Raw genomic sequence first — 44,464 nt, 5'->3', positions numbered from 1 at the left:
AGGAAACCTTGGAGCGAGTTCGTCGGCCGCCAGAAGCGCCGCCGCTCTCGTTCGATGAGCGGGTTATAAGCCCACCTATACGAACACGTCAACAGCTCAAAACAAGAAAAATCAAAAAAGTGACAAAGTATTGAAAAGACAGATGGTTCTTGTTTTGAGGAGGCTGAAAGGCCCTCGAAGACCCCTCGCAAAGCCCAAATCACTGCGGAAAACTTTGTCCAGATGGTCAAACAGAGGGGTGAGAGGGTGATATTGCGCGACATCACGCCAAAGGCGCCCGGTGCATAAGGAGAATGTCGGGGAAAGCCCGATGGTTTCGCTTGACTTCGCGCCAAAAGAAAAGGGCGCCAGCGGATATCCGCGGCGCCCTCCCCTAAAGGTCTTGGCAAGGCTTTCAGCCCTTCAGCTTGGACATGATCTGTTCGAGGAAACCGAGCAGCACGGCTGACACCACGAAGGCGAGGTGAATGAAGGTCAGCCACATCAGCTTGGTGTCCGTATATTGCTGCACATTGAGGAAGACCTGCAGCAGGTGGATCGACGAGATCGCGACGATGGAGGATGCGACCTTGATCTTCAGGCTTCCGGAATCGAGCTTGCCGAGGAAGGAGACATCCGCCTCCGCCTCGTCGAAGCGGCTGACGAAGTTCTCGTAGCCGGCGATCATCACCATCAGGATCAGGCTTGCGACGAGCGCTGCATCGATCAGTCCGAGCATGGCGAGGATCATCTCCGCATCGTCGAAGACGAAGACGTTCATCGCAACCTTGCCGAACTTGTAAAGGAACGACACCGCATAGATGGCAAGGGCGGCGACGAGGCCGAGATAGAAGACCACCAGGATCCAGCGGCTCGACAGGATGATGCGTTCAACCAGCAGTTCGAGGGATTTCATAAATTGGGCTCCAAGGATTCGGCATGATTAAGCGCTGATTAACCAATGCTCCAAAGCCTCGCAAGGCCTGCGCGGTAGACGCAAAAAGGGCGGCGTCCGCAAACGCCGCCCTTTCAAGGACACATCATCCTCATGCCCGACGGAACAAGCCCGCAATCAGCGACAGGACCAGAAGGGCCAGGAAGACGAAGAACAGGATCTGCGCAATACCGGCGGATGCACCGGCAATACCACCAAAGCCGAGCAGGCCGGCGACGAGCGCAATCACGAGAAAGACTACAGCATAATAGAGCATTTTGAACTCCTTCCTTGTATTGCTTGAAGAACGGCGGACGGTGGGAAAGGTTCCCGGACGTTTTATGGAATAAAACTGTTTTGTAGCGACCGACTTTTCCATAAAACGATGCCGCCGCGGCCTTTCGGCTGCGGCGGCATGAGCGGTGACCGATGTGGTCGCGGACATCTACTTTGCGCAATTCTTGCCAAATCGTTTCCGATTCAGGCGGTCATGGCATTAGTGACGCTGCGCCCAATCGTCGATCTGCCGCTCGGCCTCCTCCTTGGCGAGGCCGTAGCGCTGCTGGATCTTGCCCGAAAGCTCGACCCGGCGGCCCTTGATGACATCGAGATCGTCATCCGTAAGCTTGCCCCATTGGGTCTGGGCCTTGCCCTTGTATTCGGTCCACTTGCCTTCGATGATATCCCAGTTCATGTCGCTGTCCTTTCAGTTCCTTGGAACGCCGTGGCGTTGACGAGAGGAAAACCGTTCAGCCTGAAAAAGGTTCCCGATTTGCTCAATGCATAACGGGACGACCGTCTGTTTTGGTGTTTTCGGCAACGATGACGCCCTCTGCCGGCGGGCTTACCTGGCGCACGTCGACCTCGAGACCTTGTCGGGTCATGGTCCAGCTGATCTCGACGTCTTCTTCGATCCAGGCCGGATCAATTGCCGCGCATCGGGCATGCACGATGCGCCTGCTAGCACCGGCGCCACCGAGCGCCGATGGCAGCGCGCTCTGACATTCTTCCATGGATTCGAACGCCACCTGGGGCGCTTGCAGTTCTTCACAGGCGAGGCTGCCATGGCTGCAGCCGACTAGAAGCATGATTGCGGCTATATGTTCCATTTCATGTCTCCATCACCTTCGGGCCAGACCCGTCGTGTCGGACAAAACAACGGAGGCACGGGCCGGAAAGTTCCGGGCCGCCCTCATGACGTCGCTGTCACATTTTCGGGAACAAAATCCGTTGCGGCCCGTTGTCGGCCCATCGCTCGATAGCGAAGTGGACGTGAAAGGAAGCGCAGATGCTCAGCACCATACTCCTCGTGATTTTGATTTTGCTTCTGGTCGGCGCATTGCCGAACTGGGGATACAGCCGCAGCTGGGGTTATGGCCCGTCCGGCGGTCTGGGCCTGATCGTCCTTATCCTTCTCATCCTCGTCCTTATGGGACGTATCTGATCCCACAACCATTCCAGGAGCCGCAACAATGAAGAACACCATCATCGCGCTTGCCCTCGTCGCCTCCACCATCACCCTCACCGCCTGCACCCAGACTGAACGCGGCACCGCGATTGGTGCTGGCACGGGTGCCATTATCGGCGGCGTCGTGACCGGCCGTGCCGGCGGCGCGCTTGCAGGTGCTGCCATTGGTGGCGTGGCGGGCTATCTCGTCGCCCGCTCTGACCGCAATGGCTACTGCATCTATCGCGACCGCTACGGCCGCCGCTACGAAGCACGTTGCCGCTAACAGGCAGCCGGTCGATCGAAACGCGAAACGGGCCTTACGGCCCGTTTCTTGATGTCATGAACAGGAATGGATGGATGCGTTCAGGAACCGCGCTTGGCCTTTTCCTCGGCCTCGTCGAGTTTTCCCAACAGGTCCAGAATGCGATCTGGCACAGGCTCCGTCTCGATGACGTCGTAGAAGGATTTCAGCTTGCGGCCGATCGGACCGTTCGGGTCGAACGCAGCCTTGTGCGGCGCATCCCGACCAACGCGTTTCTTTTCCTTGCTGGGCTCGATCATGGTCTTGTTTCCATCGCGTGCTGCCCGCTATCTTCCTTTTGCCCAAGATACCAAATAGCAAGTTTGACTTAGCATGCTACCAATAGGTTTCCGTATAGTGAACTCTAGCGGAAACGGTTCCGATGCGGAACATATTCACGGAGAACTAAATGTCACTTTCCACCCGTATCGCACCGCATCTAGCCTATCTGAGGCGGTTTTCCCGTGCCGTGACGGGCTCCCAGACGTCCGGCGACGCCTATGTCGCCGCCATGCTCGAAGCGCTCGTCGCCGATATTTCGCTTTATCCGGAGGGTCGCAACGACCGTCTGGCGCTCTATCGGCTCTATTGCACGCTCTTCGAGAACCTCGACGTGACGCTGCCGGTCAACACGTCTCCCTTCGGCTGGGAGCGGCAGGCCGCCGCAAACCTCGCTAACCTGCCGCCGGCCGAGCGCAAGGCCTTCCTGCTGGTCTCCGTCGAGGGCTTTGATTTTTCCGAAGGCGCCGACATTCTCGATGTTTCCGAAGAGCGCTTCAGCGAATTGCTCGACGAGGCGTCGCGCGACATCTCCAGCCAGGTCGCGACCGACATCATGATCATCGAGGACGAGCCGCTGATTGCTATGGACATCGAGGACATGGTGAAGGGTCTCGGCCACAATGTGACGGGCATCGCGCGCACGCATTCCGAGGCGGTCGAGCTCTATCACCGCACCTCGCCGCGCATGGTGCTTGCCGATATCCAGCTTGCCGACGGCTCGTCGGGTATCGACGCGGTCAACGACATCCTGAAGAACAGCACGATCCCGGTGATCTTCATCACCGCCTTCCCGGAACGGCTCTTGACCGGCGAGAAGCCGGAACCGGCCTTCCTCGTTACCAAGCCGTTCAACCCCGACATGGTGAAGGCGCTGATCAGCCAGGCGCTGTTTTTCGACGAACAGGCGCGGCTGTCCAAATCAGCCTGATAGTCGAGATGGCAATAAAAAAGGCCCGCGCAAGCGGGCCTTTTCCGTTTCAGCCGTGCGGCGCTGATCAGAGCGCGGCGACGACGATGACTTCGACCAGGTAATCCGGCGTGGCGAGCTTGGATTCGCCGGTGGCTCGTGCGGGCGTGTGGCCTTGCGGCGCCCAGGTGTCCCAGACGGCGTTCATCTTGGAGAAATCCGCCATGTCGGCAAGCCAGACCTGGGCGGAGAGGATGCGGGTCTTGTCCGTGCCGGCGAGCGCCAGCAGGCGGTCGACTTCGGCCAGCGCCTGCCTGGTCTGCTCGGTGACATCGGAACCCGCCTCGCCGACCTGACCGGCCAGGTAGACGGTTCCGTTGTGCACGACGGCCTGGCTCATGCGCGGGCCGGTTTCAAAGCGTTTGATGTCCATGTGTCGTTCCTGTCAGGTCTAGAAAATTTCCCGCGAAAGCGGTGTGCCGTCTATACGGGGCCATGCCCGGCGACGCCAGTGGCAGGCCGGCAAATTCCGACGACGGCTAGCGGAGGGCGGCCAATCCGTCGAACGCATCCGCGACGATCGCCTCGACGGAGGCGTCGATATCGACGGTGACGACGCCGGGTTCACCGGAGGGGTCCTCCAGCGTGGCGAGCTGGCTGTCGAGCAGGCTGACAGGCATGAAATGATCGCGCCGCGCCGCCATGCGGGCCATCAGCAGGTCTCGGCTGCCCTTGAGGAAGACGAAGGCGAGCGTGCCGCCGGCGGCCTGGCGCAGACGATCGCGGTAGGCTTTCTTGAGGGCCGAGCAGGAAACCACGACGCTCTTGCCGTCGTTCAAGGTCTCGGCCATGGCGCGGCCGATCGTATCGAGCCAGGGCCAGCGGTCCTCGTCGTCGAGCGGGATGCCCTTGGACATCTTTTCGACATTGGCGGCCGGGTGCAGGCTGTCGCCCTCGATGAAGGCGGCGGGAAGCGCTGCGGCAAGGCCCTCGGCGACCGAGGTCTTGCCGCAACCGGAAACGCCCATGACGACGATCGCGCGTGTCACGAGCGTTGGTCTCAGGCCGCGCGCTTGCGGCGTTCGATGCGGGCGCGGATGGCGTCCACGTCGACCCGCGGCGTCGCGGCGAACAGGGTTTTCGTATAGGCGTGCTGCGGGTCCTCGAAGACCTGGTCGCGGCTGCCATATTCCACCGCCTCGCCGAAATACATCACCATCACGTCGTCCGCGATGTGGCGCACGACCGAGAGGTCATGGCTGATGAAGACGTAGGTCAGGTGAAACTCGTCCTGAAGGTCGGCGAGTAGGTTCAGCACCTGGGCCTGCACCGACAGGTCGAGCGCGGAAACCGGCTCATCGAGCACCAGCAAGCGCGGATTGAGCATCAGCGCACGGGCGATCGCCACGCGCTGGCGCTGGCCGCCGGAGAACATGTGCGGGTAGCGCCCGTAATGTTTCTCCTCCAGGCCCACCTTCTTGAGGATCGCCATGGCGCGGTCGCGCCGTTCGCCCGCCGGGATCTTGGTATTGATGACCAGCGGTTCCGTCAGGATGTCGCCGATCTTCTTGCGCGGGTTCAGCGAGCCATAGGGGTTCTGGAAGACGATCTGCACCTTGCTGCGCATTTCGGAAGTCAGCGGCTCGCTGGCGATATCGACCTTGCGGCCGTCGATCAGCATTTCGCCCTCGGTGATCGGGTCGATCATCGTGACCATGCGGGCGACCGTGGACTTGCCGCAGCCGCTTTCGCCGACGATGGCGAGCGTCTTGCCCTCTTCGACGTTGAAGCTCACGCCCTTGACGGCGTGAACGGTCTTGGCCGGTTTGAACAGGCCGCCGGGGATGTGATAGTCGCGCTTCAGGTTGCGCGCTTCGAGAACAGGGGTCATCGCAAAGCTCCCGCAAAAATCTCGGCGTCGGTCAGCTTTTCCGTGATCGTCGGCAGGCGCCCGCCCACCGCGTTTTCCGGAAGCGCGGACAGCAGCGCCTTGGTGTAAACGCTCTTCGGATTTTCGAAGAGCGACAGCACATCGGCCGATTCGATCTGGCGGCCCTTGTACTGCACGATGACGCGATCTGCCGTTTCGGCCACGACCCCCATGTCATGGGTGATGATGATGAGGCCCATGCCGTATTCAGCCTGGAGCTTCATCAGGAGGTCGAGGATTTGCTTCTGGATCGTCACGTCGAGCGCGGTCGTCGGCTCGTCGGCGATCAGGAGCTTCGGATTGCAGGCAAGGGCCGTGGCGATCATCACACGCTGGCACTGGCCGCCCGACATCTGGTGCGGGAAGTGGCCGAGGCGCTCTTCCGGCGTTGGAATGCCGACCGACTGGAAGAGTTCGATTGCGCGATCGCGGCGCGCCTTGCGGCCGAGATCGGTGTGGACGCGCAGCACCTCCTCGATCTGGAAGCCGACCGTGAAACACGGATTGAGGCTGGCGATCGGCTCCTGGAAGATCATGGCGATATCCTTGCCGATGATCTTGCGCCGGTCGCTGTCGGACATGGCCTGCATGTCGCGGCCGTTGAAGGTGAGCACGTCGGCCGTCACCTTCGCCGTCCAGGGCAGAAGCCCCATGGCGGCGAGCATGGAGACCGACTTGCCGGAACCCGATTCTCCGACGATGGCGAGCACTTCGCCCTCGTCGACCTTGAGCGACACCCCATCCACGGCGCGGAAGGGACCGGAGGCCGTCTGGAATTCGACGGTGAGGTTTTTGACTTCGAGAAGCGGCATCACGACCTCTTCAGCTTGGGATCGAGGGCGTCGCGCAGGCCGTCACCCATCAGGTTGATGGCCAGCACGGTGATGAGGATGGCAAGTCCGGGGAAGGTCACGACCCACCAGGCGCGCTGGATGAATTCGCGCGCTTCGGCAAGCATCGTGCCCCATTCCGGCGTCGGCGGCTGGGCGCCCATGCCGAGGAAGCCGAGTGCGGCCGCATCGAGGATCGCCGCCGAGAAGGCGAGCGTCGCCTGCACGATGAGCGGTGCGAGGCAGTTCGGCAGGATGGTCAGGAACATCAGGCGAAGCGTACCGGCACCCGCGACCTGCGAGCCGACGACATAGTCCTTGGTCTTTTCCGTCATGACGGCCGCGCGTGTCAGGCGCACGAAATGCGGCTGGTTGACGAGCGAGATGGCGATCATCGCGTTGAGCAGGCCCGGTCCCAGAACGGCCACCAGCACGAGGGCGAGCAGCAGCGAGGGGAAGGCCAGGATGATGTCCATGATGCGCATGATGAAGGTGTCGACCTTGCCACGGAAATAACCCGCGATGAGACCGATCAGCACGCCCGAGACCACCGACAGCGTCACGACGACGAGGCCGATGAAGAGCGAGAAGCGCGCGCCGTAGATGAGGCGCGAGAGGATGTCGCGGCCGACGGCGTCGGTGCCGAGAATGTGCCCCCACATGCCGCCCTCCTGGAAGACCGGCGGCAGGAGAAGCAGTTCGCGGTTCTGGCTGCTCGGGGCGTGCGGCGCCACGAAGGGCGCGAAGACCGCCACGAACAGGATGATCACGAAGAACACGAGGCCGATGACGGCGCCCTTGTTGCGCGAGAAATAGAACCAGAATTCGGAGAGGCCGGACGGCGGCTTGCCGCCCGTCTTGACTTCGGTGGTGGTTGGAACAGCACTCATGAGATCGCCTCCTAATGCCGGATTCGCGGGTTGACCCAGCCGTAAAGCAGGTCGACCACGAGATTGACGATCATGATGACGGCGGCGATCAGCATCAGGCCACCCTGCACCACGGCATAGTCGCGCTTGAAGACGCTGTCGACCATCCACTTGCCGATGCCCGGCCAGGAGAAGATCGTCTCGGTGAGGATGGCGCCCGCGAGCAGCACGCCGACCTGAAGGCCGATCGTGGTGATGACGGGGATCATCGCGTTGCGCAGCGCATGCACGCCGATGACGCGGAACGGCGACAAGCCCTTGGCGCGGGCAGTGCGGACATAGTCCTCACCCAGCACTTCGAGCATGGCCGAACGGGTCTGGCGCGCGATGACGGCGAGCGGGATCGTCGCGAGCACGACAGTCGGCAGGATCAGATAACTGAGCGCCGACTTGAACGCGCCCGCCTGCCCCGAGATCAGGCTGTCGATCAGCATGAAGCCAGTGACCTGCGGGAAGAAGTACATCAGCGAGATGCGTCCCGAGACCGGCGTCCAGCCGAGATAGCCGGAGAAGAAGATGATGAGCAGCAGCCCCCACCAGAAGATCGGCATCGAATAGCCGACGAGGGCGACGCCCATCAGCGACTGGTCGAGCCAGGTCCCCCGTTTCACCGCGGCGAGCACGCCGGCCGGAATGCCGAGCGCGATGGCGACGATGATGGCGCAGAGCGAGAGCTCCAGCGTTGCCGGGAAGAGGTTGACGAAATCGTCGAGCACCGGGCGCTTGGTGACGATGGACGAACCGAAGTCGCCCGTCAGAAGACCGCCGAGATAATCGAAATACTGGATGTACATCGGCCGGTCGAGGCCGAGCTGGTGCATGAGCTCGGTATGGCGTTCCGGAGACATGACGCGTTCGCCCGACATCAGCATGACCGGATCGCCCGGCAGAAGTCGAATGAAGGAGAACGCGATGAGCGATACCCCGAGGAACGTGGGTATCAGGACGGCGAGCCGTCCGAAGATAAAGCGAAACATGGGAGCCAATCCCTTCTTTTTTGTGAAAAACCGGCGGCTCGAATGTCTTCGAGCCGCCGGCCAATGCACGCTCTTTGCGGCGTGCCTTTTTCGTAGCCGATATTACTCGGCGATGTCCACGCCTTCGAACACGAAGTCACCGAGCGGCGACTGTACGAAGCCCGAGACCTTCTTGCTCATCGGTACGACGGCAAGCGAGTGGTCGAGGGTGTTCCAGGGCGCTTCGCGCTTGAAGATGACCTGGGCCTCTTCATAGAGCTTCGTGCGCTCTGCAACGTCGGCGGTTTCCTTCGCCTTCGTCATCAGGTCGTCGAATTCCTTGTTGCACCACTGCGCACGGTTGTTGCCGCCGACAGCGTCGCAGCCGAGCAGGGTGTCGAGGAAGTTGTCAGGGTCGCCGTTGTCGCCCGTCCAGCCGAGGATGGCCGCGCCGTCGCGGTCCTTGGCGGACGAGAGCTTCAGGTATTCGGCCCATTCGTAGGAGACGATCTCAACTTCGACGCCGATCTTGGCGAGGTCGGCCTGCATCAGTTCCGCTGCACGGCGGGCGTTCAGCATGTAGGGACGCGCGACCGGCATGGCCCAGATCTTCATCTTGAGGCCCGAAACGCCAGCGTCTTCGAGCATCTTCTTGGCGGCTTCCGGATCGAACGCGTCGTCGACGACAGCGTCGTTATACGACCACATCGTCGGCGGGATCGGGTTCTTGGCAACCGTTGCCGCGCCCTGGAAGACGGCGTCGACGATGGCCTGGCGGTTGATCGCCATGTTGAGGGCCTTGCGGACCTCGACCTTGTCGAAGGGTGCAACCAGCGTGTTGTAGGCGAGGTAGGCGACATTGAGGCCGGCCTGCTCGGAGATGTGCAGGTTCGGATCGGCCTTCAGCTCGGCCACGTCAGCCGCGTTCGGGTAGGACATCAGGTGGCATTCGCCGGCCTTCAGCTTCTGCGCGCGAACGGCTGCATCCGTGGTGATCGCGAAGACCAGGTCGTCGATCTTCTGCTTGCCGCCCCAATAGTCCGGGTTGGCCTTGTAGCGGATCGCCGCATCCGGCTGATAGGCGACGAAGGTGAATGGACCGGTGCCGAGCGGCTGCTGGTTCATCAGCTCCATCTTGCCGTCAGCCTGAAGCTTGTCGGCATATTCCTTGGAGACGATCGAGATGAAGGGCATGCCGAGGTTCGCCAGCAGCGGCGCTTCGGGACGCTTCAGCGTGATCTTGACCGTCAGGTCGTCGACCTTCTCGATCTTGTCGAGAACATCCGGCAGGCCCATGCCGGAGAAGTATTCCCAGGACGCGCCCGGAACGTACTTGTTCCACGGGTTATCGGCCTTGTACTGGCGCTCGAAGGAGAAGATGACGTCGTCTGCATTCAGCTCACGCGTCGGCGTGAAATACTCGGTCGTCTGGAACTTGACGCCCTTGCGGAGCTTGAAGGTGTATTCCTTGCCGTCTGCCGAAATTTCCCAGCTCTCAGCCAGCGCGGGTTCGAGTTCCGTCGTGCCGCGCTTGAATTCCACCAGACGGTTATAGACCGTGTGTGCAGCTGCGTCGAAGGTCTGACCGCCCGTATAGAGGCCGGGGTCAAAACCTTCCGGCGAGGCTTCCGAGCAATAGACGAAGGTCTTCGACCAGGCGGCCGTTGCCATCAGTGAGGCAAGCGCCGTCGCTGCGAGAAGAGTAGTCAGCTTTTTCATAGTGAGCTTCCCAGGTTTGCTTTTTTGTTCTCTTGTTGCGGGCTCGGGTGCATTTCCTGCCCCGGCCTTGCGGGGATGGAACGACATTTGCCGCAGGATTGCAATAAGTCCGCGAACAAATTTGTCCAAACGGAAAAAACCACGGAACATTATTCTCCACAGCATTAGAAACGCCTTCAAAAGTGCCGCGAATCAGGCGCCGCGGGACCTGTCAATCCCCACCTGCCCCGATGGCGACGACACGGCAGGCGTGCCATATTAGGACATCGAGGCAAGGGAGGCTGCCCTTCGCTGTTTCGCACCGTGGCGGCGGAGCGAAACGTCAAAAGCGAAGGGCAGCCTACCTTACATTTTTTCCCAATATTTTCAGCACCTTGGCAAGCGGATGGCAAAAAAGTGTCCGCTCTTCGCGAAATTGTCCGGTAAAACCCTTTGCCGCCAGAGATTGCGGCGCTAGATTTGCACGCGTGGAATCCGGGGGTAGAGACCACGTGCCTGTGTTGAACAAACATTACCGGCGATATGGCTTCGAAAGCGATCTTGAGAAAGCTCTCAATCGCGTCGACTTCTTTCGTATTTTCCATACGATGGCGCTGCGCTACGGCTTCGAGCATTTCGGGGTGCTGCAGCTCGCCAACGAACACGAGACCAGCATGCTTTCGAGCCGCCTCGTGCTGCACGACCTGCCGGCCGGCCTTGCCGAGACCTACGACAAGCGCCACCGCATCAACGATTCCGCGATCTTCAAGAGCTTCTACAAGTCGACGATCTCGACCGTGTGGCTCGGCACCGACGCGCCGGAAAACGGCGCTGCGGGCGTCGACTTCCTTGACCAGATCGGCTTCGACATGGCGCTCGCCATTCCCGTGCACTCCATCGCCGGCACGCGCTATGTCGTGCTCTTCCTTGGCGACGGCGAGGACATCGGACGCACCGAACATCTGGAGATCGCCTACGAGGCGAACTGCGCCTTCGACTATTTCTACCGCCAAGTGCTCGCCAACAAGGCCGGCATGGGCCTGACGCCGCGCGAGACGGAAATCCTGCGCTGGATCTCCTACGGCAAGACGGCGAGCGAGATCGCCCTCATCGTCTCGGTTTCCGAGCATACGGTAAACTCGCACACCGCAACGATCCTCAAGAAGCTCGACGTGGTGAACCGCACGCAGATGGTCGCCAAGGCGATCCGCGAGCAGATTATTCAATGACGCTCATAAAACAGCTGCGCCCTGCCACCGATAGCAGAGTTAGGGACTTGTTAATGGCCGCGGTCTGGATGAGAGTAACGGCGGTTTTTCGAGGCCGGCAGCCTCTTTGATGCAACCAGGTTCAGCTACGGCCATGACAGCAAAAGTGCATATCCTGCTCGTCGATGACGATCCTGCGGAAAACGTCATCCTCAGCGCGCTGATGCGCAAGGTCGCAAGCTATGCGATCACGCTCGACTATGTGGAAACGGTGGAAGGCGCGCTCGATTTCATCCGCTCGTCCGGCGTGCCGCTCGACATGATCCTGATGGACAACCGGTTGCAGCCGCAGGCGGATTTTCGCGAGACGGTGCCGGAGCTCCGGCGCGTTGGCTATATCGGCCCTATCGGCGTCATCTCGTCGTCGATCAACGACGCCTATTTCCAGAAGATCGACGATTACGGCGTCGACTTCCGCATCGACAAGGCCGAGCTCGATCCGACGGCCATCGAATTCATTCTGCAGGAATATGTAAAGCGCGACGTCAGCGCCGGGGAATGAACCCGGCGCCATTTGTCGGGCGCCGGTCGGTCAGGCAGCGGGCTGCTGGACGAAGGCCGTTTCCAGGCCGAGAAGCATGCCGATCTGCGGGCGTGCCTTGACGAGATCGTCGATCGTGTACTGCTGAAGCACTTCGAAGAAGGCGTTCAGCGCTTTGCGCAGCGCCGAGTTCAGGCCACAGCTATCGACCAGCGGGCACTCGACCTCGCCGGCCTCGAAACATTCGGCCATGGCGAAGGAATCTTCCGTCACCCGCACGACGTCGAACAGGGTGATCTCGCTTGCGGGCTTGGGCAGGCGCACGCCGCCGTTGCGGCCGCGCACGGTCTCGATGATGCCGGCCCTCGTCAAAGGCTGGAGGATCTTGAACAGAAAAAGTTCCGAGACACCATAGGCCTTGGCGATTTCCGGAATACGGCTGAGCTTTCCACCATTCGCCGCGCAGTACATCAACATGCGCACGGCATAGTTGGTTTGTTTCGTCAAACGCATCGGGAACTCCGAATCCGGGTTTTGATAGGCACCACATATAGGGCAGATCGTCGTTTAGAACAATTCCAAAAACGCGCAATTTCAGAAAAGCGGAAAATCACAATCATGTTATGCCAGTGGTGACATGGTTGACTGCGAGGGGCAAGCCGCTAAACACGACTTTAGCAGTTAAGAATAAATGCACTCAGGAGGACACAATGCCACTGCTCAAGAACGCCCTCACCGCCCTCACGCTTTCCACCGCCGCCCTGGCACTTGCGCTGCCCGCGCATGCGGAGGGTGAAGTCAACATCTATTCCTATCGCCAGCCGGACCTGATCAAGCCGCTGCTCGATGCGTTCACCAAGGAAACCGGCATCACCGCCAACGTGCTGTTCCTCGACAAGGGCCTTGTCGAGCGCATCCAGGCGGAAGGCGCGAACTCGCCGGCCGACGTCATCTTCACGGTCGATATCGCGCGCCTGACCGAAGCCAAGGACGGCGGCGTGACGCAGCCTGTCGTGAGCGACGTCATCAACAAGGACATCCCGGCGCAGTATCGCGATCCGGACGGCAACTGGTTCGGCCTCACCACGCGCTCGCGCGTCGTCTACGCTTCGAAGGACCGCGTCGCCCAGAACGAAATCACCTATGAAGAGCTTGCCGACCCGAAGTGGAAGGGCAAGATCTGCACCCGTGACGGCCAGCATTCCTACAATATCGGCCTGACCGCCTCGATGATCGCCCATCACGGCGAAGCGAAGGCCGAAGAATGGCTGACGGGCCTGAAGAACAACCTCGCCAAGAAGCCGGACGGCGGCGACCGCGACCAGGCCAAGGCGATCCTCGCCGGCGAATGCGACCTGGCACTCGGCAACTCCTACTATGTCGGCCTGATGCTGACCAACGAGAAGGAGCCGGAGCAGAAGGACTGGGCCGCCGCCATCAAGGTGCTCTTCCCGAACGCCGGCGACCGCGGCAGCCACGTCAACGTCTCCGGCATGGCGCTCGCCAAGAACGCCCCGAACAAGGACAATGCGCTGAAGCTGATGGAATTCCTGTCGGCCGGCACCGCGCAGCAGATCTATGCCGAGCAGGTCTACGAATATCCGGTCCTGCCGGGTGCCGAGCCCTCCGACGTGGTGAAGTCCTTCGGCACGCTGAAGGCTGACGAACTGCCGCTCGTCGACATCGCGGCCAACCGCAAGAAGGCATCCGAGCTGGTCGACAAGATCGGCTACAACGACGGCCCGTCGCAGTAAGCCACGGCTTTAAAGCACTCAAAGGAAACGGCGGCCGATGGCCGCCGTTTTCATTTCATTGCAGGTCCGGGTCCGACTGGCCGGAAATGATCCGGCTATAGTCGATGATGTCCTTCTTGCGTTGCGGCGTGCCCGGATGGGTGGAGAGGATGTTGGTATCCCCCTTGTCGCCGAGCTTTTCCTCCAGCAGGCCGAAGAAGCGGGCGATCGCCGTCGGGTCGTAGCCGGCCTTGGCCATCAGCTCCACCGACCGCCGGTCGGCCTCGGCTTCGGCGCTGCGCGAATAGGACAGCGCCAGCAGGCCGCCGCCCTGCACCAGCACGTCCTCGACGCTAGAGCCGACATCGCCGGCGATCAGCATGATGAGGCCGGTCATGCCGGCGGCGCGGTAGAATTGCCGCAGGCTGTGCTCCAGCTCGACATGGCCGATCTCGTGCGCCAGCACGCCGACGATCATCTCGGTGTCGCCGGCCGCCAGCTCGACGAGCTGGTCGGTGATGACCAGCGTGCCATCCGGCAGCGCGAAGGCGTTCGGGCCAATCAGGCCGCCATCGCGGAAATTGAGGTTGTAGGCACCGGCACCGCGCGGCGACTGCGCGGCGATGCGTGCAAAGCCGTCTGCGATTTCCTTGCGGCGTGTTTCAGCAAGTTTCGTCGGCGAGAAGGTCGTCTGGTCGAGTGCTTCGAGCGTGCCCTGCGCCATCAGCTGCGGCACGATCGGCGGGGTCGTCAGGATCGCGACTTCGACAAGGGCCGGCACGCCCCAGCGATAGACCGCGCCGCCAAGCAGGAAGGCGGCAAGAACGATGAGAATGAGGCGGAGCTTGAACTGCTCCAGCCAGTGCACGATGCCGGCACCGCCCTTGCCGCGCGCGGCGAGATAACGGTCGATGCCGTCATTGTCCCAGGTCTCGAAGACCGAGCCGTCCGGAAAGGTCACGCGGCGCGGGATGGCGCCGACGCGGCTGGAAATCTCCACCCAGGAGAGGCCGGCACCGGCAAGAGGCTTTTCGCCCCCGGCCGGCACGGCGACGATCTCGCCGGCCCGCTCGACGAGGCGCGCCTCGACCGAGCGGCTGGAACCGGCGGGGTGCCAATCACCGCCGGCGATGGCAACATTCTCAGAAGCCAAAATCGAACCCTTCGAAGTCCATGAACTCGGAACCGACGGCCGACCCCTGGGCCTCGATCCGGCTGAACAGCTCGCCGATATCGCCCGTGAAGGTGATGCCGGTGTGCTCCCAGGTATAACGCGCCATGCGCACCGCCGCCCAGGGCCGCATCAGGCCGAAGGTCAGGATGGTGATCAGGACGTTGGAAATGGCGATCCAGGTGTAGCGGGTGCGCGAGACATCGCTCATCAGCCGGTGCTGGCCATCGAAGGTCGTGGCGGAATAGGCGATGTTGCGCACGCCCGCGCGGTAGAACAGGCCGGCAATGCCGAAGGTGGCAAAGAGCGTGATATAGGCGATCGTGCCCGCGATGAAGAGCGGGATCTGCTGCTCCGGCGTCAGCGCGCCGGGCGTCTCGATCATAGACAGGATGATCGGCAGGTTGAGGAAGGCCAAAAGCGCGATGATGCCGAGGCCGAGCACGACGATGAGCAGCGACAGGAGCCAGGACTTGTAGATCGCGCCGAGCTGCGGATCGGTATCGAAGGCCTTGCCGCCGTAGCGCAGGTTCGAGCCGACGTAACGCGAGACCCAGCGGCTGGCGAGCGGCGTCAGGATGCCGATGGTGATGACGGCGAGCAGGCTGCCGAGGATGAAGGCCTTGAAGGCGCCACCGGCACCGCCGACGAAATCGAAGCGCACGTTGCGGTAGCTCGTGACGCGCGCGGAGAAGCGCAGGCCCTTGGCAACGAGCCACGGCAGCGCGATCAGCACGACGAGGGTGGGCAGCAGCACCAGGATCGGCACAAGGGCTGCGATCACGTTGAGCACGACGAAACCGCCGAGAACGATGAGGCGGCCGATGAGGATCTGCAGGCCCTTGGCATGGTATTCGAAGGACCGGCCAAGCAGCACGGTATTGCCGTAGAAGTATCGATTGCGGCGCACCTTCGCCCAGGCCGAATAAATGCCGAGCGTGATGATCGTCAGCAGCACATTGACGATCCAGATGCCGAAATATTCAGACGCCCTGCCGGTGAACGTAATCCGGTGAAAGCCGCTCGCCTGTGCGGCGGGCTGCGCAGATGCTGCGAATGACATATTGTTTGCCCCTTCCAAATGCATAGAACACGAGGGCTTAACGGGCCGGGCTAGCCGGCTATTCTTCGCAAAGCACAAAAAATCGGCAATGCAAAAAGGGCCCCCGAAACGGGAGCCCCTTCAATTCCATCAGTGCGGAAGCATCACTTCATCGTCGGCATGACGAATTCGGCGCCGTCCTTGATGCCCGACGGCCAGCGGCTGGTGATCGTCTTGGTGCGGGTCCAGAACTTGATCGAGTCCGTGCCGTGCTGGTTGAGATCGCCGAAGGACGAGGACTTCCAGCCGCCGAAGGAGTGGTAGGCAAGCGGAACCGGGATCGGAACGTTGACGCCGACCATGCCGATGTTGATGCGGCTGGCGAAGTCGCGGGCAGCATCGCCGTCACGGGTGTAGATCGCGACGCCATTGCCGTATTCGTGCTTCATCGGCAGGTCGAGGGCTTCCTCGTAGTTCTTGGCACGGACGACGGAGAGGACCGGGCCGAAGATTTCGGTCTTGTAGATTTCCATGTCCGGCGTGACGTTGTCGAACAGGCAGCCGCCGACGAAATAGCCGTCTTCATAACCCTGGAGCTTGAAGCCGCGGCCGTCGACGACGAGGTTGGCGCCTTCTTCCACGCCCTTGTCGATGAGGCTCAGGATGCGGGCCTGGGCTTCCTTGGTGACGACCGGACCCATGTCGGCCTTGTCATCGGTATAGGGGCCGATGCGCAGGCTCTCGATCATCGGCGTCAGCTTTTCGATCAGCCGGTTGGCGGTTTCCTCGCCAACGGGGACGGCAACCGAGATCGCCATGCAGCGCTCGCCGGCCGAGCCGTAGCCAGCGCCCATGAGGGCGTTGGCGGCCTGGTCGAGGTCGGCATCGGGCATGATGATCATGTGGTTCTTCGCGCCGCCGAAGCACTGGGCGCGCTTGCCGTTCGCGGCGGCCGTGCCATAGACGTAGCGGGCGATCGGCGTGGAGCCGACGAAGGAAACGGCGGCGATATCCGGATGCGCCAGGATGCCGTCGACCGCGCCCTTGTCGCCGTTGACGACGTTGAGGATGCCGGCCGGAAGGCCCGCTTCGATCATCAGTTCGGCAAGGCGGATCGGCAGGGACGGATCACGCTCGGAAGGCTTCAGGATGAAGGCGTTGCCGCAGGCGATGGCGGGCGCGAACATCCACATCGGGATCATGCCCGGGAAGTTGAAGGGCGTGATGCCGGCGCCGATGCCGACCGGCTGGCGGATCGAATACATGTCGATGTTCGGGCCGGCGCCTTCGGTGAATTCGCTCTTGGAAAGGTGCGGGATGCCGATGACGAATTCGCAGACTTCCAGGCCGCGGATAACGTCGCCCTTCGAATCCTCGACCGTCTTGCCGTGCTCGCGGGAGATCAGAACGGCCAATTCGTCCATGTTCTGGTTCAGAAGCTCGACGAACTTCATGAAGACGCGGGCGCGGCGCTGCGGGTTGGTGGCGGCCCACTTCGGCTGCGCGGAAAGCGCGCTGTCGATTGCGGCCTGCAGGTCGGCATCGTTGGCAAGTGCCACCGTCGCCTGGACTTCGCCCGTCGCCGGGTTGAAGACGTTCGCGGTGCGGCCGCTGGTGCCGGCGACCTTCTTGCCGTGGATGAAATGGCCGATCTCGTACATGGGGAGCTCCTCCGTTGTTGTGAGAGGATCATCGCACTTCAATTTGCACAACTCAATCACCTCATATAAGGAACCGTTGTGCAAAAATTGAAGTCGGAGGCCGGTATGAACTGGGATGACGCACGCATGTTCCTCGCGGTTGCCCGCACCGGCCAGATCCTCGCCGCCTCCCGCCGCCTCGGCGTCAACCATGCAACACTCAGCCGGCGTGTCAGCGCGCTGGAGGAAGCACTGAAGACGCGCCTCCTGATCCGCCGCACCAATGGCTGCGACCTCACGGCGGAAGGCGAGGTTTTTTTGCGCGCGGCCGAGCGGATGGAGACGGAAATGCTGGCGGCGCAGGCGAGCATCGGCCGTATCGACACCGCCGTCGCCGGCACCGTGCGCGTCGGCGCGCCGGATGGTTTTGGCGTTTCCTTTCTGGCACCGCGGCTCGGGCGGCTGACGGCGCGGCATCCGGAACTGAAGATCCAACTCGTGCCGGTGCCGCGCTCCTTCTCGCTGTCGCAGCGCGAGGCGGATATCGCGATCACGCTGGAGCGGCCGGAACAGGGCCGCCTCGTCTCCTCGAAGCTCACGGACTATACGCTCGGGCTCTATGCCTCGCGCGACTACCTTGCGGAACACGGCACGCCGGAGACCGTCGAGGACTTGAAGGCGCATCGACGGGTCGGCTATGTGGAAGACCTGATCTTCACGGCCTCGCTCAACTTCACCGGCGAGATCATGCGCAGCTGGGATGCGAGCTTCGAGATTTCCAGCGCGACGGGCCAGACGGAAGCCGTGCGCTCCGGCGCCGGCATCGGCATCCTGCACGATTATATCGCCCGGCAGTACGGCGAACTCGTCCGCCTGCTGCCCGCCAACGCGATCCGCCGCGCCTACTGGACGACCTGGCACGAGAGCGCGCGGGATCTCGTGCGCGTTCGCACCGTTGCGGAATTCGTGCAGGAACTCGTGCGGCAGGAGCACGAGATCTTTCTCTGAGGCTTACTCGCCGGGCAGCGGCACCAGCGCCCTTTTCGCCCGCGCGCTCACCGCTGCCTCTTCCACCGGCTTTTCGACAACCGCCACTTTCACCTTTTCCTGCGTGGCCTCGCCCGGCAGGGGAACGCGCACGGCATTGCGGATGATGGCCGGCTCCTCCGCCCGCTTCTCCTCCACCACGCGACGTTTTGGCCTGCGGACCTCGACATCATCCTCGACGGTCGCCACGGGCTCGGCGCGGGTGAGCACCGGTTGGCTGCGGCCATAACCGCTGCCGCCGGCATAGCTCAGCATGTCGAACGTATCGCGCGTCACCGGCTTCAGCCGCATGCCGGCCATCAGCGATGCGATGCGTTCCTGCGGCATGGTGGGATGGCAGAAGCGCAGGCGCACCTGCGCAGAATAATTGCCGGCCCCGATCCGGCCCATCGCCGTTTCGCGCACCGGCGAGACGCGCTTTGCGAACTGCCAGGCGTAGAGGCAGCTTCCGGATTTCCCGAGCGGGCCGGTGGCATAGCCGTAGATGCCGTGCATGTTCTGGCCGGGTGCGGCATCGATCGTCATGGCGACGCCGGGCAATGCCTGGCGCATTTCCGCAAGGATGGCGCGGCGTGTCGGCGCGCGCAGGAAGGTGACGCCTTCGGACGGCGTGCCGATGCGCACGGTGAGCACATTTTCGCCGGCGGATACTGTGGCGTTGGAATAGACGATCGCCTGCTCGAAGAACTCGCCGCGCACGGTCTGACGCACGCTTTCGATGCGGCCGGAGATCGACGGTAGATAGGCGGCCGCGAATTCCGGAGACACTTCTGTCGAGATCGGCGGCGCATCCGGCCGGATGGCACCCGTTTCGAGGAACGGGTCGTGCACCGCGGTGCAGCCGGCGGCGAGGAACGGAAGTGCGGCGAGAAGCAGCCAGCGCATGAAAAACCTATCGGGTGGGGTAATCGGAGGAGATGGCGAGGCCGCGCGCGGCCGCCGGGTCATAAAGATGCGTGTTCAGCCGGGCGAAGACGGCCTGCGCCTCCGCACGATGGCCGAGATGGTAATGCGCCCAGCCGCGAAGCTGGCTGAGATCGGCGGGTTCGGCGACAAGGCCTGCGCGCGCGTTCAGTGCATCGAGCACGCGCTGGTACTGCTTGTGATCGAAGGCCGAGCGGGCGCGCTGGAAGTAGATTTCGGCCCGCACTTCACGGTCCCGCTTTTCCGACAGCGCATACATGCCGATCATCGCCTCGGCATCATCCGTCAGGCGGCCGCGCAGCAGGGTGAGTGCGGCGCCATAGGCGGCATCGGCCTGCATGCGGCTGTTGCCAAGCGCCGCCTCGAAGGCGTTGCGCGCATCGGCAAGCCGGTTCAGCCCGAGATGGCACCAGCCCTTGATGAGCATGGCATCCGAGGACACCGCGCCGCGCGCTTCCATCGCGGAAATGTCCTCGATGCAGGCGCTGAACCGCTTCGCCTTGAAATGCGCAAGATAGCCGTTGCCGCCGCCCGTGGAGGCGACCGGCATGTCGATGGCAATGCTGCGGCGGCCCTTCGGCGGGGTCGCGACCTTTATCTCCGCCCAGATATCCGGGTAGATGTCGCGATATTCGCCTTCGAGCGCCGCATAGTCCTTTTTCTCGCCGAGCCGCAGCAAGCTGAGCGCCAGGCCCTTGACCCGCACCGGCGCGCTTTCCCAATCGATCGACTTTGCGAACCAGGCTTTCGACGCCTCGTACTGGCGGGAATTATAGGCGTACCAGGCGAGGATTTCGGCATGGTCGGCATTCGACGTCGCGAGGATGGCGTTGCTGTAGGCCGTGACGGTCTTCACGTCCGCATCCGGCTGGTCGGGCTTGGAAAAGCGCAGCGACAGCGCGTTCATCAGGAATTCCGGATCGCCCGAAAGGTCCTCCAGATACTGTTCCGCGACGGCGTAGGCCTCGTCCTGCTTGTTCTGCGCGGCAAGCGAGAGATAGAGGCCCTTGGCATCGTTCTCATCGCGATGCTTGACGAGCGCCGCCTTGAACCAGCGCTCGGCGCTTTCCGGCGCCTTCAGCTTCAGATCATACCAGCCGAGCAGCGCGAGGTCTTCCGGGCGGTCGCCCTTCTCGGCAGCCAGACGCAGCTTGCCGACTTCGCCTTCGCCGATCGGCGTCTGGCGCTTCTCGTCGGCATTGAAATCGGCGACCTCCTTGCGGGTCAGGTCCAGCTCGACGGGCTGCAGGCCGGCCTGGAGCAGAGGCGAGGTCGCAAGCAGGCCCATCGCCTTGCGCACGTCCCCGGCCGAGAAATCTCGCGTCGATTTCTGCAGGGTCGTCAGGAGCTGCTGATCCGGCAGGCGCTTGTCGCCTTCACGGAAGAGCAGGCCGCGATAGACATTGGTCAGCGCATCCTTGGCGCCGGTCTGCGCATAGGCATCGAGCAGCATCCAGACGAGATCGACTTCCGTTTCGGTCGACGGATCGAGCGTCTTGGCGGCTTCAATGACGCCCATCCAGTCCTTGCGGGCGGTGGCGGCCATCATGTCGACGCGCTGCTTGCGGCGGGCGAGCTTGCCGGAAAAATCCTCGCTCGGGCGCCATTCCGGGTTTTCCGACTGGCGGCGGCCGATCTCGGCATCGATGCCGAGGAAGTCGTTCTTCTCGTAGAGCGCCCAGAGCGTGCTTTCATCCACCTGCCGGGCGGCCGGCGAATAGACGTCGGCGGGCACGACGAAATCCGGATATTTCAGCCGCAGCCGGTTCGTCTCGGCCTCCAGCCGATCCTGCTGCTTCTGCTCGGCATAATAATAGAGGGCAGCAAGCTCGACCTCACCGGGGCCGGCTTTCGTTTCGCCGGCCAGCGCGGAGGAGCCAAGCAACAGGGGGACAAGGAAAATCGCTCTCATCGGTCGGACCTCACGCCCTTGCTCGGCACCGTGATGCCGAGCCAGACGGCGAAGATGCCGAGGCAGGCGAGCACGAGCAGCACGTAGATCTGGAAATTGTCGGAGAACCAGGCGGCCGCGACGCGGCGCAGGTTGCCGGGGCTGCGATCCTGGAGATCGGCGATGTAGCGCTCCGCCGCCGGCAGGCTGACGAGCGACAGGCTCGCCGTCTCGATGGTGGCGGTGCCGCCATCGAGGTCGCGCCAGATGGCGGGCTCGACAAGCCGGTTCACGCCCGCCTCGATATCGCGCGGCGCGCTCGCCTTGATCACCGTCCAGGTGGAGAGGCCATCGGGCGAGCGCATCTGCGAGAGCGTTACGAGCGAATCTGCGCCATGCGGTGCGACGCGCGCGGCGTCGTCCCCCTGGTAGCTCAGCCAGCGGCCGAAGCTCTTCGTGGCGGCGGACAGCCAGAGCTGTGCACGCGAACCGAAGGACAGGTCGCCCTCGCCGGCCGCCGTCGAATTGTGGAAGGCTTGCAGCAGGTCCGCGGTCTCGTTGCCGGTGGCGGTGTCGGAGACCGATGCGGTGACGACCGGATCGGGTTCCAGCAGGGCCGCGACGGAGGCGCTGATATCCGTTTCGCTCGGGAAGGATGCCTTGTCGGTGGCGCCGAGTTCGGCGAAATCGTTCTGCGACGAGACGACGAGCGCATCGCGGCCGGTGCCTTCCGTGGGCGTGCCGATGGCGATCTTCGCGGTCAGCGGCGCACGGGCGGAAAGGGTCAGGCGCGACAGCAGGGTGAGGCCGGCGCCGACCGACTGGCTGTCCGCCCGGTCGATGACGAGATCGAAGGGCTTGCCGCCGCCATAGGGATAGGCCTTGCCGGCGAGCGCCGCGAGATCGGGAAGCCGGCCGACCCGGGCCAGTGCCGGAACCTCGATTGCCGTCGTGTCGAGCAGGATGAAACGCGGCTTGCCGTCGTCGCGCTCCTCCGGCCGGCAGGCGGCATCGGCTGTGACCGGCAATTCGGCGAGCAGTTCGACGCGGTTGACGCCGGGGCGGAAGGCGCGCAGCGGCAGTTCGATGCGCTTTCCGTCGAACTGTTCACCCTCGCGATTGCGGAACGGATAGCTCTTCACGACCTTGTCGTTGACGCGCACGAGGAGCTGGGCGGTTTGGTCGAGGCCCGGCGAGGTGGCGGCATGCAGGCGCAGGTCGAGCGTCGCATATTCGGCCGCGTAGAAATCCGCCGGCATTTCGACGGCGAAATCGTTGCGCGACAGGCGGCCGGAGAAGACGCGGGTCTCATAGCCCGCTTCCTTCAGCATGCGCCGTTCGCCGGCATCGACCGTGAGCACACCCCTGCCCTTCTCGAAGATGCCGGACTTCAGACCATCGGCGAGTGGCCCCTTCACGGCGGCGAGCACGGCCGCATTCACGTCGTTGAGATTGGCGGCGCGCAGGACGACGGTCGCCCGGTCCGCCGTGGCGCCGGACTGGACGGAAAGACCGCGAGGCGCGCTCGAAAGGCCGAGCTTGGACAGCGTTGCGGCGCCGCCGCGGTCCATCGCCATCACGAGATCGATGCCCGGGCCGGTGCCCGGCCTATCCGCAACCGACACGCTCACATCATCCCGGTTCAGGAAGAGGATGAGCGATTGCAGGACGGGCGCGACCTCATTCAGCGCTTCGGCACTCAGGGCGCCGGGAACGACGATACGGACATCCGTGCGATGCGCCGTATTGCGGCGGACGGCCAGCAGGCTGTCGAAATCGGCAAAGCCTGCCGACTGGCTGGTGGCAAAGCCGCTCGATGCCGGATCGAGCTTCGTCCAGAGTTCATAGGTCGCATCGAGCGAGCAATCCACCCGATGATGCTGCCGGGCGCGCAGACGCACGACATTGCGGCCGGCCTTGAGGAATTCGGAGGCGACGGCGATCTTCTCCGTCAGCGTGCCGTTCGGCGAGGCGATGGCGAAGCTGCCGACGTCCCGGCCGTTGACCTCGACATCCATTTTCGCCGTATCGGGCAGCACGGAGACAGCGTTGATATAGGCGAGGTTCAGCGTGCCGCCGGCGGAGACCTGCGGGCCATCCAGCGCGAAGGTGAAGGTCGCGACATCGTCTTCGCCGGCGAGCGTATAGGTGTCGGCCGATTGCTCGAAGGGCACGAGGGTCTTGTCCGCCGTCTGCTCGACCTTCTTTGTCTCGACGGGTTCGGGAAGCAGGCCGCCGGACAGCGCCGTGCCTTCGAGCAGCGGCTTGACGCTGTCGGCCACCAGCCCTTCCGCCCGGCCGGCACCGGCCGAGGCGACGAGGAGCGAAAGGCCCAGCATTGCGAGGAGAGATGTCTTAGCCATAGGCCTGGGTTCCTGTGAGGACCGGCGGCAGCTCGACGGCGCGGCCGGGGATCTGGGCATTGTTTTCCTTCACCACGATGGGGGCATCGGCGAAGGATTTGACGGCGCTTTCGCGGATGAGGCCGGCTGAATATTGCAGGGCGCGCAACGTCTCGCGGACGCTCCAGAGCGCGAAGCGCGAGGTGCCCCAGAAGAAGCTGCGGCGCACCTGCCGGCGCACGAGCCGTTCCTGGAGGACCGCCTGGTCGGAGAACATCAACTCGGCGATCGCCATGAAGGTCTCCGGCGTGCGCTCCTTGTAGGCGAAGCCGTAGATGGCGCCCTCGCCGGCCGTGCGGCTGGAGCGGCAGATCACGTCGAAGGCGATGATCTGGCCGGCGCGGCGAAGCTGGATCGTCGCTTCGAGCGGCGTTTCGAGATCGATTTCCGGCGCCTTTTCGACGAACTCCACCGAGATGCCGCCGGACGACGCATCCTGGATGATGATGTTGTTGAGCTTGCCGTCGATCTTCATCAGCGCATGGCGCTTGACCGGCAGACGCTGGTTGCGGCGCAGCTCACGGCGTTCGGCGACGACGCCGAGGGCCGCACCGGCAAGGCCGAGATTGATGAGGTTCCAGCCGGCGACGATCGTCAAAAGCTCGGTCGCGACCGGCTCCGTCAGGAAGCGGTAGCCGGAATAAAGCGCGGCGGCCAGGAGCACGAAGAAGATGATGAAATAGGGCCGCGCCAGCGGCGAAAGCATGCTGCGGTCGAGCGTCTGGCCCTTGGCGGTGACGTTGAAGGTGGGCTTGCGCGGATTGCGGATCACGCTGAGGATCGAGCCGAAGAGCAGTACCGACTGGACATATTCATAGAGTTCGGAAACCCAGGGCCAGCGCACGCGGCCGTAAAGGTAACTCTGCATGGCGAAGGAGCCGATGAGATAGGTCACCGCATAGGAGGCGAATTCGAGGATGTTCGCCTGGTAGATTTCCAGCGAGAAGAAGATGTAGAGCAGCGGCGAGAAGACGAAGGCGAGCCGCGACAGCGGGAACAGCCAGAACAGGTTGATGCCGGCATAGCAGATGCGCTGGGCGAGCGTCAGGCCCTTGGCGAGGAACGGCCGGTTGAGGATGAGGATCTGCAACATGCCCTGGCACCAGCGGGCGCGCTGGCCGATGAAGGACACGAAGGTCTCCGGCTGGAGACCGGCGATCAGCGGCTTGTCGACGTAAATGCTGTGCCAGCCCTTGGAATGCAGCGCCAGCGCCGTCTCGCAATCTTCGGTGATCGACTGGCCGGAAAAACCATTCACCGACGCCAGCGCCGAGCGCCGCAGCACCGCCGCCGAGCCGCAGAAGAACGAGGCGTTCCACTTGTCGAGCCCGCGTTGCAGGATCGAATAGAACATCTCGTTTTCGGACGGCATGCGCGCGAAGGTCTGGAGGTTCTTCTCCAGCGGATCGGGATTCAGGAAATAGTGCGGCGTCTGGACGAGGAACAGCTTTTTATCTTCGCGGAAGAAGCCGACCGTCTCGCGCAGGAATTCGCGCACCGGCGCATGGTCGGCGTCGAAGACGACGACGAGTTCGCCGTTCGAGACCTTGAGGCCCTCGTTGAGGTTGCCGGCCTTGGCGTGGTCATTCTGCTTGCGGGCGTGGTAGTGCACGCCGAGCGAGGCGCAGAGCGCCTTCAGCTGCTCGTGGCGGCGGATCGCGGCGATCGCGATGCGCGGGTCCTTGTGGTTGCGCTTGGCCTCCGTGCCGCCGTCGTCCAGCAGGTAGACGTTCAGCTTGTCCTTCGGATAGAGCAGCGATTTTGCCGCGGCGAGCGTGCCGGCGAGCAGTTCGGGCTCCTCATTGTAGGACGGGATGAAGACGTCGACGGTGGGCAGGCTTGCGGCCTCGCCCGGCTCCGGAGTTTTGCGCTTCAGCGGATCGGCCAGCATGAAGAAGCTGATCGCCAGCATGGCGAGGCAGTACATCTCGGCCAGATACAGGATCAGGCCGGGGATGAAGTTGAGCGGCTCGTAGATGCTCGGCAGCGTTTCCGTCGTGCGCCAGAACGCGTAGCGCATGGCGAGGATGCCGGCAAAGGTGAAGGTGACGAGCCGGAAGGTGGTGTTGGCCGGGCGCGTCATCGCCAGGAACATCACGCCGAGCACGGCGAAGGAGAGAATAAGCTGGGCCTGAAGGCTGATCGGCAGCCAGAGAAGGAACAGCCCGAACATGCCAGCGGGAACCGCCAGCCACTTGACGCACGTCATGTGCATATGAAAACCCCATTTGCATCGCGGCAGCGCGTCATGCGGACCGGTTCCACACAGGAACAGGTCAGACCCTAGGGTTCAGTGGTCAACGGATTCCTAATACAGTGCCAAATCGGGACTGCGGTCAAAAGCGTGGTAAATGAAGGGTTTACGACCCTCTAGGAATGAGCCGGCGCCTGCGATTTCGCAACGATGAGGATGCCGACGAGGGACACCGCCAGGCCCACCGCCATCGCCCAGGACAGCGGCTCGCCGAACATCAGCCAAGCCCAGATCATCGTCACCGGCGGACTGAGATAGAGGATGGCCGTGACCCGCGCGGGAGAGGATTTCTGGAGCGCCAGATAATAGAGGCTCCAGGCGGCGAAGGTGGCGATGAAGACCAGCCAAAGAATACCGCCGATGAAGCCGACATCGAGAACCGGCAGCACGCCACCTTCGTGCCAGGCGAGCACGGCGAAGATCGCGGCCGCCGACAGGCACTGGATGCACAGGCTCTGGTAGACCGGCATGGCGCTCGACGCGCTACGCTTCTGCAAGAGCGTTGCCAGCGCCAGCGACAGGGTGCCCAGCACGGGAAGGCCATAGGCCCAGAGCGGCACGTTGCCGATGTCCAACGACCAGCCGGACGCGATGATCACGCCGGCAAGCCCGATGAACGAGCCGACCCACTGCCGGGCGGTGAGCGCCTGCCCGAGAATGGGCCAGGACAGGAAGGCGACGGCAAGCGGCAGCATGTCGGTGATGAGGGCGACGAGGCCGGTCGGCACGCCGAAAGAAATCGCCAGCGCAAAGCCTGACAGGTAGCCGGCCATGGCGAGCGCGCCGAGCAGCATGTGCAAGGCGATGTCTTTGCCGCGGATTTTCGGTCCCATCATCAGGGCGAAGGGCAGCAGCACCAGCCCGGAGACGAGGCTGCGCCAAAGCAGGATGAGGAAGATCGGTGCGTGATCGTGTGCAAAGCGAACGCCGATGAAGCCGGCGCTCCAGCTCACGACCAGCGCCACTTCGAGAAGCACGAGGACAAGGATCGCCCATAGGCGTGTGGCCGAGCGCGGCACTGTCGCGAGGTCCGCGGCGCTCATAGGCTGTCCATGACCGAAATGGCGATCCTGCGCGCCGCTTTCAGCCGCCCGTCATGCCCATCGAGCCCTGCACGCGCCATCGCGCCTTCGAGCACGAAGGAGAGATGTTCCGCCGTCTCATCGATCGCGGCACCACCGTCAGGCTTCATTTCGGTCAGATATTGCCGGAAGAGCTGCTCGACCTCCTCCTTCTGCAAGGCGGCCGTCGCCCGGCCGGGATCGGCGATGGACAGTTCGGCGGCGGCGTTCAGAAGCCCGCAGCCGCGAAAACCCCAGCCATAGGCGAGTTCGGCATGGTCGACATAGGAATCGAAGACCGCCAGCAGGCGCTCGCGCGGCGAGACGGCGCTGGCGAGCCGCTGGCGATACAACTCGTGCCACTCCGCCAGCCGCGCATCGAGATAGGCCTTCACCAGCTCGGACTTGGAGGAGAAATTGTTGTAGAGGCTCATCTTCGCGACGCCGGCATGGGCCGTGATCGTATCGATCCCCGTCGCCCCTACCCCGTCCCGATAGAACAGTTCCGCAGCCGCCTTCAGCAGCCGTTCCCGCGCCGGCACTCTTTCGGTCATCGCGCACCTCGATTCAATATGTAGACCGATCTACCTATTTTCTTCGCGAGTCAAGCGACGGCCACGCAAAAGGGCGCAGAAATCATCCACGCCCGGAACCGATCAAATTTTGAAGAGTGAAAATGGTACGGTTGGGGGGTCTCGAACCTCCGACCTCAGGTGCCACAAACCTGCGCTCTAACCAACTGAGCTACAACCGCACTTCAGAAAATCGCGCCATATATCATTCTGATTGCGATTAAGTATCTGTCAAATATTGCTTTTTTGCATTCCCGCGATCTCGCCTCGTTGGTCCAACCATCGAAACCCCGAGAATTCGGGCTTTCCTTTCGGCGTTGTCAACACTGGACAAATGTTATGGCGATGTTATGAAAAGCGCCTAACACGCAGGAGCATAAGAATGGCAGCGACCCCATCATTCCCAGCTGACATCACCACGGGTTGGATGAAGCGCTTTCTGGCTGACCCGTTTTCCGCAGGGGATCGGATTTACTCGGACAGCATTTCGGAAAGGAAAGCGCTCGAGCTTCGAGTCATCGGCAAGCGGGCGGCTTGGGTGAGTCGATACAAGGGCAGCACGACCATCGGATACGCGGCGGTGGCTAAGGGCATGACTGAAACCCGCCTTATTACTCCTCAGGAAGCACGTAACCTGAACGAGATTGTTCGCGCCCTAAGGGATCGGGACCCCGAAATCGTGAAGCCGTTCCTCGCCAACTACTACAGCGTGTTCGATGTTTACGGACGTCGCGATGCCCGTAAGGCGTTGGAAGCCGCGGAGAAGGGCCTTGCACGCGCTCGCGGCGAGGAAGCGCACGCGGCTGCCTGGACCCTCCAGCAGGCCGTCGACAATTGGATCGAAAGAAGGTCAAGACCAGACAACAAGAAGCCTATCAAGGATACCTATGCCGCCGAGGTGCGGACGGTTTTTGGCCGTGACGAGTTCGTCGATGTTATCGGGCTCCCTATCACCAAATTGACTTCGAAGATCGCTGAAGACATCCGTGACGACGTACGGGAGAACTCCGGCGTCTCGGGTGTTTCCATGGCGAAGAAGGCCGTTCGCGGCTTTCGCACCGTCCTTGGTTACACGTATCAACATCATCGGGGCCAGTCCGGAATGGAGCAGCACCAACCCTGGTGGCTAATGCTGACCGAGGACAGCGTCATGAACGCTCGAGATCGACAGCCCACCATCGACGAGATCGGCAAGGTCCTGGCCCTCGGCGAGTATTTTCTCGACCATCGTCTACCTGGACGCACTGGCGTACAGCACGGAGTTCGGGACAACGTGTTCTCGGCATTCGTCTGGATCATGATCACATCGCAGCGCGTAACAGCGGCGCTCGCCCTCCAGCACGAGGATGTCCAGCCCTGGACGGCGAAGGGCGAAGAAGGCTGGTTTCAGGCGATGTGGCGAGACGGGGTCATGAAGAACAGGAAGCGCTTCGTCCTTCCTATCCCTCCCCGTGCCGCCGACGTACTGACGCACTTCATGCTCAAGTCAAAACACATTGGTTCGAAGTGGGCATTCCCCTCCGAGGATGGCGATGACGCACAGATCGACAGAAATGCTCCCCGTCTATTCCTCCAGCGGCTCGCGGCCCGGGATGACAGAGCAAAGGACGACCCGAACGCTGTCGATCTCCTCGCACTAAACGGCATTGAGTACTGGTCACCCCACGATGTCAGGCGGGCATTGACGACGGCGATGGAGACATGGGGTATTCCGGGCGGAGCGTCTGTTGTCTTGTCACATACGATCGATCTCGGCGAACCGGACAAGAAGATGACCGATGCGCAGTTTGAGGTCTGGGCACGAAACAGAGTCGCGAAGATCACGGGTGAAAGCTATGGCGATATTCAGCACATGAAGCTCAAGGGCGAAGCGATGCTCCTGTGGAGCAATGCCGTCATCGACGCCTGGGAAAAATGGCGCGCTCAACCCATCTTCGTCGACAAAGACAAGAAAGTCATCGTGGCGGACGAAGTCGAGAAAATGGCCGCCTGATTAGGGGCGGCCTGTCCACAGCTCGGCGAACCGGGGTCGGAGTTCTTCGTACGCGTCCGCCGACCAGTGCGGGGTTAGCCGCGCGCCCTCGACGTACCGTTTGATCAACGCCTCGACTTCTCCGCGCAGCGCCCCGGGGACCGCGACGTCTAGCGGCAGGCACGCCGCGTTGAATTTCACGGAGTACCAGACGTACTCGCCCGCGGCTCCGACGAAGTCATGAATATCATGCTGCATGCCGCATTCCCTTTAATCCGCGCCGCCTCTGGCAGGCAGGGCATAAAGGCCGGCGGCCATCGGGGGCGTCTACGAGCCATCCTGGCTTACCGTCTACATGACATGCCCATGCGGAATACAAGCGCGCTTGAGACGTGATCTCGAGGACACGATCGAGGATATCGCTGTCATAGTCTCCAGCTTCGAAGGCCACGTCGACCTGGAGCATTCCCTGGCTGTCCTTGAACATCGCCCCCACGCGTAGACCCGGGTGTAGCGACTTGAGGTCTTGAATTACTTTTTCGGCGACGCCGAGCCAGCCCCCGCCGATTTCCACGAGCGGTGGCGACATGAACATGTCCGGGTGCGCGTGGACGATAACTTGTGACATGAGACTTTCCATTAGCTGCGAACTCCGATTGCCGACGTCGCTTCCAGCGCGCGGTCTGTGATCTCGCGGATCAGCTGCAGTCCCTCTGGACCGAGATGATCAGGCAGTAACGCGCAGTGGAAAGCCAAGTCGCCTTCGGCATCCGTTGCGATATCCGTCACGATACAAAATGCGCGGACATCGGGCGGCAAGCCCACGAACGCTTGCATCGCTTCGTGGATAGCGGGCATCCATGCTTCTGGAACGGCGACACGTGCCGACGGCATGATCATCGCTCCGTAGAGCGCGTTGAGGTCCTCCCCTGTCATCACGTCATCCCTTTCGTCAGCTCGGAAAATGTCCTCGGCGCATAGCCGACGTCGGCGCAGTCAACCCCGACGTCACGGCTACGGCCCTGCGGCGGCAGGTTTCCGTGTGAGTGGCCGTAGAAGTGGAAGGCCCCCTTGTGCGCCCCCGGCCAGACACGGTGCGCGTAGTGGCTCAGGTAGACGCGGTGGCCTTCGTCGGTCGTCTCGAGCGTCGCCGTCGGAGACGTCATCCAATCCAACCGCGCTAGCGTCGGGTGGATGACATTAGGGCGCTTGTAATCGTGGTTGCCGAGGATCAGGACCTTCGAACCCTTGAGACGAGCGAAGATGTTACGGACACGATCCTCGTCGCCGAGGTTCATGCTGAAATCGCCGAGGTGATAGACGATGTCGCTGTCGCCAACGACGGCGTTCCACGCGTCGATAAGAGCCTCGTCCATGGCTTCCACAGACGGGAACGGGCGGCCTGGGTGGGTGAGCATGAGGTCGTGGCCAAAATGGTGGTCGGCCGAATAGAACTTACGGCGGAAATAGGACATCGTGACTCCTGCGAATAGATAGCGGTGGCGGCCCTTGCGGGCGGTCAGTCGGCTACGGCTATTCGCAGTGCGGTCATGTGTTTCGGCTCCAGAACTCTGAGGCTGTTGTGCCGGGCACCGAGTCTGCAGTCAACAACCTGCCCGCGTGTCCGGTTAATAGAGTGCGATCAATGATCAGAACGGTATGTCAGCGTCGTCGCAGTCAACGAAGTCCGTCGGCTCCGAGAACTCTGGCATGCCATAGTCATGGTCGTCGAAATGACCGGTCGCGAGGATATCGTCCTCGGCGGCGGTTTCGAAGACCTCAGGCTCAAGGACCTCAACGACCGCCGTCGCGGTCTTCCGCGGCTTCGCGACGCCGACGTCTTCGACCTTGCGGACCCCGCCCAGCTCCCTGAAATCGCGCTTGTTGAACCAATATTCGAGTATGTCGTCTGCCCCGAACTCATCGATCAACCGGATAAAGTCGCGACCGAAAATTCCAGCGAACGCCTGGTCCGGGTATGCAGCGGCGCCGTAGACGTCGAGACGCCACTTGTCTGCAACGTACCGAACAGGTGCGTCGAGAAGCGTTGCCGCCTGGCGGAACCGAACGATGGATGCGTCGCGGTTCCGTGGGATCGCCAGAACGCCCTTGTTCGCTTCGACGATCTCGAAGACGGCTTTGAGCGTCATCGTCTTGGGCTTCACTTCCGCCAGCTTCCGCGCTGCCGTACCGACCTCGATGCGGATATCTCCCTGGTGTTCGACGACGAACTTGACGTCGAAGCGGCGGCGCGGGCCGTCGATAGCGAGAAGATCGGCCTTCACCCGGGAGATCACACCCTCGAGAACATTGGCCTTCGTGCATTCCGGCATCTGCAGGCGCGCGCGGAATGCGTCACGGCTCTCGGCAACGCCAGAGCGACGGCTGTGATGCTTGCCAGCTTCATAGCAGAGCTTGAGATAGATCGCGGCGGTGAACTTGCTTTCGAAGCGCTGGATGGCGTTGAGGTCGATCCATGCGTAGTCGCGGCTCGCCAGGACGGCGTTGCGGAGGACGGTCGGGAGACGGAAAGTTACGGTATCCTTAGAGACTTCTACGGCCTCGAGCATTGGCATGGAAACCCGACCATGGGCGTCAGCCTGGTTCACGCGGATGGACATCGAGACGGTCGTCAGCTTCTGCATCGAAGCGATGATGCGCGCGCGCTGCGGGCTATCGAGATAGCCCTTCAGGGCCGTCATCGTGATCGTGTGGTTCTCGTCGGCAATACCCTGGAAGCGCGCCTCCGCGAAGAGCCTCCAGTAGATCGCAACGTCCTGAGCGTTCAGGGTTTTGATGTCGAACTGAATCGTCTCGATGACGACCCGCGGCACCTCGAATTTCGGCGACGTCTGCTCATTCGCGCGTACGGCCTCGACGGAGAAGTTCTTGGCCTTGATGCCTTTGCGGTCAGCGCCGCGGATGATCTTGCCGCCTGAGCGTTGCCAGATGTAGTTCGTCGAGACGCCCGACTTCGCAACAACTTCCAGGAAAGGGCCGCGCTTGCCATGAAGCTTGTGCTTCGGCTTGCCCATGTCTTCCAGCTGTGTCGGTTGTTGTAGTTCCAAGATCGCCTCCCCGTTCACACAAGGATTGCCGTCGGTGGAGCATCACGCAAGCACTATTTTCAAGTTTATCTATGAGACTGGCCAAGAACATCGTCCAGGGCTGAGAAGTCCGATAACCTTCGACGGTGGTATTAATTAAGGAGTCTGGGTTTCATTGTGCGCGCTGTATTCAATGGAATGAAGCCGAGTAGCGATAGCGCTTTGAAGCCAGGGGTTCGGATGAAACCAGATTCTGGTTTCAAGGGCTTCGCGAAGATTTTTGGCGTGGCGCTTCGCTTGTTCTTGTTTAGTCAGCATGCATATCGGCGAAGTCTGGAGCAAGCGGAAATCGAAGCGGTCGACAGCATTTAGCGGTAGCGCCAGACGATAGCAGGACTTAATTGCCTGGGTTCAGTATCCTGTCGACCTGGTTTCCCTGTTCATTGTGGTCAAGGAGCAGTCCTTTGTCGAAGAGGGCGAAGCCGTCGTTTCGGAGCGCGAAAAAATGCAAATCTACATGTAGATTTCTATTGTGCGGTGTTTCGCCGTCCGGCAACCTCATCATATAAACGCCGACGGGGAGAACGACATGGCGACTGACACGATGATCGAAGCGTTACTTGAGGACCCGGCACTGACCGCAATGGATGTCGCGATGTTGGCTCTCATGGTCAAAGACGATAGTACCCCGCCGAAGCCGAAATCAAAGCGCGGTCGGAAGACGCGGGAGGATCGTTCCGGGGAAACGCCGGAAGAACGCACCGCACGGAAGACACGGCATCAGCGTGATCGTCGCGCAGCCATAGCGCAGAAGTCAGCGGAAATGCAGACGGTGCTTAGGGATGCGGACACGACGCGCCAGGCATTGGCCGACGTTGCGATGATCCTCCTCCAGCGCGGCGGGGAAACGGCAAATGAGATCGAGCGTCTACTCGGAGACGTCTTCACATTCCAAGTCGGCGCTCCGATGTCGATCCGAGCGGAATGCGTCAACCGCTCGCTCAAGCCGAAGTACTTGGCGTATCCGGCGTTGAGCCGTGAAGCGCGCGTCCGTCGGATCAAACTCGCCATGCTTTGAGATGATGTGAGAATGGGGCACGGATGTCCCAAACTTGATTTAAGAAGACTTGCGGCGGCTGCGTATCTCGGCCGCAATTTTGCCGCTTGCATCGAAACGGCGTTTCATGGGTTTGAAACGGCGTTTGGGGAGATCGCGGGCATGCCAAAGGGATTCTACAAGACAACGGAACGCCAGCGGACGTCGGCTCAGCGCACCAGGGTCGGACGCAAGGCTGTCGGGAAGCCTCAACCGTCGGCGATAGACGAGGCGCTATCGGCGGCCGTCAAAGCGGCGCTGAGGTCTCTCAAAAAGGACGGCGACGGCGAGGCCCTCAAGTCCAGCCTGCTCAACCGTATTTTCGATTACGCTATCGACCACCTGGTCGAGGTCCGCACACTCGACCGCGAGCAGTCCCGGATCGCTCTGACTGCTCGGCTGATCAAGCGCCGTCGGTATGTCGCGTGACTTTGGGTTTCGGATGATGCTGGGGTCATCTTTTTTCTCCGACCCACGCTGACGGTCATCCCTGCCTTGCATTTCAGTGCGTTTATCCGATTTCCCCCCATTACTTCGCAAATGAGAATCGGCGTTACCCGGATAAACGGAGTTTCCCGATTTGACCGGTGCGGCCGCGTCACCACCATATCGCCAGGACTCTGCAATCGGCTGTAAGGGGTCCCTCGCCTAGTGACCGGTCCACCCGGAACGGGAGATATCAAAGGGGCGTCAAGTGAATTGGGAGGCTTCGGCTTCCCCATTGTTTTGTGCCTTGCATCTGTGCGCAGCGCGGCATTCCGATGTCCGTTTGTCAGGAGGACCCGGACGCTCTGCGGTGGCCGATTCTCGCTCGGCTCGAGCCGACCGGGGATAAGGAACGTGGTGCGCAACGCACTGGCAAGACGCTTTTTCAGGCCTGGACGGACGTCCACACGATTTGGGCGAACGTCCATGAAGAAATGCTCAAGAACGTCGTCCGCGATTTCCGCCGGCCGGCTTACGAACCTACTCTTGTGGACAGGATCATCGCGTCACCGAGGCGCGAGGGCCCAACATACACGCCGAAGTTCTGAGGGAGGGAAACATGGGCTACAACGCGAACGCTATCATCTTTTACGGTATGGATTTCTGGCGAGTCGACGAAGAGCCGCCGGAATTCCTCGATAGAGACGTCGATTTCGACGATATTGACGAGTGGCTGCTCGCCGCCGACGGTGTCGACCTGAGGAGCTTGGGATACCAGGCCATCGAAGACCTTAAAGCCAAGCTCCCCGGCGAACTCGTCCGCTATCAACACTACGACGTCACCTCTTACGCTCTCGCCGTCTGAGGCTCCGTGGTGGAGGCGGATCAATGGGAGTCAAACTTCTCCCGAAAGAGCATGACATCGATCCGTCGCTCGAACAGGAAGCAATGTCCTGGTCTGCCGACCGCGGAATCGACTAAGACTTCAAGTGGAGGTTCATCGCATTTCTGGGTGACTGAAAAATATACAAAGAAATATACAAAAAGGATTGCGTCATTCGGCCGATGACGCAACCATTTTCTTAGGAAGACATTCGCTCATTGGAGAGATTACTAGATGACTGAACTTATGATCGCATTGCAGAACGAGAAAAGCCCTTCGGTAATCTTTGATGTCATCCGGGAACGCCAGCAGCAACTGTCTCAGAAACTGGATTTTTCGAGCCGCGAATTCACGAAGGCGTTCATCGCGCAACTGAGCCGAGATGAACTCGAGGACTTTGCTATGATCCGGTTCTTTCACGAAACAGTGTCGCGCTCGTGGCAGTTCCTTCCTAGCAATGAGGCTAACCGCTCCTCTGCGATAGATCAGTTGATGAAAGCCAGGATCGGAGACTGCAGCACTGAGAGGTTCGCTCAGCTACTCGCGTACAAAGCAGTCGGCCAGCTCCCGGGTGATATCGCCATAGCCGCCTGAGCACCCCGTTCACCAAGATTTCGACAGAGCCGCCTTCGGGCGGCTTTTTCTATGCATGGAGCCCGGACATCATCGTTCGCAACGACTATGTCGACCGCGATTGGGAGTGAGCGCGATGATGGAATACACGGATGACGAACGGATCGGATTGAAGGTCCTCCTCCGGGAACTCGATGCCGAGCCGATGCGAATGGTCAACCAAATCATTCCCGAACTCATCTCAGAGTCGATCGGCAGGCTTTATATCAAATGGGCGCGTCGGATCGACCGCGATGTCGATGCGGGTGCAGATGCCCCGTCGCCGTCTCGCGACATGCGTAGCTTCGACTCTACGCACAGACGTTGGACTATCCTCGCCGACACGTACCTCGGCACATATCAATACGAAATCGTCGAAGTGATCGATTGGCTACTGCTCGCGGGCGCGGAGCATCACGGCTGGCTTGCTAGAGTTGACGACAAAGGTCGGCCGCTCAAACTTATGAAATGCGGCACTGTCGAGGGGCTGTACAACGAGTCAGTAAAATCCATGCGTGGCCGACATCCGCAACGCACGACCAAGCGAGACCTCACGGCCGCCGACGAGCGCCACGTCGCCGATCTCGGTTTGGGATACACGGTTGTCGAACTGCTGTCCCCCGCCGCCCTCGACGTCGAAAGTACACGAATGCGCCATTGCGTAGGGAGCGGCTCGTACGACGCGAAACTCCAGAACCCGAAGTGTGGACTGTACTCTGTCCGCGATCTCGACGGCGTGCCGCGGGCTACCGTCGAGCTGGTGTCGAAGGATTACGACGGCGTGACCAGCACGTTTGTCAGGCAATTTATGGGGCCGCGCAACGAGCCCCCTGCACAGAACCTCGTTGAATTGTTCAACGCCGCTATCGACGACATCTTAGGTCATGGGGTCCGCTCCTTTCCGCCCGCACCACGGCGTTCTTTCGGCCGATTTTGATCCTCGCCGCCGACGGTCACACAATGTCTGTAGCCGCCAGGGGAGCGGCAGGGAGATCACGATGGAAGAAGAACTCGACGAAATGGTTCTGGCGCTTTGGGCTATCGAGGCGTACCAGGGATATTCCCCCGCACAGCAGGAGCGCATGACGCGGTACGTGCGCGGCCTCACGGCCTACGAAGCGACCCGCCCCGCTGCGCGACGGCCATCCAACGTCATCGATCTCGAAACCCACATCATCCGTCGAAAGATCGAACCCGTGGTCAGAGCCGCACGCAAATCGGCGCTTGCCGAGGGACTACGGGTGCACCAGGCTTATGCGTACGATGTGAATGAATTCGGAGACATCGAGTATCCGGATATCGAGTGATCGGGAGAAGGATGCCAAGGAAGCCCCAGCCCGAACCGATGGCGACGAGATGGGGCCGCTCATGGCGGCACGACGACGCCCAGCTCGCCGATCAGCTCGAGCGTGAAGTCGACGATCTCCGCAACCGCCTCAGATGGGCCGACAGTTCCGAACGCGAGGAGATTCTTGACGACATAGCCCGGATCGAGCGCACGCTTTGTCATATGTGTTGCTGACCCCGCTGAGTGCGGGGTCTATCATTTCAGCACCAAGGCTCTCGCCGACCGCTCCAGGTCCGTGCCAAGCCCTCGGAAACAAGGACATCGCCGAGGCTACGGCCATCGCGGACTAGCACCCGCAGCTTGCGGCCGTACTTGTCTTCGTCGCGGCCTAGCCACGCCTGGAATTCAAACGGTCCCGCATTCACGAGCTGGAGCATCCGCCTGGTGGCCTTGGCTCCAAGCGCCGCTTCAGACGAGCATTTCGGCTCCCCAACCTCGGGCGCATCGATATCTGCGACCCTGATTTTCGTGCCTTCATGCCAGAGGGTGTCCCCGTCCACAACGCAGTGGGCCCGCTTCGAGCCGCTGCAAATCGTGTATGGTCGGAAAGATACTGGTTGCGCCTTGGCCGTCACCGCCAACGATTGCGTCGCCTGCACGCGCCCGTCGGTCGTCAGGTATGTCGCCCCGAGGCCCCCGCCGAACGCGACAACCACGGACACTGCAACTAGCTGGCCGACGGTCATCGTCGTCTCCCCATGAAACCCGAGATGACGCTAACCCGGAGAAGTTGAGGTCTTTGTAATGGGTTGCAGAAACTTTTACTGGTTGCGCGATTTCAGTTGGACACTGATGGCTTCGGCTAAAAACTTCTGCCAGTCCAGCGTTTCCCGATAGATCATCTCGAAAATGTAGCCGTCGGGGTTGGGCTGTGACTTGCTCTTTGCAAAGACCTCATCACCGAACTTCAACAGCGCAGTGTTGAGCGCGGACCAGTCTGCCTGTGCGGGCATCACCTTCGCAACACAGTACTCGATGAACGCAGATCGTGCTTCATCTGTCTGGAGGGATTCGAAGGGAACGGTCTCTAGGTTGAGTCCACCGTTAAGAGATTTCGGAGGGTGTTGCTCTCCAGTCAGGATGGCGCACGCCGTGGAAAACAGACCGAGGTGGGTGCAGAACCGTTCATCCTTTCCGGCCTGTCGTGCGGTGTTGAAGGCATGCGACCAATATGTTTCGGCATCTACCCGCAGAGCCTCGGCTAGTTCCCTAGCTTCGTCGTCGGGCAGGATCGCGGCGCGGCGCTTATTGTGATCGACCATGGCCGCTAACCGCTGTCGGCTCTCTTCTACCGATGGCGTGGCGGGGTTGGCCGATATCGCGGGAGTTGTCGATCCTTTGCTTTTCGACATCTGAAAAATCAGGCCGATCAAGACGACCCCGACCACTACAACCCAACCCATGCTTCCCCTCCACGATCATGGAACCAGCTAGATTGGCATACAGTCGGGTGCGTCACAGCACGACTCTGGTCGCCTAGAAATCGTGCCGGCGAAAACGATAGGTGCCGCTGGCGAGTACACAATTATCTCAGACACCAAAACTAGGGAGATGATTGATGTCTGGATTTTATAGACCTGAAGACCCGTGGGGACTTTACCCGGATGCGTAGCGGCAATTAAGCGGGCACCTTCGCCAAGCTACCACATCCCAGCCCGGCCTATTTGCGCTCGCCCGCGGCAACTACGCGACTGTCTCCAATGATGACCTTCCGACGGCTGTGGACGCTGGGTATGTTCATCCTGACGTCCTGGCCTGCGTCGCCGACGAGATCGCGTTTGCAACGGAAATCGAATCCCTAAAGGGTATCAAAGGGCCTACTGCGGAGTTTTCCAATGGAGCCTGAAAACGCCGAATGACACCCTTGCCGTTTGAGTTAATCGAGCCGCCGAAACCGTGAGAATGTCCGCATGATTCAACCTGCACAGGACAGGACATGACATGTCTCCCCAACTCGACGACAACATGCAGCGGCTAGCGGCCCACACGAAGGTCAAAGCCCGCGACCAGGTCATCAACACGATGATCTCCGTTGTCATTGGTGCAGGCCTTGCGTTCTGGGCCTACGGAACCCTCGCACACATGCTGCTCTTTTCGTTCGTGATTTTCGTCGTGCTGGGAGCCAAGAACGCCCTCGAGCAGGCATTGCATCAGTTCCGGGCGAGCATTGAATCCAAGATGCTTATGGACAAGCTTGATCTTTAGAAAAGTGCGGCTGATCAGAACCCCACGAACTTTCCGTCCTTCTTCTCGGTCAACCCGAAGGTCTCGGCGCCCGCCGTCTTCCTCGGCTTGTTCACCCTCTTCGGTACTATTTCTCGGAGCCGGGTCATCGTCACATGGTCGTGGATAGGGTCTGCGATATCGATGAGGGCGTCGAGGCGGCCAAGGGCATGGAGCGCCATCGCCAAGGTGTTGATGCCAATCCCCGTATCGCCGCTCTCGAGACGGTGGAGCGTGGCCCTGGAAATCCCGATCTGTTGCGCGAAGTGTTGTGCGGACATCTGGCGCGCTCGACGTGCAAGGCTGATGTCTTCGCCGAGTTTACGAAGACCCCGCTCAACGCGGGGGTGAACGATTGAGCCCCTCTTTGTCGTCTTGCTCTTGTGGATGCCCAACATGATTTGTATCCGATACGGAAACTGGATTTAAGTCTCATATATAATACATAAGATACTGATCCGCAATGCGGCGGGCCGGGCGTGAGGAGGATATGCCATCGCCGATGGCCCACGGATGCCCTCGCTAAACCGACCGGCGCTTGATGCCTGCAAAGGCTAACAGCATCATCGTTGCCGTGGGCATGTCGTCGGTCTCCCCAGTGCCTCGAATAAGCCTGCTGAATTCGGAACACGAAGGCTCCGATACGACTAAAGCCTCGTGGTCCGAATGATAAAAAAGGGAGCCATGGGCTCCCTTTTTGTAACCTGTGTTTTGCTCCGCATTGCCCGTGCGTGATCTTTCGTATCCGCACCCGGCTTTCCGCGGCCGCTTCATGTCGGCGCCATTCTTTCGGAAATCTAGACTTCAACGAGGCCGAGGTCGTACGCGCGAGGAGCCGAAACTTTCGGCCCTCGTCGCGATCTTACCAAGCCTGGATTTCGACCGCCCCCCCGCGTTGGCTTGTTGCAGGAACCGCTTCGTAGGCTTGGCGCCAACCTCCGATATGCACATGAGTTCTCCGACTTCGGGCGATCGATGGCCACAACTCTGTGTACGTCCCCGATGCCAAAGTATCGCCGTCAGCGAAGCAGTGATGGCGTATCAATACCAAGCCCCGGGGCGTATTGCCGGAATGACAAAAGGCTCGCCGCGTCCGTCACCGCCGCTCGTTGAGCACAGGGCGCCTAAGGTTCCCCGGCTCTAGACTATATACTGCTGACCACACCGACCTCATGAGAATCGGCATTAAGTAAGGAAATCATCCTCGCGTTTCCTTGACGGCTGATTTTTAAATAGGTCGGTGCGAACAAGCACCTCAACCACCTCGACGTAGTCGCTCTCAACAAAGCATTTTCGTTCAAAAAGCCGCTCGAAAAATCTCTCCGGCGTCCTGGCCTTTGTCATATCGGCAAAGAAATTTGGATCATCTTCCATAATTTGATTCATAAGATTTCTATTTCTTACTCCAACTTTGCTAGTTTCTATTTTGAACTCACCGCCACCTTTTCTCGACAATATAGATGCCGCTTTAAATTGCGTCTCTGTCAATATTTCCTTTAACTTTTCATTGTCCTTCCAAACCAAGACGTCCTTCTGCACCGCGTTAGCCGGTTTGAAAGCAGAAATCACATCTTGCGCGATAAACCGGACGTTTGAGAAAGTCCGCTCGGCGTTTTTCACGAGTTGAAGTTGTCCGCCCTGGATTGCCCAATCGGCGCCCACCCAATCCTGCCAGCCAATCGCCACATCGTTCCGTTGTCCAGAAATCGCGTCTCCAACCGATTTAATAAGGCCCGACACCAGATAACCCTGCAGTTTTGGCATCCAGGCACTAGTCAAGTCCAATGAATGACGCATGCCATCGTACCCGATAAAGCTGCTGCCGTGGCTTCCATCGAATTCTGGCTTTCCGAACTCGACAAGTGTGTGGCCGCCATTGCGCGCGACGCGCGCGAACTCAGAAAATCGTCCTTTCGAGGGCACTGCAAAGTCACGGTTTGAAGACCAGATTCTGGCGCCTTGGTAGGATTGCGGCACAAATCGAAGAACTTGGGCGGGATCGCGCCAGACGACCCAGGATGCTGCCATCGCGATATCCCACAATGCCAACAATCCACCTTTGATATCGAAATATCTGGGCCGAACAGTGAGATTTGTTCCCGTTTTAGCACGCCATTGAGCTTCCGCATCCACTCTGCTCAATTCCGCCCGTTGCACCTGTGCGCGCAAGCTCTGCCTGAATTCAGCTTGGGCATTCTCAACCTCGGCACGTTCCAAGTAACCGCTTTCAAGCATGTTCAGCGTCTGCTTGTTACGTGCGGGTTCATTCACGATCGTGCCCTCCGATTCCTGGGCGAATTCTTCATCTGGATCCGATCGGACGGAAGGTTGATTTTCCATCGCCTCTCTAAAGTTGAATTTACTCTCAGTCATTCCAACGCCCCAAAACAACTGGCTTTTTAAGGCACGCCGCCCCCTAAGATTCTTTCAACAGACATCGTTACCGTTGTCGCACCATGTCGCACATGACGTCAGGCAATTGATTTTATTAGACAATATGACTGTCGCCAGAATTTTGAGCCGACAGCAAATCTTTTTTTTACGTTTGAAATCAGAAAGCGAGGAAACAACATGACAGATGGAACGGCCGAACAGATGACCACCGAGAATAGCGCCCCACCTCAGCATCCTACGCCTGTGAAAAGTGATCGCCACATGGCGCTTGTAGAAAGGTGGAACCACGAGTCTGTCTACCGAGCAGAGGTGGAAAGCTCGCAGAAATCGCGCAAGCCGCGGCTTCCATCTCTCCTGATCAAGCAGCTCGCCAACGCGGACGTCACTTTCGAGGACGCGATGAACGGTCTCCGTGTCACGCGAAGCCACCTCCGAGGCGCATGTATTCGAACTGGCATCCAGCTTGAAGGTGGACCGCGCATCGCCAAAGCGAAGTATCACGGCAACATCATCGACTTCAACGAACAGAAGGGGGCAATCATGCCAGCAATCTGTAAGCAGAATCCCTGCGCCGAATTGAATGCGAAACAAGAATATCCCCCGCGCAAACGTTTTCGTCGTGGCCATAAGCTTGCGGAAGCGATCCGGATTGCTGTTCGCTCCATCGAGGAAGAGGAAGGCGTGATGCCGAGCTTTTCCCGCCTGACCAAGGAGTTCGGCTTCTCATACAAAGCGTTGAAAAAATACTGCCCGAAACTCTCTGAACGTAACGCACGTGGGAGCAAGAACACGCCGAATTCGGTTAAAACGCATGGATGTTCAACGCAAGTTTCTCGCGTCGACCGCAATCTCGTGCAGATGGTTTCGGAGATCGTCTACGGAGCTGACCTTGTCCCTGGAACCTACATTGCTAGCGACGGGGCGCCGCTCTGCGACAGCGTTGTCTCAAATAACGACACATTCACTCCGCTCGTCCAGGCGTGGCGCCAGCGAGAATTTGAAGTCATTCGGATTCTCGAGACCGCCCGCGACTTGTCTGGGCCAACGGCGTCGCAAGCGGCTCCGGCAACCGCGATTTGAAAAGGAATGACAATGCGAAACAACGCGATCAATGCTTTTCGCCAGACCGTAGCCAAGCTTCATCCCCTTTCGCCCCTGTCCAAACTCGAGCTCGCGGTAGAGCCGGACAAGCTGACGATCGTAAAGCGGGGGAAGCATCTTTTTCTAGGGATCATCGGCGAATTCCCCGCGGCATGCGCAGTGTGCGACTTGCTCGATGCTCTTGATTCTGACGCAGAACATCTCGAAAGGGCACTGAACAGCATCAACCTGATTGCGTCCAAGAGTAGCCGCTGGGAGGTGTCCGCAGCGTTCACCACGGGGTTCGACGCGCTCAGTGCCTTCATGGGCGCCGTCGAGGCCGCTTCTGAGCAAACAAGTTTCTCGCGTACACAAGGCGAAGCTGATCGCAGCAAAGCCCTCATCGCCGCAACATCGCCAATTGCATAACCCTTCAGCGGCTTGGCGTTGCCGAGTCTGATTACTGACAACCAACTTCATCCAACCATCTCTTGAACTCGGACTTGCACACCTGGGTGTGCGGAAAGCTTACTCATGCTCAATAATCTCCGGAAACTCCACGAGCACAACATTCTGACCAAATCACATTCGGGTCACGGCTCATTCGCGCCGCACAGTGGTAAAGCGAATTCTTCGCAGGCCCCGTGCGCGACCTTTTTCAACGCGTCCTAAAGGAGGGAAATCGATGAGCTACCTCGATAGCCTTTTCGCCCTTCGGCCGGTTGACGATACGGGGCATCGTTACGTCAATGAACTCGCTGACGGTGTCAAAGACATCATTGACGAGGTTGGACGGCAAGAGCAACGGCTTCGTATCAAGCCGATGCACGACTTCAATTTGGAATGCAGATTCACCGGCAGCTACATCGAGCTTCTGGATGGGGACAATAAACGGAGAGAAGACGATTATGTTCTCCAGCTTCCGCATGAAGCAGCGATCTGCGACGTCGCGGCCAGCTTTGCGGACGAACCCGCGGTGCTTGCGCTCATGGCTCTGGTCGATATCGAGTCTCGTATACGTTGCTATTCGCCGCGTATCGAAAAACTGATCGCCGAGGCCACGTTGTTGGTCGCAGATGATATCGGTCAGAGAGCCCTCGAGCGGAAGTCTCCTGACACCATCCAGCAAAAAGTCTCAGAGATGATTGTCGCGAATGACAATTTCTATCTTGATCCCCCGTTTTAGACCTCGAGATGAATCTCGATAGACCTGAAGGGGGCTATCGAGCACTTCCCCTCAAGTATACAATGCGAGATACCCAATGACGCTGCCCACCGAGAATACACCCGTCTACCCGGCCTCCAAAGTGACCGAAGCTGTGCCTCATGCTGTGAAGTTCTGCGAGTTCGAGTTGTATGTCTACTCGAAATACGATGACGCGGCCGTGGAAGCTACGGGCCCTACACTCGCGATCGCGATCTCCCATGCGCTCCCGCAGCTTCGTCACCTCGCTCACTCGGGCGCCGTCTTTGGCGCGCGGCGTTGGCCTGAAGACACCCGGAGCTATGGCTGTTGGGAAATCATATTCCCGGAAGAAGACGCGCCACTCCTCGGTTATGATCAGTTTGCTGTACGCCAATCGATGAACTTTAAGGACAACATTGAAGTCTTCGACGTCACCGAGGAATTCAATCACGCCGAGGGGATGCTGCGGTTCCGTGCCCAGGACATGGGCGACGACGAAAAATCGCTGCAGTCGA

51 protein-coding genes and 1 tRNA gene (1 of these 52 only partly in view) are annotated in these 44,464 nt (G+C 60.7%); 19 read left to right on the top strand and 33 right to left on the bottom strand.

The genetic code is table 11. The annotated features are described in order from the left end of the window. Positions 1-394 precede the first annotated feature (394 nt). The 4 genes from J2Y63_RS21050 to J2Y63_RS21035 form a co-directional block, all read right to left on the bottom strand. A complete protein-coding gene (locus J2Y63_RS21050) occupies positions 395-895 on the bottom strand; it encodes a TIGR00645 family protein (protein ID WP_435267666.1) in 501 nt (166 codons plus the stop codon). Positions 896-1,025: 130 nt separating this feature from the next. Next, positions 1,026-1,190, bottom strand: coding sequence for a DUF1328 domain-containing protein (locus J2Y63_RS21045; RefSeq protein ID WP_023514833.1), 165 nt, complete (start codon positions 1,188-1,190; stop codon positions 1,026-1,028). A 219-nt stretch (positions 1,191-1,409) separates the two neighbouring features. Continuing rightward, entirely contained in the window at positions 1,410-1,607 is a 198-nt protein-coding gene (locus J2Y63_RS21040; protein WP_435267665.1) for a CsbD family protein, read from the bottom strand. Between the two features lie 82 nt (positions 1,608-1,689). After that, positions 1,690-2,022: a hypothetical protein gene (locus J2Y63_RS21035; RefSeq protein WP_435267664.1), complete on the bottom strand. Its 333-nt coding sequence runs from the start codon at positions 2,020-2,022 to the stop codon at positions 1,690-1,692. Between the two features lie 179 nt (positions 2,023-2,201). Between J2Y63_RS21035 and J2Y63_RS21030 the strand changes: the two genes are divergently transcribed. After that, positions 2,202-2,357, top strand: a complete 156-nt coding sequence (locus J2Y63_RS21030) for a DUF3309 family protein (protein WP_256120656.1) — start codon at positions 2,202-2,204, stop codon at positions 2,355-2,357. Between the two features lie 28 nt (positions 2,358-2,385). Continuing rightward, positions 2,386-2,646: a YMGG-like glycine zipper-containing protein gene (locus tag J2Y63_RS21025; protein ID WP_256120657.1), complete on the top strand. Its 261-nt coding sequence runs from the start codon at positions 2,386-2,388 to the stop codon at positions 2,644-2,646. Positions 2,647-2,726: 80 nt separating this feature from the next. Here the strand turns inward: J2Y63_RS21025 and J2Y63_RS21020 are convergent, their stop codons facing one another. Further along, entirely contained in the window at positions 2,727-2,924 is a 198-nt protein-coding gene (locus J2Y63_RS21020) for a NepR family anti-sigma factor (protein WP_256120658.1), read from the bottom strand. A 149-nt stretch (positions 2,925-3,073) separates the two neighbouring features. On the opposite strand from J2Y63_RS21020, the gene J2Y63_RS21015 reads away from it, so the two are divergent. Then, a complete protein-coding gene (locus J2Y63_RS21015) occupies positions 3,074-3,874 on the top strand; it encodes a response regulator (RefSeq protein ID WP_256120659.1) in 801 nt (266 codons plus the stop codon). Positions 3,875-3,941: 67 nt separating this feature from the next. Here J2Y63_RS21015 and J2Y63_RS21010 read toward each other — a convergent pair whose 3' ends face one another. The 7 genes from J2Y63_RS21010 to J2Y63_RS20980 form a co-directional block, all read right to left on the bottom strand. Next, a complete protein-coding gene (locus tag J2Y63_RS21010; protein ID WP_327506288.1) occupies positions 3,942-4,286 on the bottom strand; it encodes a RidA family protein in 345 nt (114 codons plus the stop codon). 106 nt (positions 4,287-4,392) lie between these two features. Further along, positions 4,393-4,881 (bottom strand): gluconokinase, encoded by a 489-nt coding sequence (locus J2Y63_RS21005; RefSeq protein ID WP_435267683.1) that lies wholly within the window; start codon positions 4,879-4,881, stop codon positions 4,393-4,395. A gap of 32 nt (positions 4,882-4,913) precedes the next feature. Next, complete coding sequence (locus tag J2Y63_RS21000; protein WP_256120661.1) at positions 4,914-5,744, bottom strand: dipeptide ABC transporter ATP-binding protein; 831 nt, start codon at positions 5,742-5,744, stop codon at positions 4,914-4,916. After that, the gene (locus J2Y63_RS20995; protein ID WP_256120662.1) at positions 5,741-6,595 is read right to left on the bottom strand and encodes an ABC transporter ATP-binding protein; all 855 of its coding nucleotides are present in this window, start codon (positions 6,593-6,595) and stop codon (positions 5,741-5,743) included. The genes J2Y63_RS21000 and J2Y63_RS20995 overlap by 4 nt, the downstream gene beginning before the upstream one ends. Then, positions 6,595-7,503 (bottom strand): ABC transporter permease subunit, encoded by a 909-nt coding sequence (locus J2Y63_RS20990; protein ID WP_256120663.1) that lies wholly within the window; start codon positions 7,501-7,503, stop codon positions 6,595-6,597. Before J2Y63_RS20990 ends, J2Y63_RS20995 begins: the two co-directional genes overlap by 1 nt. Before the next feature lie 11 nt (positions 7,504-7,514). Next, positions 7,515-8,519 (bottom strand): ABC transporter permease subunit, encoded by a 1,005-nt coding sequence (locus tag J2Y63_RS20985; RefSeq protein ID WP_256120664.1) that lies wholly within the window; start codon positions 8,517-8,519, stop codon positions 7,515-7,517. A gap of 102 nt (positions 8,520-8,621) precedes the next feature. Further along, complete coding sequence (locus J2Y63_RS20980; protein ID WP_256120665.1) at positions 8,622-10,217, bottom strand: ABC transporter substrate-binding protein; 1,596 nt, start codon at positions 10,215-10,217, stop codon at positions 8,622-8,624. A gap of 491 nt (positions 10,218-10,708) precedes the next feature. Between J2Y63_RS20980 and J2Y63_RS20975 the strand changes: the two genes are divergently transcribed. Further along, positions 10,709-11,425 carry a LuxR C-terminal-related transcriptional regulator gene (locus tag J2Y63_RS20975; RefSeq protein ID WP_435267663.1) on the top strand — a complete coding sequence of 239 codons (717 nt, stop codon included), beginning with the start codon at positions 10,709-10,711 and terminating at the stop codon, positions 11,423-11,425. A 133-nt stretch (positions 11,426-11,558) separates the two neighbouring features. Then, entirely contained in the window at positions 11,559-11,966 is a 408-nt protein-coding gene (locus J2Y63_RS20970) for a response regulator (protein WP_256120667.1), read from the top strand. A 30-nt stretch (positions 11,967-11,996) separates the two neighbouring features. Here the strand turns inward: J2Y63_RS20970 and rirA are convergent, their stop codons facing one another. Continuing rightward, positions 11,997-12,458: an iron-responsive transcriptional regulator RirA gene (rirA, locus tag J2Y63_RS20965; RefSeq protein WP_256120668.1), complete on the bottom strand. Its 462-nt coding sequence runs from the start codon at positions 12,456-12,458 to the stop codon at positions 11,997-11,999. Positions 12,459-12,655: 197 nt separating this feature from the next. Between rirA and J2Y63_RS20960 the strand changes: the two genes are divergently transcribed. Next, a complete protein-coding gene (locus J2Y63_RS20960; RefSeq protein WP_435267662.1) occupies positions 12,656-13,699 on the top strand; it encodes a Fe(3+) ABC transporter substrate-binding protein in 1,044 nt (347 codons plus the stop codon). A 55-nt stretch (positions 13,700-13,754) separates the two neighbouring features. Here the strand turns inward: J2Y63_RS20960 and J2Y63_RS20955 are convergent, their stop codons facing one another. From J2Y63_RS20955 to J2Y63_RS20945, 3 genes are all read right to left on the bottom strand, one after another. Then, positions 13,755-14,831 (bottom strand): M48 family metallopeptidase, encoded by a 1,077-nt coding sequence (locus J2Y63_RS20955; protein WP_435267661.1) that lies wholly within the window; start codon positions 14,829-14,831, stop codon positions 13,755-13,757. Beyond that, positions 14,821-15,912, bottom strand: a complete 1,092-nt coding sequence (locus tag J2Y63_RS20950) for a YjgN family protein (protein ID WP_435267660.1) — start codon at positions 15,910-15,912, stop codon at positions 14,821-14,823. The genes J2Y63_RS20955 and J2Y63_RS20950 overlap by 11 nt, the downstream gene beginning before the upstream one ends. Before the next feature lie 143 nt (positions 15,913-16,055). Beyond that, positions 16,056-17,552, bottom strand: coding sequence for a CoA-acylating methylmalonate-semialdehyde dehydrogenase (locus J2Y63_RS20945; RefSeq protein WP_130516252.1), 1,497 nt, complete (start codon positions 17,550-17,552; stop codon positions 16,056-16,058). Positions 17,553-17,657: 105 nt separating this feature from the next. Between J2Y63_RS20945 and J2Y63_RS20940 the strand changes: the two genes are divergently transcribed. Next, entirely contained in the window at positions 17,658-18,539 is an 882-nt protein-coding gene (locus J2Y63_RS20940; RefSeq protein ID WP_327506294.1) for a LysR family transcriptional regulator, read from the top strand. Positions 18,540-18,542: 3 nt separating this feature from the next. Here the strand turns inward: J2Y63_RS20940 and bcsN are convergent, their stop codons facing one another. The 7 genes from bcsN to J2Y63_RS20905 all read right to left on the bottom strand — a co-directional run bounded on the left by bcsN (position 18,543) and on the right by J2Y63_RS20905 (position 27,864). Beyond that, positions 18,543-19,463, bottom strand: coding sequence for a cellulose biosynthesis protein BcsN (gene bcsN, locus J2Y63_RS20935; RefSeq protein WP_435267659.1), 921 nt, complete (start codon positions 19,461-19,463; stop codon positions 18,543-18,545). A gap of 7 nt (positions 19,464-19,470) precedes the next feature. Then, the gene (locus J2Y63_RS20930) at positions 19,471-21,414 is read right to left on the bottom strand and encodes a bacterial transcriptional activator domain-containing protein (RefSeq protein ID WP_435267658.1); all 1,944 of its coding nucleotides are present in this window, start codon (positions 21,412-21,414) and stop codon (positions 19,471-19,473) included. Further along, a complete protein-coding gene (locus tag J2Y63_RS20925; RefSeq protein WP_435267657.1) occupies positions 21,411-23,756 on the bottom strand; it encodes a cellulose biosynthesis cyclic di-GMP-binding regulatory protein BcsB in 2,346 nt (781 codons plus the stop codon). The genes J2Y63_RS20930 and J2Y63_RS20925 overlap by 4 nt, the downstream gene beginning before the upstream one ends. After that, a complete protein-coding gene (gene bcsA / locus J2Y63_RS20920; protein ID WP_435267656.1) occupies positions 23,749-26,010 on the bottom strand; it encodes a UDP-forming cellulose synthase catalytic subunit in 2,262 nt (753 codons plus the stop codon). Before bcsA ends, J2Y63_RS20925 begins: the two co-directional genes overlap by 8 nt. Positions 26,011-26,165: 155 nt before the next feature. Further along, entirely contained in the window at positions 26,166-27,092 is a 927-nt protein-coding gene (locus tag J2Y63_RS20915; RefSeq protein WP_435267655.1) for a DMT family transporter, read from the bottom strand. Beyond that, on the bottom strand, positions 27,089-27,664 hold the full coding sequence (locus J2Y63_RS20910; protein WP_435267654.1) for a TetR/AcrR family transcriptional regulator: 576 nt from the start codon (positions 27,662-27,664) through the stop codon (positions 27,089-27,091). The genes J2Y63_RS20915 and J2Y63_RS20910 overlap by 4 nt, the downstream gene beginning before the upstream one ends. 123 nt (positions 27,665-27,787) lie before the next feature. Continuing rightward, a tRNA-His gene (locus J2Y63_RS20905) sits at positions 27,788-27,864 on the bottom strand. A 200-nt stretch (positions 27,865-28,064) separates the two neighbouring features. Here J2Y63_RS20905 and J2Y63_RS20900 point away from each other — a divergent pair. Next, a complete protein-coding gene (locus J2Y63_RS20900) occupies positions 28,065-29,675 on the top strand; it encodes a hypothetical protein (RefSeq protein ID WP_435267653.1) in 1,611 nt (536 codons plus the stop codon). Here J2Y63_RS20900 and J2Y63_RS20895 read toward each other — a convergent pair whose 3' ends face one another. From J2Y63_RS20895 to J2Y63_RS20875, 5 genes are all read right to left on the bottom strand, one after another. Next, positions 29,676-29,912: a hypothetical protein gene (locus tag J2Y63_RS20895; RefSeq protein ID WP_435267652.1), complete on the bottom strand. Its 237-nt coding sequence runs from the start codon at positions 29,910-29,912 to the stop codon at positions 29,676-29,678. It abuts the gene before it with no gap. Beyond that, entirely contained in the window at positions 29,902-30,282 is a 381-nt protein-coding gene (locus J2Y63_RS20890) for a hypothetical protein (RefSeq protein ID WP_435267651.1), read from the bottom strand. The genes J2Y63_RS20895 and J2Y63_RS20890 overlap by 11 nt, the downstream gene beginning before the upstream one ends. A gap of 11 nt (positions 30,283-30,293) precedes the next feature. Beyond that, complete coding sequence (locus tag J2Y63_RS20885) at positions 30,294-30,590, bottom strand: hypothetical protein (RefSeq protein WP_435267650.1); 297 nt, start codon at positions 30,588-30,590, stop codon at positions 30,294-30,296. Further along, positions 30,590-31,129: a hypothetical protein gene (locus tag J2Y63_RS20880; RefSeq protein ID WP_435267649.1), complete on the bottom strand. Its 540-nt coding sequence runs from the start codon at positions 31,127-31,129 to the stop codon at positions 30,590-30,592. The genes J2Y63_RS20885 and J2Y63_RS20880 overlap by 1 nt, the downstream gene beginning before the upstream one ends. 174 nt (positions 31,130-31,303) lie before the next feature. Then, positions 31,304-32,722 carry a hypothetical protein gene (locus J2Y63_RS20875; protein WP_435267648.1) on the bottom strand — a complete coding sequence of 473 codons (1,419 nt, stop codon included), beginning with the start codon at positions 32,720-32,722 and terminating at the stop codon, positions 31,304-31,306. Between the two features lie 568 nt (positions 32,723-33,290). On the opposite strand from J2Y63_RS20875, the gene J2Y63_RS20870 reads away from it, so the two are divergent. The 6 genes from J2Y63_RS20870 to J2Y63_RS20845 all read left to right on the top strand — a co-directional run bounded on the left by J2Y63_RS20870 (position 33,291) and on the right by J2Y63_RS20845 (position 37,025). Continuing rightward, positions 33,291-33,779 carry a hypothetical protein gene (locus J2Y63_RS20870; RefSeq protein WP_435267647.1) on the top strand — a complete coding sequence of 163 codons (489 nt, stop codon included), beginning with the start codon at positions 33,291-33,293 and terminating at the stop codon, positions 33,777-33,779. Between the two features lie 141 nt (positions 33,780-33,920). Further along, entirely contained in the window at positions 33,921-34,226 is a 306-nt protein-coding gene (locus tag J2Y63_RS20865; RefSeq protein ID WP_435267646.1) for a hypothetical protein, read from the top strand. Positions 34,227-34,842: 616 nt separating this feature from the next. Then, complete coding sequence (locus J2Y63_RS20860) at positions 34,843-35,088, top strand: hypothetical protein (protein WP_435267645.1); 246 nt, start codon at positions 34,843-34,845, stop codon at positions 35,086-35,088. 252 nt (positions 35,089-35,340) lie between these two features. After that, positions 35,341-35,700, top strand: coding sequence for a hypothetical protein (locus J2Y63_RS20855; protein WP_435267644.1), 360 nt, complete (start codon positions 35,341-35,343; stop codon positions 35,698-35,700). A 115-nt stretch (positions 35,701-35,815) separates the two neighbouring features. Beyond that, positions 35,816-36,655: a hypothetical protein gene (locus J2Y63_RS20850; protein WP_435267643.1), complete on the top strand. Its 840-nt coding sequence runs from the start codon at positions 35,816-35,818 to the stop codon at positions 36,653-36,655. A 61-nt stretch (positions 36,656-36,716) separates the two neighbouring features. Next, the gene (locus J2Y63_RS20845) at positions 36,717-37,025 is read left to right on the top strand and encodes a hypothetical protein (protein ID WP_435267642.1); all 309 of its coding nucleotides are present in this window, start codon (positions 36,717-36,719) and stop codon (positions 37,023-37,025) included. Between the two features lie 59 nt (positions 37,026-37,084). Here the strand turns inward: J2Y63_RS20845 and J2Y63_RS20840 are convergent, their stop codons facing one another. The 3 genes from J2Y63_RS20840 to J2Y63_RS20830 form a co-directional block, all read right to left on the bottom strand. Beyond that, positions 37,085-37,228 carry a hypothetical protein gene (locus J2Y63_RS20840; protein ID WP_435267641.1) on the bottom strand — a complete coding sequence of 48 codons (144 nt, stop codon included), beginning with the start codon at positions 37,226-37,228 and terminating at the stop codon, positions 37,085-37,087. Between the two features lie 38 nt (positions 37,229-37,266). Next, on the bottom strand, positions 37,267-37,752 hold the full coding sequence (locus J2Y63_RS20835; protein ID WP_435267640.1) for a thermonuclease family protein: 486 nt from the start codon (positions 37,750-37,752) through the stop codon (positions 37,267-37,269). A 75-nt stretch (positions 37,753-37,827) separates the two neighbouring features. Then, on the bottom strand, positions 37,828-38,469 hold the full coding sequence (locus tag J2Y63_RS20830; RefSeq protein WP_435267639.1) for a hypothetical protein: 642 nt from the start codon (positions 38,467-38,469) through the stop codon (positions 37,828-37,830). Between the two features lie 538 nt (positions 38,470-39,007). Here J2Y63_RS20830 and J2Y63_RS20825 point away from each other — a divergent pair. Next, positions 39,008-39,271 (top strand): hypothetical protein, encoded by a 264-nt coding sequence (locus J2Y63_RS20825; protein ID WP_435267638.1) that lies wholly within the window; start codon positions 39,008-39,010, stop codon positions 39,269-39,271. Positions 39,272-39,285: 14 nt separating this feature from the next. Here J2Y63_RS20825 and J2Y63_RS20820 read toward each other — a convergent pair whose 3' ends face one another. Both J2Y63_RS20820 and J2Y63_RS20815 read right to left on the bottom strand, forming a co-directional pair. Continuing rightward, positions 39,286-39,687, bottom strand: coding sequence for a helix-turn-helix domain-containing protein (locus J2Y63_RS20820; protein ID WP_435267637.1), 402 nt, complete (start codon positions 39,685-39,687; stop codon positions 39,286-39,288). A gap of 787 nt (positions 39,688-40,474) precedes the next feature. Next, positions 40,475-41,662 (bottom strand): hypothetical protein, encoded by a 1,188-nt coding sequence (locus J2Y63_RS20815; RefSeq protein WP_435267636.1) that lies wholly within the window; start codon positions 41,660-41,662, stop codon positions 40,475-40,477. Positions 41,663-41,860: 198 nt separating this feature from the next. On the opposite strand from J2Y63_RS20815, the gene J2Y63_RS20810 reads away from it, so the two are divergent. From J2Y63_RS20810 to J2Y63_RS20795, 4 genes are all read left to right on the top strand, one after another. Then, positions 41,861-42,763 carry a hypothetical protein gene (locus J2Y63_RS20810; RefSeq protein WP_435267635.1) on the top strand — a complete coding sequence of 301 codons (903 nt, stop codon included), beginning with the start codon at positions 41,861-41,863 and terminating at the stop codon, positions 42,761-42,763. A 12-nt stretch (positions 42,764-42,775) separates the two neighbouring features. Further along, positions 42,776-43,192, top strand: coding sequence for a hypothetical protein (locus J2Y63_RS20805; RefSeq protein WP_435267634.1), 417 nt, complete (start codon positions 42,776-42,778; stop codon positions 43,190-43,192). Between the two features lie 256 nt (positions 43,193-43,448). Then, entirely contained in the window at positions 43,449-43,949 is a 501-nt protein-coding gene (locus tag J2Y63_RS20800) for a hypothetical protein (protein WP_435267633.1), read from the top strand. A 76-nt stretch (positions 43,950-44,025) separates the two neighbouring features. Continuing rightward, positions 44,026-44,464, top strand: the 5' portion of a protein-coding gene (locus J2Y63_RS20795) for a hypothetical protein (protein WP_435267632.1). The gene runs 437 nt beyond the window's last position; 439 of the gene's 876 nt are visible here — the first part of the coding sequence; it begins with the start codon at positions 44,026-44,028; its stop codon lies beyond the right edge, outside the window.

Source organism: Shinella sp. BE166 (genome assembly GCF_051201095.1).
Taxonomy (GTDB): domain Bacteria; phylum Pseudomonadota; class Alphaproteobacteria; order Rhizobiales; family Rhizobiaceae; genus Shinella; species Shinella lacus.
This window is presented reverse-complemented; position numbering and strand designations above follow the sequence as displayed.

Excerpts from the sequence above, each read along its gene's own strand:
- J2Y63_RS21050 (WP_435267666.1), bottom strand. The coding sequence starts at position 895 with ATGAAATCCCTCGAACTGCTGGTTGAACGCATCATCCTGTCGAGCCGC.
- J2Y63_RS21045 (WP_023514833.1), bottom strand. The coding sequence starts at position 1,190 with ATGCTCTATTATGCTGTAGTCTTTCTCGTGATTGCGCTCGTCGCCGGC.
- J2Y63_RS21040 (WP_435267665.1), bottom strand. The coding sequence starts at position 1,607 with ATGAACTGGGATATCATCGAAGGCAAGTGGACCGAATACAAGGGCAAG.
- J2Y63_RS21035 (WP_435267664.1), bottom strand. The coding sequence starts at position 2,022 with ATGGAACATATAGCCGCAATCATGCTTCTAGTCGGCTGCAGCCATGGC.
- J2Y63_RS21030 (WP_256120656.1), top strand. The coding sequence starts at position 2,202 with ATGCTCAGCACCATACTCCTCGTGATTTTGATTTTGCTTCTGGTCGGC.
- J2Y63_RS21025 (WP_256120657.1), top strand. The coding sequence starts at position 2,386 with ATGAAGAACACCATCATCGCGCTTGCCCTCGTCGCCTCCACCATCACC.
- J2Y63_RS21020 (WP_256120658.1), bottom strand. The coding sequence starts at position 2,924 with ATGATCGAGCCCAGCAAGGAAAAGAAACGCGTTGGTCGGGATGCGCCG.
- J2Y63_RS21015 (WP_256120659.1), top strand. The coding sequence starts at position 3,074 with ATGTCACTTTCCACCCGTATCGCACCGCATCTAGCCTATCTGAGGCGG.
- J2Y63_RS21010 (WP_327506288.1), bottom strand. The coding sequence starts at position 4,286 with ATGGACATCAAACGCTTTGAAACCGGCCCGCGCATGAGCCAGGCCGTC.
- J2Y63_RS21005 (WP_435267683.1), bottom strand. The coding sequence starts at position 4,881 with ATGGGCGTTTCCGGTTGCGGCAAGACCTCGGTCGCCGAGGGCCTTGCC.
- J2Y63_RS21000 (WP_256120661.1), bottom strand. The coding sequence starts at position 5,744 with ATGACCCCTGTTCTCGAAGCGCGCAACCTGAAGCGCGACTATCACATC.
- J2Y63_RS20995 (WP_256120662.1), bottom strand. The coding sequence starts at position 6,595 with ATGCCGCTTCTCGAAGTCAAAAACCTCACCGTCGAATTCCAGACGGCC.
- J2Y63_RS20990 (WP_256120663.1), bottom strand. The coding sequence starts at position 7,503 with ATGAGTGCTGTTCCAACCACCACCGAAGTCAAGACGGGCGGCAAGCCG.
- J2Y63_RS20985 (WP_256120664.1), bottom strand. The coding sequence starts at position 8,519 with ATGTTTCGCTTTATCTTCGGACGGCTCGCCGTCCTGATACCCACGTTC.
- J2Y63_RS20980 (WP_256120665.1), bottom strand. The coding sequence starts at position 10,217 with ATGAAAAAGCTGACTACTCTTCTCGCAGCGACGGCGCTTGCCTCACTG.
- J2Y63_RS20970 (WP_256120667.1), top strand. The coding sequence starts at position 11,559 with ATGACAGCAAAAGTGCATATCCTGCTCGTCGATGACGATCCTGCGGAA.
- rirA (WP_256120668.1), bottom strand. The coding sequence starts at position 12,458 with ATGCGTTTGACGAAACAAACCAACTATGCCGTGCGCATGTTGATGTAC.
- J2Y63_RS20960 (WP_435267662.1), top strand. The coding sequence starts at position 12,656 with ATGCCACTGCTCAAGAACGCCCTCACCGCCCTCACGCTTTCCACCGCC.
- J2Y63_RS20950 (WP_435267660.1), bottom strand. The coding sequence starts at position 15,912 with ATGTCATTCGCAGCATCTGCGCAGCCCGCCGCACAGGCGAGCGGCTTT.
- J2Y63_RS20945 (WP_130516252.1), bottom strand. The coding sequence starts at position 17,552 with ATGTACGAGATCGGCCATTTCATCCACGGCAAGAAGGTCGCCGGCACC.
- J2Y63_RS20940 (WP_327506294.1), top strand. The coding sequence starts at position 17,658 with ATGAACTGGGATGACGCACGCATGTTCCTCGCGGTTGCCCGCACCGGC.
- bcsN (WP_435267659.1), bottom strand. The coding sequence starts at position 19,463 with ATGCGCTGGCTGCTTCTCGCCGCACTTCCGTTCCTCGCCGCCGGCTGC.
- J2Y63_RS20930 (WP_435267658.1), bottom strand. The coding sequence starts at position 21,414 with ATGAGAGCGATTTTCCTTGTCCCCCTGTTGCTTGGCTCCTCCGCGCTG.
- J2Y63_RS20925 (WP_435267657.1), bottom strand. The coding sequence starts at position 23,756 with ATGGCTAAGACATCTCTCCTCGCAATGCTGGGCCTTTCGCTCCTCGTC.
- bcsA (WP_435267656.1), bottom strand. The coding sequence starts at position 26,010 with ATGCACATGACGTGCGTCAAGTGGCTGGCGGTTCCCGCTGGCATGTTC.
- J2Y63_RS20915 (WP_435267655.1), bottom strand. The coding sequence starts at position 27,092 with ATGAGCGCCGCGGACCTCGCGACAGTGCCGCGCTCGGCCACACGCCTA.
- J2Y63_RS20910 (WP_435267654.1), bottom strand. The coding sequence starts at position 27,664 with ATGACCGAAAGAGTGCCGGCGCGGGAACGGCTGCTGAAGGCGGCTGCG.
- J2Y63_RS20900 (WP_435267653.1), top strand. The coding sequence starts at position 28,065 with ATGGCAGCGACCCCATCATTCCCAGCTGACATCACCACGGGTTGGATG.
- J2Y63_RS20895 (WP_435267652.1), bottom strand. The coding sequence starts at position 29,912 with ATGCAGCATGATATTCATGACTTCGTCGGAGCCGCGGGCGAGTACGTC.
- J2Y63_RS20890 (WP_435267651.1), bottom strand. The coding sequence starts at position 30,282 with ATGTCACAAGTTATCGTCCACGCGCACCCGGACATGTTCATGTCGCCA.
- J2Y63_RS20885 (WP_435267650.1), bottom strand. The coding sequence starts at position 30,590 with ATGACAGGGGAGGACCTCAACGCGCTCTACGGAGCGATGATCATGCCG.
- J2Y63_RS20880 (WP_435267649.1), bottom strand. The coding sequence starts at position 31,129 with ATGTCCTATTTCCGCCGTAAGTTCTATTCGGCCGACCACCATTTTGGC.
- J2Y63_RS20870 (WP_435267647.1), top strand. The coding sequence starts at position 33,291 with ATGGCGACTGACACGATGATCGAAGCGTTACTTGAGGACCCGGCACTG.
- J2Y63_RS20865 (WP_435267646.1), top strand. The coding sequence starts at position 33,921 with ATGCCAAAGGGATTCTACAAGACAACGGAACGCCAGCGGACGTCGGCT.
- J2Y63_RS20860 (WP_435267645.1), top strand. The coding sequence starts at position 34,843 with ATGGGCTACAACGCGAACGCTATCATCTTTTACGGTATGGATTTCTGG.
- J2Y63_RS20855 (WP_435267644.1), top strand. The coding sequence starts at position 35,341 with ATGACTGAACTTATGATCGCATTGCAGAACGAGAAAAGCCCTTCGGTA.
- J2Y63_RS20850 (WP_435267643.1), top strand. The coding sequence starts at position 35,816 with ATGATGGAATACACGGATGACGAACGGATCGGATTGAAGGTCCTCCTC.
- J2Y63_RS20845 (WP_435267642.1), top strand. The coding sequence starts at position 36,717 with ATGGAAGAAGAACTCGACGAAATGGTTCTGGCGCTTTGGGCTATCGAG.
- J2Y63_RS20840 (WP_435267641.1), bottom strand. The coding sequence starts at position 37,228 with ATGACAAAGCGTGCGCTCGATCCGGGCTATGTCGTCAAGAATCTCCTC.
- J2Y63_RS20835 (WP_435267640.1), bottom strand. The coding sequence starts at position 37,752 with ATGACCGTCGGCCAGCTAGTTGCAGTGTCCGTGGTTGTCGCGTTCGGC.
- J2Y63_RS20830 (WP_435267639.1), bottom strand. The coding sequence starts at position 38,469 with ATGGGTTGGGTTGTAGTGGTCGGGGTCGTCTTGATCGGCCTGATTTTT.
- J2Y63_RS20825 (WP_435267638.1), top strand. The coding sequence starts at position 39,008 with ATGTCTCCCCAACTCGACGACAACATGCAGCGGCTAGCGGCCCACACG.
- J2Y63_RS20820 (WP_435267637.1), bottom strand. The coding sequence starts at position 39,687 with ATGTTGGGCATCCACAAGAGCAAGACGACAAAGAGGGGCTCAATCGTT.
- J2Y63_RS20815 (WP_435267636.1), bottom strand. The coding sequence starts at position 41,662 with ATGACTGAGAGTAAATTCAACTTTAGAGAGGCGATGGAAAATCAACCT.
- J2Y63_RS20810 (WP_435267635.1), top strand. The coding sequence starts at position 41,861 with ATGACAGATGGAACGGCCGAACAGATGACCACCGAGAATAGCGCCCCA.
- J2Y63_RS20805 (WP_435267634.1), top strand. The coding sequence starts at position 42,776 with ATGCGAAACAACGCGATCAATGCTTTTCGCCAGACCGTAGCCAAGCTT.
- J2Y63_RS20800 (WP_435267633.1), top strand. The coding sequence starts at position 43,449 with ATGAGCTACCTCGATAGCCTTTTCGCCCTTCGGCCGGTTGACGATACG.